Origin of the sequence: Paenibacillus sp. LS1, assembly GCF_026013365.1 — a bacterium.
Taxonomy (GTDB): domain Bacteria; phylum Bacillota; class Bacilli; order Paenibacillales; family Paenibacillaceae; genus Paenibacillus.
The window spans coordinates 115,343-173,013 of record NZ_JAPDOE010000010.1 but is presented as its reverse complement, the minus strand read 5'-3'; the positions used below and the strand labels follow the sequence as shown (position 1 = coordinate 173,013).

At 47.9% G+C, this 57,671-nt stretch carries 48 protein-coding genes and 1 tRNA gene (2 of these 49 running past the window's edge); 9 read left to right on the top strand and 40 right to left on the bottom strand.

Annotated elements, in window-relative coordinates; translation table 11 throughout:
* The 3 genes from OM416_RS31845 to OM416_RS25500 all read right to left on the bottom strand — a co-directional run.
* Positions 1-1,871, bottom strand: partial view of a S8 family serine peptidase gene (locus tag OM416_RS31845; RefSeq protein WP_319951932.1) — the start only. 2,077 nt of this gene lie to the left of the window's left edge; the window shows 1,871 of its 3,948 coding nt (coding positions 1-1,871); the start codon lies at positions 1,869-1,871; its stop codon lies off the left edge, out of view.
* A 379-nt stretch (positions 1,872-2,250) separates the two neighbouring features.
* Complete coding sequence (locus OM416_RS25505; protein WP_264934276.1) at positions 2,251-3,024, bottom strand: class I SAM-dependent methyltransferase; 774 nt, start codon at positions 3,022-3,024, stop codon at positions 2,251-2,253.
* A gap of 258 nt (positions 3,025-3,282) precedes the next feature.
* Positions 3,283-3,356 (bottom strand) — tRNA-Arg (locus tag OM416_RS25500).
* Between the two features lie 292 nt (positions 3,357-3,648).
* Here OM416_RS25500 and OM416_RS25495 point away from each other — a divergent pair.
* Positions 3,649-3,942, top strand: a complete 294-nt coding sequence (locus tag OM416_RS25495) for a DUF4870 domain-containing protein (protein WP_062837822.1) — start codon at positions 3,649-3,651, stop codon at positions 3,940-3,942.
* A 177-nt stretch (positions 3,943-4,119) separates the two neighbouring features.
* Here the strand turns inward: OM416_RS25495 and OM416_RS25490 are convergent, their stop codons facing one another.
* The gene (locus OM416_RS25490; protein ID WP_145325244.1) at positions 4,120-4,476 is read right to left on the bottom strand and encodes a hypothetical protein; all 357 of its coding nucleotides are present in this window, start codon (positions 4,474-4,476) and stop codon (positions 4,120-4,122) included.
* Between the two features lie 31 nt (positions 4,477-4,507).
* On the bottom strand, positions 4,508-4,807 hold the full coding sequence (locus OM416_RS25485) for a hypothetical protein (RefSeq protein ID WP_145325243.1): 300 nt from the start codon (positions 4,805-4,807) through the stop codon (positions 4,508-4,510).
* Positions 4,808-5,001: 194 nt separating this feature from the next.
* On the opposite strand from OM416_RS25485, the gene asnB reads away from it, so the two are divergent.
* The gene (gene asnB / locus OM416_RS25480) at positions 5,002-6,846 is read left to right on the top strand and encodes an asparagine synthase (glutamine-hydrolyzing) (RefSeq protein ID WP_264934275.1); all 1,845 of its coding nucleotides are present in this window, start codon (positions 5,002-5,004) and stop codon (positions 6,844-6,846) included.
* A gap of 95 nt (positions 6,847-6,941) precedes the next feature.
* On the opposite strand, the gene OM416_RS25475 is transcribed toward asnB, so the two are convergent.
* The 9 genes from OM416_RS25475 to OM416_RS25435 form a co-directional block, all read right to left on the bottom strand.
* On the bottom strand, positions 6,942-8,636 hold the full coding sequence (locus OM416_RS25475; protein WP_264934243.1) for a methyl-accepting chemotaxis protein: 1,695 nt from the start codon (positions 8,634-8,636) through the stop codon (positions 6,942-6,944).
* A gap of 394 nt (positions 8,637-9,030) precedes the next feature.
* On the bottom strand, positions 9,031-9,891 hold the full coding sequence (locus tag OM416_RS25470) for an STM4011 family radical SAM protein (protein WP_264934242.1): 861 nt from the start codon (positions 9,889-9,891) through the stop codon (positions 9,031-9,033).
* A complete protein-coding gene (locus OM416_RS25465) occupies positions 9,888-11,276 on the bottom strand; it encodes an STM4012 family radical SAM protein (RefSeq protein WP_264934241.1) in 1,389 nt (462 codons plus the stop codon). Before OM416_RS25465 ends, OM416_RS25470 begins: the two co-directional genes overlap by 4 nt.
* A gap of 47 nt (positions 11,277-11,323) precedes the next feature.
* The gene (locus OM416_RS25460) at positions 11,324-12,109 is read right to left on the bottom strand and encodes an STM4013/SEN3800 family hydrolase (protein WP_074096266.1); all 786 of its coding nucleotides are present in this window, start codon (positions 12,107-12,109) and stop codon (positions 11,324-11,326) included.
* Entirely contained in the window at positions 12,102-13,376 is a 1,275-nt protein-coding gene (locus OM416_RS25455; protein ID WP_264934240.1) for an STM4014 family protein, read from the bottom strand. The genes OM416_RS25460 and OM416_RS25455 overlap by 8 nt, the downstream gene beginning before the upstream one ends.
* Positions 13,377-13,379: 3 nt before the next feature.
* Positions 13,380-14,222, bottom strand: a complete 843-nt coding sequence (locus OM416_RS25450) for an STM4015 family protein (RefSeq protein ID WP_264934239.1) — start codon at positions 14,220-14,222, stop codon at positions 13,380-13,382.
* A gap of 318 nt (positions 14,223-14,540) precedes the next feature.
* Positions 14,541-15,164 (bottom strand): XTP/dITP diphosphatase, encoded by a 624-nt coding sequence (locus OM416_RS25445; protein WP_017692573.1) that lies wholly within the window; start codon positions 15,162-15,164, stop codon positions 14,541-14,543.
* A gap of 1 nt (position 15,165) precedes the next feature.
* On the bottom strand, positions 15,166-15,921 hold the full coding sequence (rph, locus tag OM416_RS25440) for a ribonuclease PH (protein WP_017692572.1): 756 nt from the start codon (positions 15,919-15,921) through the stop codon (positions 15,166-15,168).
* Between the two features lie 338 nt (positions 15,922-16,259).
* Positions 16,260-17,315, bottom strand: a complete 1,056-nt coding sequence (locus OM416_RS25435; protein WP_264934238.1) for a GerMN domain-containing protein — start codon at positions 17,313-17,315, stop codon at positions 16,260-16,262.
* A 192-nt stretch (positions 17,316-17,507) separates the two neighbouring features.
* Here OM416_RS25435 and OM416_RS25430 point away from each other — a divergent pair, with 192 nt between their 5' ends.
* Positions 17,508-18,074, top strand: a complete 567-nt coding sequence (locus OM416_RS25430) for a phosphatidylglycerophosphatase A (protein WP_091037633.1) — start codon at positions 17,508-17,510, stop codon at positions 18,072-18,074.
* A gap of 154 nt (positions 18,075-18,228) precedes the next feature.
* Here the strand turns inward: OM416_RS25430 and OM416_RS25425 are convergent, their stop codons facing one another.
* From OM416_RS25425 to OM416_RS25405, 5 genes are all read right to left on the bottom strand, one after another.
* Complete coding sequence (locus OM416_RS25425; RefSeq protein WP_264934237.1) at positions 18,229-18,882, bottom strand: ferric reductase-like transmembrane domain-containing protein; 654 nt, start codon at positions 18,880-18,882, stop codon at positions 18,229-18,231.
* Positions 18,883-18,913: 31 nt separating this feature from the next.
* Positions 18,914-19,960: an FAD:protein FMN transferase gene (locus OM416_RS25420; protein ID WP_264934236.1), complete on the bottom strand. Its 1,047-nt coding sequence runs from the start codon at positions 19,958-19,960 to the stop codon at positions 18,914-18,916.
* Positions 19,957-20,373 carry a hypothetical protein gene (locus OM416_RS25415; RefSeq protein ID WP_264934235.1) on the bottom strand — a complete coding sequence of 139 codons (417 nt, stop codon included), beginning with the start codon at positions 20,371-20,373 and terminating at the stop codon, positions 19,957-19,959. Before OM416_RS25415 ends, OM416_RS25420 begins: the two co-directional genes overlap by 4 nt.
* A 197-nt stretch (positions 20,374-20,570) precedes the next feature.
* Positions 20,571-21,554: an MBL fold metallo-hydrolase gene (locus OM416_RS25410; RefSeq protein WP_264934234.1), complete on the bottom strand. Its 984-nt coding sequence runs from the start codon at positions 21,552-21,554 to the stop codon at positions 20,571-20,573.
* Positions 21,555-21,581: 27 nt separating this feature from the next.
* Complete coding sequence (locus OM416_RS25405; protein WP_264934233.1) at positions 21,582-22,325, bottom strand: class I SAM-dependent methyltransferase; 744 nt, start codon at positions 22,323-22,325, stop codon at positions 21,582-21,584.
* A gap of 238 nt (positions 22,326-22,563) precedes the next feature.
* Between OM416_RS25405 and OM416_RS25400 the strand changes: the two genes are divergently transcribed.
* Positions 22,564-23,439, top strand: coding sequence for a DUF72 domain-containing protein (locus OM416_RS25400; protein WP_264934232.1), 876 nt, complete (start codon positions 22,564-22,566; stop codon positions 23,437-23,439).
* 186 nt (positions 23,440-23,625) lie between these two features.
* On the opposite strand, the gene OM416_RS25395 is transcribed toward OM416_RS25400, so the two are convergent.
* The 8 genes from OM416_RS25395 to OM416_RS25360 form a co-directional block, all read right to left on the bottom strand.
* The gene (locus OM416_RS25395) at positions 23,626-25,803 is read right to left on the bottom strand and encodes a glycoside hydrolase family 105 protein (RefSeq protein ID WP_264934231.1); all 2,178 of its coding nucleotides are present in this window, start codon (positions 25,801-25,803) and stop codon (positions 23,626-23,628) included.
* A gap of 57 nt (positions 25,804-25,860) precedes the next feature.
* Positions 25,861-26,682, bottom strand: a complete 822-nt coding sequence (locus tag OM416_RS25390) for a polysaccharide deacetylase family protein (RefSeq protein ID WP_076333728.1) — start codon at positions 26,680-26,682, stop codon at positions 25,861-25,863.
* 32 nt (positions 26,683-26,714) lie between these two features.
* A complete protein-coding gene (locus OM416_RS25385; protein WP_264934230.1) occupies positions 26,715-28,331 on the bottom strand; it encodes a glycoside hydrolase 43 family protein in 1,617 nt (538 codons plus the stop codon).
* A gap of 12 nt (positions 28,332-28,343) precedes the next feature.
* Complete coding sequence (locus OM416_RS25380; RefSeq protein WP_264934229.1) at positions 28,344-31,697, bottom strand: glycosyl hydrolase; 3,354 nt, start codon at positions 31,695-31,697, stop codon at positions 28,344-28,346.
* A gap of 237 nt (positions 31,698-31,934) precedes the next feature.
* Positions 31,935-33,440, bottom strand: a complete 1,506-nt coding sequence (locus tag OM416_RS25375) for an extracellular solute-binding protein (protein WP_264934228.1) — start codon at positions 33,438-33,440, stop codon at positions 31,935-31,937.
* 18 nt (positions 33,441-33,458) lie between these two features.
* Entirely contained in the window at positions 33,459-34,346 is an 888-nt protein-coding gene (locus OM416_RS25370; RefSeq protein WP_017692544.1) for a carbohydrate ABC transporter permease, read from the bottom strand.
* 12 nt (positions 34,347-34,358) lie between these two features.
* Positions 34,359-35,273: an ABC transporter permease gene (locus OM416_RS25365; RefSeq protein WP_264934274.1), complete on the bottom strand. Its 915-nt coding sequence runs from the start codon at positions 35,271-35,273 to the stop codon at positions 34,359-34,361.
* 347 nt (positions 35,274-35,620) lie between these two features.
* Entirely contained in the window at positions 35,621-38,026 is a 2,406-nt protein-coding gene (locus OM416_RS25360) for an AraC family transcriptional regulator (protein WP_264934227.1), read from the bottom strand.
* Between the two features lie 240 nt (positions 38,027-38,266).
* Here OM416_RS25360 and OM416_RS25355 point away from each other — a divergent pair, with 240 nt between their 5' ends.
* The 3 genes from OM416_RS25355 to OM416_RS25345 all read left to right on the top strand — a co-directional run bounded on the left by OM416_RS25355 (position 38,267) and on the right by OM416_RS25345 (position 42,956).
* Positions 38,267-39,622: a dipeptidase gene (locus OM416_RS25355; RefSeq protein WP_076333733.1), complete on the top strand. Its 1,356-nt coding sequence runs from the start codon at positions 38,267-38,269 to the stop codon at positions 39,620-39,622.
* 1,016 nt (positions 39,623-40,638) lie between these two features.
* Complete coding sequence (locus OM416_RS25350) at positions 40,639-41,214, top strand: TetR/AcrR family transcriptional regulator (RefSeq protein WP_264934226.1); 576 nt, start codon at positions 40,639-40,641, stop codon at positions 41,212-41,214.
* A 155-nt stretch (positions 41,215-41,369) separates the two neighbouring features.
* Complete coding sequence (locus OM416_RS25345; RefSeq protein ID WP_264934225.1) at positions 41,370-42,956, top strand: oleate hydratase; 1,587 nt, start codon at positions 41,370-41,372, stop codon at positions 42,954-42,956.
* A gap of 539 nt (positions 42,957-43,495) precedes the next feature.
* On the opposite strand, the gene OM416_RS25340 is transcribed toward OM416_RS25345, so the two are convergent.
* The 4 genes from OM416_RS25340 to OM416_RS25325 all read right to left on the bottom strand — a co-directional run bounded on the left by OM416_RS25340 (position 43,496) and on the right by OM416_RS25325 (position 46,844).
* Positions 43,496-43,867: a hypothetical protein gene (locus OM416_RS25340; RefSeq protein WP_076333741.1), complete on the bottom strand. Its 372-nt coding sequence runs from the start codon at positions 43,865-43,867 to the stop codon at positions 43,496-43,498.
* 164 nt (positions 43,868-44,031) lie between these two features.
* Positions 44,032-45,252 carry an N-acetylglucosamine-6-phosphate deacetylase gene (gene nagA, locus OM416_RS25335; RefSeq protein ID WP_264934224.1) on the bottom strand — a complete coding sequence of 407 codons (1,221 nt, stop codon included), beginning with the start codon at positions 45,250-45,252 and terminating at the stop codon, positions 44,032-44,034.
* Positions 45,249-45,977: a glucosamine-6-phosphate deaminase gene (nagB, locus tag OM416_RS25330; RefSeq protein ID WP_264934223.1), complete on the bottom strand. Its 729-nt coding sequence runs from the start codon at positions 45,975-45,977 to the stop codon at positions 45,249-45,251. Before nagB ends, nagA begins: the two co-directional genes overlap by 4 nt.
* 3 nt (positions 45,978-45,980) lie before the next feature.
* Positions 45,981-46,844 carry a MurR/RpiR family transcriptional regulator gene (locus OM416_RS25325; RefSeq protein WP_264934222.1) on the bottom strand — a complete coding sequence of 288 codons (864 nt, stop codon included), beginning with the start codon at positions 46,842-46,844 and terminating at the stop codon, positions 45,981-45,983.
* A 212-nt stretch (positions 46,845-47,056) separates the two neighbouring features.
* Here OM416_RS25325 and OM416_RS25320 point away from each other — a divergent pair, with 212 nt between their 5' ends.
* Positions 47,057-47,404: a hypothetical protein gene (locus OM416_RS25320; protein WP_264934221.1), complete on the top strand. Its 348-nt coding sequence runs from the start codon at positions 47,057-47,059 to the stop codon at positions 47,402-47,404.
* 123 nt (positions 47,405-47,527) lie between these two features.
* Here the strand turns inward: OM416_RS25320 and OM416_RS25315 are convergent, their stop codons facing one another.
* From OM416_RS25315 to OM416_RS25285, 7 genes are all read right to left on the bottom strand, one after another.
* Positions 47,528-48,058 carry a DUF4303 domain-containing protein gene (locus OM416_RS25315; protein WP_264934220.1) on the bottom strand — a complete coding sequence of 177 codons (531 nt, stop codon included), beginning with the start codon at positions 48,056-48,058 and terminating at the stop codon, positions 47,528-47,530.
* Positions 48,059-48,361: 303 nt separating this feature from the next.
* On the bottom strand, positions 48,362-48,586 hold the full coding sequence (locus OM416_RS25310) for a helix-turn-helix domain-containing protein (protein WP_017692532.1): 225 nt from the start codon (positions 48,584-48,586) through the stop codon (positions 48,362-48,364).
* A 246-nt stretch (positions 48,587-48,832) separates the two neighbouring features.
* Positions 48,833-49,822 carry a YhcN/YlaJ family sporulation lipoprotein gene (locus tag OM416_RS25305; RefSeq protein WP_062837854.1) on the bottom strand — a complete coding sequence of 330 codons (990 nt, stop codon included), beginning with the start codon at positions 49,820-49,822 and terminating at the stop codon, positions 48,833-48,835.
* A gap of 265 nt (positions 49,823-50,087) precedes the next feature.
* Positions 50,088-51,104: a DUF4340 domain-containing protein gene (locus OM416_RS25300; RefSeq protein ID WP_264934219.1), complete on the bottom strand. Its 1,017-nt coding sequence runs from the start codon at positions 51,102-51,104 to the stop codon at positions 50,088-50,090.
* Positions 51,101-52,495, bottom strand: a complete 1,395-nt coding sequence (locus OM416_RS25295) for a GldG family protein (protein ID WP_264934218.1) — start codon at positions 52,493-52,495, stop codon at positions 51,101-51,103. Before OM416_RS25295 ends, OM416_RS25300 begins: the two co-directional genes overlap by 4 nt.
* A gap of 4 nt (positions 52,496-52,499) precedes the next feature.
* The gene (locus OM416_RS25290) at positions 52,500-53,216 is read right to left on the bottom strand and encodes an ABC transporter permease subunit (protein ID WP_062837857.1); all 717 of its coding nucleotides are present in this window, start codon (positions 53,214-53,216) and stop codon (positions 52,500-52,502) included.
* Positions 53,213-54,346, bottom strand: a complete 1,134-nt coding sequence (locus tag OM416_RS25285) for an ABC transporter ATP-binding protein (RefSeq protein WP_264934217.1) — start codon at positions 54,344-54,346, stop codon at positions 53,213-53,215. The genes OM416_RS25290 and OM416_RS25285 overlap by 4 nt, the downstream gene beginning before the upstream one ends.
* A 245-nt stretch (positions 54,347-54,591) precedes the next feature.
* Between OM416_RS25285 and OM416_RS25280 the strand changes: the two genes are divergently transcribed.
* Positions 54,592-55,665 (top strand): glycosyltransferase family 4 protein, encoded by a 1,074-nt coding sequence (locus OM416_RS25280; protein WP_264934216.1) that lies wholly within the window; start codon positions 54,592-54,594, stop codon positions 55,663-55,665.
* A gap of 57 nt (positions 55,666-55,722) precedes the next feature.
* On the opposite strand, the gene OM416_RS25275 is transcribed toward OM416_RS25280, so the two are convergent.
* A complete protein-coding gene (locus OM416_RS25275; protein WP_264934215.1) occupies positions 55,723-57,207 on the bottom strand; it encodes a DHA2 family efflux MFS transporter permease subunit in 1,485 nt (494 codons plus the stop codon).
* 263 nt (positions 57,208-57,470) lie between these two features.
* Positions 57,471-57,671, bottom strand: the 3' portion of a protein-coding gene (locus tag OM416_RS25270) for a hypothetical protein (RefSeq protein WP_145151487.1). It continues 159 nt past the right edge of the window; the window shows 201 of its 360 coding nt (coding positions 160-360); its start codon lies beyond the right edge, outside the window; it ends in the stop codon at positions 57,471-57,473.

Below are 57,671 nucleotides of genomic sequence, written 5' to 3'. Positions count from 1 at the left end.
TCAAAATCACTAAAGCTCACTTCAACGGCTTGTCCTGCGTCCAGTTCAGCCTTGATCACATCTCCATCTTCCTTGGACATGCTCAGTGTTGGAATGAGTTCAAAATTATCGCCCAGACTTACACCGATTGGACCCGGAATGTTGTTATATACGATAACAGCCTCGGCTCCAGCTGCTTTGGCATTGGCGACTTTCTCTACAAATGCCAGTTCACCCCGCTGAATCAATGCGACTTTACCTGTAAAATCCTTGCCTTCAAAATCAGCTGGTTTACCCAGTGCTGCAAATTCAAGTCCGAATTTCCCTATCAAAACAGTTTCAGGGTCTGCTGACAGGCTCCAACCCATCAGATCCAGACGGTAAACCGACTCTGTAATAGACAGTGGAGCTTCGGTCGGAGCAATTACAGACTCTTCTCCCACAGGAGCAGCTTCAGGAGATACTTCGACCGGTGCAGAAGGTGATGCAGATGGAGTATTTTCTTCTGTTGTAGCTTCTTCTACAGCTTCTTCAGAAACTACGTCTTCCACAGCTGCAGCACTTTCTTCAGTAGCAGTTGCGGGTACGTCTTGCTCTGAAACTTCAGGTGCTTCTGTTCCAGGTGCTGTCCCCAGTTCAGGAGATTCTTCAACCTCTGGCACAGGTTGTTGTTCAGGCAACACTTCTTCGCCCTCTTCACCAATCCAGAAGTGAGTATCAGCTGTAATAAGCTGACTAGGACCTGTAGAGTTACCTACCGTAATGGCCATGGCAGATGCACCCGGAGAACCGAGTGTATAACGGTTAGGTCCACTGTTACCACTTGCTACAACCGCTGTCACACCGGACAACATCGCATTGTTAAGGGCAACCGAAGTGACATAACTTGGATCGTTGGCGGCGTTACCCAACGAGAGATTGATCACGTCCATGCCATCTTCAACAGAACGATCGATTCCGCCGAGTACCCATGACGTTTGACCACTACCATACGGTCCAAGTACACGGTAAGCATAGATATCTGCTTCAGGTGCAACACCAACAATGCCGTAGTCCCCTGCCTCACGAGCAGCAATGGTACCGGCTACGTGCGTACCATGGGATGTGTAATAGGCACTTCCATTGGCGTTAAACTCAGGTTCACCTGACACTTTCCATTCTTGATATGTTGCTTCATACGGATCATTGTCGTTTCCAACAAAGTCCCATCCGCCTTTGTAGGCTTCTTGCAAATTGGGATGTTCGTAGTCGATCCCTGTATCAATGACACCTACTTTGACGCCATTTCCTTTGTAACCCAGATCCCATACTTCAGGTGCACCAATAAAAGGCGCTGTGTCTTTCATATACGGGTTCACTTCATCTGTCTCGGGAGCTATTGTAACTTCAAGGTCAGGATATACGCTGACCACGCCTGGTATCTGAAGCAATTGTCCTACTTGGTTTCCTTTAAGCTCAATCGCTACACCATTCAGGGCATATGCATACTCTTCCAATACTTCATGTTTGATTTTCTTCTGAGTGAGGCTATGTACAAATGACTCTTGTTGTTGCTCAACTTGAGTCACAGCCTTTGTTTCCATAGAGGAGGTAAATGATTTTCCTGAGAGGGTTGATTCACCTTGCGCTACTGCAACAGGTTTATTCGAAAGCTCAACGATAACTCGGGTGTTTTCTCCACCCAGGCCTTCCAAGCTTTTATCCAAAAATGGATCTGCGGCAAGTTTTGCTTCCCGCCCTGCAAGAATCTCTCTCCATTGTTTGGCTTCGGCTGTACTCGGTAGGTTCTCAAGCTGAATAATTGAATCTGCGGGAGCGGCTCCAGCCGCTGGAAGAATAATGGAAAAGACCATCAGAACACTTAATAACGTGGATATCAATCGTTTGCTCAAGGCTATGCCCCTCCTTTTAAATGTGAGTACCTCACCAAATGATGGGTTCCTGCTATTCGCATGTACTGCAATACCTGCTCAATTTCACCACCTATCTGCAAGAAGATTGACCCTTGGTAAATTATTCTATCAAAATACCACATTTTCCTTCTAAATACTTACAAATATGATATAGAAATTACTTATATGGGTCTTGGGTATGATAAAAATATCCATTTGTAATTATTTGTCGTTTGAATATTTCAATTTTTAAAATAGTGCATCAAAAAAAGACCAAGATCCTCTTTATTAGAAAGAGATTCTCGGTCTACATGTGAAGAATAGTTGTTATAAAAAAGACCATAATATTTCTTTTAACAATGATAAATAGATATCACATTCAACTTTCTGGCTTCACGGCCTCAATACGCAGGCGCTTGTAATCGGCATACATCGCATCTTCTTTCCAAAGGTAAGGCAACACGATCTGACTGGTTTCATGGCAGATTTTTTGTATCTCATCCTGGCTGAAACCTGCAAAATAGTCGCCTCCAAAATGAGCCAACCAGCCTACTATACCCTGCTCACCATCTGCCAGTCTGGTAGGACGGTCGTAGTGATAGGCCTGTCGCACCACAAATCCACTTTGTTCCAGAATATAGCTATATTCTCCGATCGAAGGAAAATACCAAGGATTGCGTTCCGATGCACGAATGCCTGTGTTACGTTCCACGACCTCCTCTAGTGCATCCACAATGATCTGCACGTTCCCTTTACCGCCGAATTCTGCGACAAAACGCCCTCCGGGCTTCAGAGACTTCCAGATACTATCCACCACTAGTCGCGGACTTCGCATCCAGTGCAGCGCCGCATTGGAAAATACGGCATCATACGGTCTATTCGTCTCAAACTGATGACCGTCTCCTTCCACGAATTCAATATCGGGGAATTTCTTCCTCGCACGGCGAATCATGTCCGGGGATGCATCCATGCCAATAACCTCGGCTTCGGCCAGAGAAATTTCATACGTCAAATCCCCCGTCCCGCAACCCAGATCAAGGATGAATTCCCCTTTCCGAGGTTGAAGCCATGAGATCAGGTTTTTGCCGTATCCGGATACAAAAGCCAGTTTGTTGTCATACTCATCTGCCTGCCATTGATTTAATGATTTCATGGATACCACCGTCGCTTTCATCGTTGATATCCTCATTGTGACATAGAATTGTTTATTGTTTAAATATATAGAATCTATTTATTCAATAGGCAAAACCAATAAACAACTTTACTTTAAACGCAAAGAGGAGGGATAATCTCCTTCCAGTCGAGACTGTGAAGTGGTGCTAACGAAGCGGATGCTCAGACGAACCATTGGGGTTCTCATCCCTAGAACGAAAAATAAGAAGCTTCCCGAAGGAAGCTTCTTATTTTTTTACGTCCCAGGAGGGATTCGAACCCCCGACCGACGCCTTAGAAGGGCGTTGCTCTATCCAGCTGAGCTACTGAGACAAATATGTATAATAAATTTTCGGCGCGGTTCTTATTATACTCTGTTTTCTATATTTTTCAATAGTTTTATAAAAAAATTAATAATTATACTTAAATGAGGGTTCAAAAATGTACTTTTCGGTGTTATTCTCATACTCCAGTACCATTCGGAATATGATAGCTTGAACCAGGCTATATTGAGGAGATTGGAACAATTAGAGCAGGATTAACATAAGACATTTTCAATGTCAGAATTGCTGGGTAATCTTTTGCATACATACATTTCAATGTTCCATTGAAGGAGAGAATCGTCATGAGACAACTTTTATCAGCCCTATCCTATTTCAGTATTTTCTTTGCCCCGTTCCTGTTTCCGATCATTATATGGATTGTTGCCAAGGATGCTTACATTGAGGGACACGCAAAACGCGCCTTATTCTCACATGTATTCCCGTTTCTCGCTGCTATTCCGCTATTTTATTTCTTCGTGACTGCGCATAGCCTGGGTTCTGCCGTCGGGTTTGTCATTCTATTCTTTGTGATCTACGGATTAAGCTTTGTATACAACGTGGTCAAAGGCATTCAAGTACTGCGTGAGTATGCTTGATCGCAACACCACCTATTCTGGATTCTCGCGTAACAAACCCCGCCGTTCAACAACGGCGGGGTTTTTCCAGTTACAGATGCATTTACAGTTATAGCAGCAACAAGTCACTCTCTACGTAATGCTCAACATTGAATCCTATTCCCGCTAGCAACATATGTGTTGCTGTAGCATTGCCTCTTAAGCCTGCCCAATCAAGTACCGTTGAAGTGTGGGACCGAGCAAACCAAAGGCAAACAGTTCACTTTGAAACCGAGCCTTATCTTCTTCGGCAGTAATACCTTCGCTGTTCTCAAATGCAGTTTCTGTCGCCTCTTCAAATGCGGTATGCATATTATTGTTGTACCAGTCGATCGCCGAATCGGAGTGATTACGTACAATTCGAACAACTTCGAGCGAATTTCCTGGCTGAGTTGAGGCCACGTATACAAGTAATGACGGATCTCCGGCATTCCCAGGCTGCACTTCCACCTCTGCACAAGACAATCCATCTACCTCGGTTAATCTGCGTATTTTAGCATCTTGAATGGCATACATTCATCATCGCGCTCCTTTTCCTTTGTGCTTATCATGTACTTTGTTCAATCTGATATCGTGTCTCTGGTGTCCCCAATCGGTAAATCTCCCGATACACCTGTTGTAATACCGTTTCATACGCCCGGTTTACGGACTCCTCCGGTGTATCTGGCCATGGGAATACCATACCAGGAAAGGCCTCTTCCTCCTTTTCCTGCATGAGATTGAGCAGTCCCAGCAATTGCTCCGCTTCCTGTGGCGTTGCCTGAATGATCCATTCATACGATGTTACAGATGGATCCGGAATAACGGAGCGGCCCATGACAGACACATAATACTTCATACTGTCCATTGCATGTTCTCTCCTTCACAGGCATGTTGAGGCCGTTGTCCCTAGAACTAGTTTCCGAAGAGGACAGACATTTTATGCCTGCTTTCGGCATATATTTGATACGACTTCTGACGAAAAAGACAACATTTGCTGGCTGTCAGTAATTCAAGCAGCCATACGGATGAATGACTCGACCAAGAAAGGATGAACAAACCATGTGCGGTATTACCGGCTTCATACAGTGGAATCGGGATCTGACCCAGGAATCAGAGCTGCTGGTCCGTATGACGGACAGCTTGTCGAACCGGGGGCCCGACGCTTCAGGTACATGGATCTCCAATCCTTGTGCCTTTGGACATCGGCGTCTTAGTGTAATGGACCCCGAGAACGGGGCACAGCCCATGCATGCGTTACAGGGAGATACCTCCTATACCGTCGTGTATAACGGAGAACTATACAATGCACCCGAGTTGAAAAAGGAATTGCTCCAGCGGGGGCATCAGTTCCGTACGCAATGTGATACGGAAGTGTTGCTCGCCTCTTATATTGAGTGGGGACCGGCATGCGTTGACCGGTTTAACGGGATTTTCGCTTTTGCCATATGGGATGGGGGACGCGAACAGGTTTTTATCGCACGGGATCGCCTTGGTGTGAAACCTCTGTTCTACAGCAATGCCAAAGACACACTGGTATTCGGCTCAGAGCCCAAAGCTCTGCTCATTCACCCGGATGTGGAAGCCGCTGTTGGCCCGGAAGGATTAGCTGAAGTCTTTATTGTAGGGCCTGCACGGACACCAGGACACGGCGTATACTCTTCACTGAACGAACTCAAACCTGCGCACGCGCTCATCTACAACCGAAACGGGATTCGAACCTATGCCTATTGGAAACTGGAAAGCCAGCAACACGAACATAACCTGGAAGAGACGGCAGCCGAGGTACGCACACTCTTGCAAGATACACTGGAGCGCCAGTTGGCATCGGATGTTCCTGTATGTTCTCTTTTATCAGGAGGACTGGACTCCAGTGCCTTGTCTGCGTTAGCCGTGGATTATTACAACCGGACGGGGCAAGGCCAAGTCAGTACGTATTCTGTCGATTATGTGGATAATGCCAAGCATTTTCAGGCGCATTCCTTTCAGCCCGGTGCAGATGGGCCGTGGATTAAGCGAATGGTCGATGAACTCAAGACCGACCATCACTGGATAGAAATCGAGAACGGTGAACTTGTTCATGCATTGACACAGGCCATGCTTGTGCGGGATCTACCAGGCATGGCGGATGTGGACTCCTCGCTCTATTTGTTCTGTAAAGAAATCAAAAAAGGGGCCACAGTTGCCATTTCAGGTGAAGCGGCGGATGAAGTGTTCGGCGGTTACCCTTGGTTCCATCGCGAAGATATGCTGAACTCCGGTACGTTTCCATGGTCTGTAGCGCCTGATATGCGAGCCGCACTTTTATCCCCGGACATTCGGGAATGGATTCGACCACTCGACTATTTGGCAGACCGTTATTCGGATGCAGTGGCTGAAGTGCCTCTTCTGGATGGGGAAACGGGCAAAGCCGCACAAATGCGGGTGATGTCCTACCTCAACATTACACGTTTCATGCCTACACTTCTGGATCGCAAAGACCGGATGAGTATGGGGGCAGGATTGGAAGTACGGGTACCTTACTGTGACCATCGTCTGATTCAATATGTATTTAACGTCCCTTGGGAAATGAAAATAACGGGCGGGCGGGAAAAAGGTATTCTGCGAAAAGCACTCGAAGGTGTCCTGCCTGACGATGTGTTATATCGCAAAAAGAGCCCGTACCCGAAAACACATAATCCACAGTATCTGGCCGCGGTCAAACAACAGGTACTTGATATCCTGGATGATCCCACATCGCCTATCTTGCCTTTGATCGACAAAGCTCAGATCCGCAATCTTGCATCTTCACCGGATGCTGCTTCCAATCTTCCCTGGTTTGGACAGTTGATGTCAGGTCCCCAGCTATTTGCATATCTGACTCAGATCAACTCCTGGTTGAAGACATATAAAGTCGCTATTCGTTAGAATGACCTTCTGATCTCTCATTCATCAAAAAAAGGGTGTCAGGAGAACAGCATAAGCGCTGTTCTCCTGACACCCTCTTGTTATATTCACAACCATTACACCTTAAATCGGCTAACTGACACCTGCAACTCTTCCGCCATGGAGGAAAGGTCATTGGCCGCCGAAGCGATTTCCTGCATCGCAGACAGTTGTTCCTCTGACGTCGCACTAACTTCCTCTGTCCCGGCAGCCGCATTCTCTGTTACTTCCATGATTGTCTTCATGGACACATTGATCTGCTCTACACCCGCTGCCATTTGTTCAATCGATGCAGATACCTCCTGAGTCTGACCAGCGACATTGCTGACAGCTTCACGAATCTCCTCAAAAGTACCTCCTGCTTTACGGACAAGTTCTATGCCTTCCTGAACCTCGGCAGTCACTTCTCCCATGGATTGTGATGCATTATTCATCCCTTTGCGTATAGCAGTTACAAGTACACTGATCTGTTCAGCTGATTTTGCTGATTGATCCGACAGCTTGCGCACCTCTGTAGCAACTACCTCGAATCCACGACCATGCTCACCTGCTCTTGCAGCTTCAATAGCCGCATTAAGAGACAGCAGATTCGTTTGTGCCGATATTTCGGAGATACTTTCAACCATAGATCCAATCTCATCTGAATGATTGCCCAGTTCTTCAATGACTTTAGCTAGTACACGTACAGTCTGATGAATCGAGTTCATCTGACCAACAGCAGATTGCACCGCATCGTTACCAGACAAAGTTTTGGTTGATGCATTAGTCGCTTCCTCCGACATATTCTGTGTATTCTCAGTCATCTGCTGAAAACCTGTGGATAGTTCATTAATCGTATGGAATCCATCTCCAACCATTTTCACTTGCGTATCCATACCCGTAGCGATCTCTTCCATGGTAACAGCGACCTGTTCAGTCGCCGAGGCGGTCTGCTCTGTACTTGCCGTTAACTCCTCGGAAGAAGCCGCAACCCGATCCGCATTGTTCCCCACCTGATGGATTAATTGACGCAAATTCTCCATCATCTTGTTGAAGGATTCGGCCAGATCTCCGATCTCATCCCGATTACGAACAACAATCTTCTCACCCATCAGATCTCCATCAGCAATTCGGCTTGCAGCTTGTGCAACAGCAGCAACTGGCAAGGAGATCAGTCTTCCAATGATCAACGCCACAAGTGTCCCGATTAGGATAGAAGCAATTCCGATAATAGTAACCCACCGAAGAACTTGGGCAATCTGAAGGTTGGCATCCACAACACCGGAGTTCATGGCGTCTTGTTGATGCCGTTCCATTCCTTCTACAATTCCTTCAAATTCAGCAATTATCCCTGGCGCTGTTTCCTGCAGCAACCTTGAGATTTCACTGTTATTCCCCTGTCTTGTCAATGTCATAATATTCTGTGCAAATTCATAATACTTGTTCATTGACTCATCGGATTGCGTAAGATAATCTTTCATCTTTTGACTTGTAACCGTTGGTTTTAACCCATCGCTTAACGCTATGTAATCTTCATAAGCCTTATTAAACTCCTCTTCATGTTCTGCACTGTCTTCCATCACATAATTTCTCAAAGCAATCTGCTGTGATTTAAGATCGATCGACATATTTTTAATGAGCAGTAGTTTACTTGTTCTATCATTAATTAATTCTGTATACGTTTTCTCGACAGATACAAATTGGGTGTAGGCAATAACCACTACCGCTATCAATAGTAATAATACAGTTGAGAATCCCAGGATTAATTTTCGACTAATTGATATTCTTCTCATGTTCATTCCCCCGAAATTTCAAATAAAGTACATGGTGTTCCAAACTTCACACATCTGGTCTCCCTTAGGAATTATTAAGACTTTAGACCTAATTGTAAATATATACAAAGATTATATTCGCCTATATCATTCAAAACGGGTCTTTATCCCTAAGATTACTAACCCAATAACTATGAAATTTGAACCATTATATACTCATGAAATTTCATTGAAAATTTTCAAGGAGAATCAAGACTAATCAAAGGAAAACAATTATCTTTTATTCAGTAAAATTAAAAAATACACCTTACAATATGGCATGGTCAAACCACTATGGTTTGATTCACATCCCACTTTGAAAGATGTACTTTATATCTAAACAGTATTTTATTAAAAAGCGATCAATCTCATTCGATCAACCAATGGATACCGGATTTCGTTCAAGCAGCCCACTGCCAAACGTTTCCCTGAACGGGGAATCCTCCATATGAATATAACCGATGTAACAGCCACATTTTTTCATCCGACAAGGCCGATCCGCAGCCAAAGCCTGCAGACCATCGCGATACAGATGCCCAATAATTCGACGATCCTTATAACACCTTTTTACGTGCCCTGACCCTTGTACATAAAATACTTCGGAACCGGCAGCACAACGTTTGCCCAAGCTCTCATAGTCCTGCAGATTACCTTCAAAAAGCGGATCAAGCCCACGTAAAAACTGAATCTCCTCTGGCGTGTAATAGTTGGGCCGATCTTTGAAGGCATTAACCCACATATACACATCATCCGGCAAAGCCTGTCTCATCGACTCAATTGCGGGGAATGCACTGCGGAGTCCGACAGTACCAACACTAAATGCTAGCCCCATCTGACGCAAAGTTAGGCATTGTTTTACAAAAGAAGCTTCTTTCGTCTCACGAGGATGATACGTCGCCCAAAAGGCTGCTTTATTCGCATCCAGCTCCCTTGCCCAGTCCAGCTTAACCGACAGGTTGGTTTGGATCGCAACTTTATCCACATGTGGCATATGTGACAGCTCAACCATCGCTTCCCGGTACCAACGACGAACCAATGCTTCACCATAGGGATTGAAGAAAATCGAAAATTGGTGTCCTTCAACTTCCTGCTCCCTCACCCAGTTCACAAATTGATGCAATTGTTGTTCATCCATTTCCAACGTCTCTTTGGAATCCACAGTCTTGCTAAACGGGCAGTATGGACAGTCGTAATTACAGGAAGACAACTTCCCCCGATAATACAAAGTCGCTCTCATGAGAAAACAAACCTTTCCATCTGTTCACGAACTTCGGCAGATATAAGCCAATCTCCAATCGCATCGGAGTAGCCAAGTCCCTCTTCTGTCAGACGCAGTATCTGCTTGCCCTCATCGTTCTCCAGCTGCGCCATGCCCTCTGTCAGCAGTTCAGTCAACCAGACATAGTCGGACATCACATCGGTACCGAAGCGCTGATGGTAGTCAGACAACGTTAATCCCTCCCGATGTAGCAAGGCCTTCAGAATAAAGCGACGTCTTTGTTCTTCACGGCTTAATACGATCCCATAATCCGCCACATCGTAGCGCTCGGTCGCCACATAATCGGCAATGATGCTCTGTGTGGCCTTGTAACTCACGCCGTACTTGGAAGCATAATGTACTTCACTCGTATACGAGCGTGCGCCACATCCCAGACCAACCATGCCCTCCTCCTGACAGCTATAAGGCAGAAGCACTTTGGAGGACGACTGTGATTTGGCAAATCTGCGCATCGAATATTGGACATAACCTTTACTTTTTAAGGTCTCCCGTGCAGCTTTATACAGCTCCATCCGAATGTCCGGCCCCTGACGGCGAATATCATCAGGCTTCACGATCGTATTTTCCCGTGTATACAAGGGATAGATAAAGATTTCGCCCGGCTCGTAGGCTAACACTCTTTCCAGTGAATAGAGCCACGATTCAACCGTTTGCCCTGGCAGACCATAGATCAGATCCAGATTCAACAATGGGAAATCATAACGAGTAAGCTTCTCAAGTGCTCGTTCAACCTCCTGCGGTTTTTGCGGACGATAGATGGCGGATGCTTCAGCTTCAATGAAACTCTGAATCCCCATACTGACACGATCTACACTTCGTTCCTTCATAATGGATAGCTTGGCTTCCGTAACGGTATCTGGCGAGGTCTCCACTGATATTGATGCTTGCGAGGGATCCAGCCCCATCACATGTTCAGCAATATCAAACAGACGGTTTAACTGGACCTCATTCAATAATGTAGGTGTTCCCCCACCAATCGCGAACCGCGAATACGGTCTTCGAGATGTAATAGGTGCCCACTGCTTCGCCTGACGTTCCAACGCATCCACATAGCGTTCATGCGTATCATCCCGACGATCCGGCAGTGTGAACAGATTACAGAATCCGCAACGAGCAGCGCAAAAGGGAATGTGCATATATAAAAAATACGTATCGGTATTCTCTTTTTCCCACAGTGACTCCAGTGGCAACGGTGGGTCCAGCTCCCGATATGCCGTCTTGTGCGGGTAAGAGTATAAGTAAGAACGATAGGGGAATGCCAGTACTTCACTGAGACCTGTAGTTATATTGGATCCGGACTGTGTGGAATGGCCTGTTGTCGTATGTTTTGATTGTTTATCCATCGGTTTCCTCCTGTCTCCGGTTGTTGTCATCATAAAAGCAATACATTCTATACTAAAAATTCACGGTAAGGCACCGTCCATACGACATCATGTGCAAGCCGGTGTCCTTGATACCCGTCTTCGCCGTAAGCTGTACCATGATCGGAAAAAGCCAGGCAATACGCTGGGCGGGCGCGTTTTCGCATCGCCTCGAACAATGGCCCAAGGGCCTCGTCTACATATCGAAGTGCAGCCCGTTGGGTCTCCACCGAGTCCTCCTTGGCTCCTTCTACAAAGTACCGATTTGGACCATGAATGGCAGACACGTTCAAAAACATAAATATCTTTTCATCCGGCGCCGTCTGCTCAAGCAGCTTTAATGCATGCTGTACCTGATGTTCTGTCGATTTGGGGTTGGTTACCCCAAAGTTCATTCGCCAGTAGCTCTGTTGGAAATAGCCGGGCAATACTTTCGCAAGTGGGTTTTTTTTCGTAAAAAAAATGACGCCGCCAATGCAGATTGTACGGTAACCTTCAGCTGCGAACCCGGATACGATATCCGGTGTATCAAATAGCCAAGTGTGCGGATGTGTTTTGAGCCCAGTATTTCGGGAATGAAATAGCCTTACATGAGATGCCTTATCTGTATTGGCAGGTGTCGGCATAAAACCACCAAAAAAAGCATGGTGCGCCGCGTATGTAAAACTGCCCGGGGTATGACGCTTCTCCCACGGACCTGAACCACACAGATTAGGACAATTTTCCTCTTCCAGCTTGGCTACGTCATATCGTAACGTATCCAGCGTAATCATTAACAGATCATGGGAGCCCACGATGGTGTTCATATCAGGCATGTTGAATAGGCTCCTTTCGTAAAAGTTCCATTTCCCACTCATAGGTTCCGAGGCCATGATGCTCGACCCTATATAACAGATCTCCAAACGGATTCACATCCAGCACATAGGCACGCGGATTCGAACCACTCGTAAGCATTACATCAATCCCGGCTGACCACGAATTGGGAAATGCAGACATGGCTGCCTGCGCTGCCGTCCGAACTAGCGACATCCGCTGTTCATCCATCCCTGCTTCAGCAGGCAGCATACGCTCATTGCGCAGATGCAGATTGGTAATCGGAGTACGGCTCAGCCGCATAATCGCGTGACCTGCCTGTCCACCTGCAACCAGTTGGCGAATATCATAGGCCCGTTGATCAAGCGTGGCTTTGGGCATCCACCTTTCAATCTGTGCACCTTCTGCACATAACCAGTTCATCAGCGTAGCAATCTCTTCACTGCCGGTATACTTGCGTAGACGTCCTTCATTGAAGAAAATCGTCTTGCCCTGTATCAGTTCCATCCCCATCGTCGTTACAGCGATCTCATCATCTGTTCGGGGATTGACTTGATATGCGACAACGCCTGAGGCTCCTGAGCCACTCGCGAGCTTTACAAATACACGATTCATACCAGCAGATTGCATAGCCGTACGTAGATTGGTGTAACTTCGAATCGGCTGTGAAGAAGTTAGCACCGGGGGGATTTGAACCCCATGGGAAGATAAATGATGTTGGCACTGTCTTTTATCAAACATCAATTGGATATCACTGGGATCATTCATAAATCGGACTTCAGGCCACATTTCCCGAGCTTCATGGCCGATTCGATCCAAACATGCTTTCCAGCCACGAAACCACTGAGCAGGTGCGTAAATTCTTCCCCACTCTTGTTCCAGCGAAAGTGCCTGTTCTGTGGAGAATGCTTCTGCTCCCATTCCATCCGTTAATGTTGTCGTATCGTTCATAGCTCCAAGGAACAGTAACTCACGTTCCACTTCCCAATCCTCACCAGGCGCATCAATGCGAATCAGGGGTACAGGCAGATTGGAATCTACAGTATCAGCAATCGTTCCGCCGTGTCTCCAGTTCTGAAGCAATTGAGCATATGGCAGTACAACCGCAGGTTTCAAACCCAATCTATGCCGGGCCTCTTGCATCCCTTGAGTTCGTCGGTTATCGGGGTTTCCAATCAATAATAAGGGTTGATCTCGTGTTGGATCAGGTACATCTATCGGTTGATGCAGGCTTTCTTTTATTTCTTTTATTTCCTTTACGCCTGACATTGTCTACTCCGTTAACGACGGGTAACGCCAGTCATCCTCATCACTCTGTTGCTGGTCGCTAACATCTACGGATATACCCGAGTGGTTCCAGCGGCTAATCATTTCATTGGTCATGTAATGGTAACTTAGATCAAGATGCTTCAGCTTCTTAATCCGTTCACTGGCTAGTAGTGCTTCTGCTCCTTCATCGGACAACGTCCCTTGCGATAGATCCAATATTTCAAGTTGATCCAGAATAGGTGCATCAGCTGCTGCTTTGGCAATCTCATCCTGAATTTCACTGTCTTTTAGACCCAAGTAAACCAGCTTTGGAAATAATCCTTGTTCCAAAAGGGGAAGCACATCTTCAAGTGAACCATCGAAACCATAATTATCCACACCCAGATACAGTTCCAATTTACGCAATTCAGGCAACTCGGCGTGGGTGATCGAAGATAACACGTCTTTCGGGAGACCTCCACAAATAATAATCAATTCTTCAAGCTTGGCATGCTGGAGTGGTTCCAGACTAAGACCGCTACTGCCCATGACAGAGAATGATTTTAATTCTGGAAAAGCACCCAACAGCGGGGTAAGATTCGTCTGAATAATCCACGACACTTCGCACTCTTCGTATCCCATATCCCCGATGAACAGTTTCTTCAATGACGGAAAGCTTTGAGCTGACTCGACGAACGTGCTCATGAACTCGTCAGGCGAATTTTCATAAGCCTGTCCCCAATCTCCGATGACCAGACTTTCCAATGAGCTGGCCTCCGGTTTAGCTGCCAGTTCCTTAATTAATTTTTCCATACGAATGCCGTCCTCATAATCATCGTAGGATACAACAAGCTTCACTTCTTGCATGAGCAAATCCCTCCGTTTAAGGTTCATATATGATTCGTTAATTTGAATGTTAACCTATACCACACAAGGCTTGCAACTTCTTCCAACTCCAGTCCCAATGAGATTCTCAATCGTGCAATGTGAACCATTTCCGACGTAGGTACAAGAACACACGTTCTGTATTATTGTCGCAGAAATAGCCATCCTCATTTAGGTATATGGATGGACCTCCCCAAACCTCACTCAAACACTTCATTGCATAGAAAAAAAGCGTTAATGGCGAGTGAACCATTCCATCGGAATGCTTCTGTGCTTCCATTAACGCTTTGATGTTCCGTCTTATCCTTCAAGTCTGGATACGAGTGCTCTCAGCGCATGACCACGGTGGCTAATCGCCTGCTTTTGCTCGAGCGTCAGCTCCGCCATCGTCATCTCATATTCAGGTACATAGAAGAGTGGATCATATCCAAAACCGCCAGCACCTGCAGCTTGAGCCGTGATCCAGCCTTCCGCAGTGCCTTCCGATTCATACTTATCACCAGTTGTCGGATCGTACAGTACCAGCGCACAGACGAAACGAGCTGGACTCAATAGCGGTTGCTCGGTGTCCTCACCGGATTTCAACGATTCCAGCGTCTCCAGCAACTTCGCATTATTCTGTGCATCCGTTGCTCCTTCGCCTGCATATCTCGCTGAATATACGCCTGGCTCACCGTCCAACAGATCTACGCAAAGTCCCGAATCGTCTGCCAGAACGGGCAAACCAAGCGCATCACCAACCGCTTTAGCTTTCTTCCAGGCATTCTCCGCGAACGTTACGCCGTCTTCCACCACATCCGGCAGCTCCGGATAGTCAAACATGCTCTTAACCTCTTTGCCAAGCGGTGCGAAAGCATGAGCGAATTCACGGACTTTACCCGCATTGCGGGTTGCGACAATGAGAATTGGGCTGTCCAAACTCATCTTACGCTTCCCCTAATCCACGTGCGCCGATCTTGAGCGCAATCGGTCCAAGTACTTCTTTTTGACGCTCGATCATCTCCAGAATTCCCTGCTCGCCCAGTTCCAACATGGCGTTCAGCTCACGGCGATCAAATGGTGCTTCCTCGCCTGTTCCCTGTAACTCAACGTATTTACCTCCACCTGTCATCACCAGGTTCATGTCTACCTTGGCTTTGGAATCTTCATCATAGTTCAGATCCAGCACAGGTTGTTCACCCACAACACCCACGCTTACCGCTGCAATGAAATCCGTGATCGGGAATACTTGCAGTTTGTGCTGTTGGGAAATCTTGTTCACGGCAAGCGCAAGCGCTACAAATGCACCGGTAATGGACGTTGTGCGTGTGCCTCCGTCGGCTTGAATGACATCACAGTCCAGCGTAATGGTACGCTCACCAAGAGCCTGCAAATTCACTACCGAGCGCAATGCCCGACCAATCAGACGCTGGATTTCCATCGTGCGTCCAGTTAATTTGCCACGATTGGCTTCACGTTGGTTCCGGGTATGTGTTGCACGTGGCAGCATGGAATATTCAGCCGTTACCCAGCCTTTACCTTGCCCTTTCATAAAGGGAGGAACACGTTCCTCTACTGTCGCTGTACAGATTACTTTTGTATCTCCAACTTCAATCAGTACAGAGCCCTCGGCGTATTTATTCGTGTTCACTGTTAAATTCAGCGGGCGCAGCTGTTCGCTGGTTCGTCCGTTTGATCTCATTTTTTCTGCCTCCTACGACTTAAGCATCCTGTAATGTTGAACTTATTCACACTTTTAGAGATTGTTCAAAAAGCTCGCTTTTGATTACGAAAAATGCCTTAAGGCATCATCAGCATCGAATATGGAATTCAGCCTAATAAGCATAAGCTTACGAAGTATGTTTCCTTCGGAAACATTGTAGTTGCTCACGTAGTTTGCCTACGCTCCGCTACTCCATTTCTAGCTTCATCCCATCTTCTCGGTACTGAAAACCGATCTTTTTGAACACGTATTTTTAATAATCCCTTATATTTTACCAAAGAGTTCGGTTAAAAGCATCCTTAAGCATTTCTTGCTCATTAAATCGGAATTTCGTTGATATATTCAGGCTTGGAAACTGGCGCACTGTAATCTCGGTTGTCGTCACCCATGACCGTTTTTTGGCCGTTCCACTCGATCTGTACTTTGGCATCCTTGCCGGCTGTATTCTCCGCAGTCGTTAATACCACAGACTGTAACAGCTCACTTGGTACGATATCCCCTTCGGCAAACATATCATCTTTCAGCGCAACCGTTACTGTGCCATCCTCTGCTGTTTTGACCGATTGCAGCTCCGTTCCGCCTGTCATGACCTCTTCCAGTTCGCCGCCTTTGTCAGGTCCCTTGATCAACTCATTCAATGCTGCCTGCACCCGATCTTCACCAGGGGTAACGAGACGTGTAACTGGAACATAATATTGGATGCCTGCTGGTGAAGCTGCTGAGAAATAGACCGTGACCGGGCTGCTGTTCGCCACAAACGCATCACCCAGATCCAGATTGATTCCTACAGCCCGATTCAGCGGTTCAGGCAACGGCGTGCTGTTTACCGGCATTTGCGTTAACTTTTTGCCATCGACCCAGATCTGCACATTCTCCACATCAGGCGTTCCCGTCAAAGTCCACGTGACAGCTTCTAGCATTTTCCGTTCTTCCTTCGCATCATACTTGGCAAAATTACCCGAGAACTCCACGACCGCCAGCTTGTCATCCGCATGGATCGTTACATTTTGTACAACCGTTCCCTGCGGAAGAACACCCTGGAATCCTTCAGGCAACATCCCGGCATAGGCCCCGCCTGTGACAAGTGTATCCAGAGCTGTCTTCGGACTGCTGGCATCTGTTCCAGAAGGAAGGGTCAGGGATACCGGAGCGAGCAGCCCCTGCTGGTCTTGCAGATATACCGTCGTTAATGGGAGCGTTGCGAGTGCTCCATTCCCTTCGGCCGCTTGAATCATCGCTGCTTCCTGGATGGGCGGTGGTGGATCAACAGCTTCAGAAGACTGTGCTCCAAACATGCCACAGCCTGACAACACCATAGGAATGCTCAGCAGCGCAGCTGCCGATACCGTACGCAAAGATTGGATCTTTCTCATGATCACGTTCCCCCTCATCATTTTTACAGTTTGTACTACCATGTATACGAGCCTTTGTCCAAAAAATAACTAAAAGATAATCACTTCGCTGAAAACTTATAAGTTCTATTATCTTAAAGAAACGTAAAACAGGTTAATACGTATTAGGAAGCAAGAGTAGGGACATTGCTAACTTCAGAGGAGGAATCGCCCATGGAACATCCTGAGCAAGAGAAAATCCCTTATAGCCTCAATAGCCGCAAAGTCGCGGAGGCAACAAGGGAATGGCTGCATAAGCGGGGCGTCACGATCCCTGAGATCGCAGAACTGGTCATGTTATTGCAGAAAAAATATTATCCAGGTCTTACGATGGAAGAATGTATCGAAAATGTGGAGATGGTTCTCCGTAAACGCGAGGTACAGAACGCTGTCCTGACCGGTATTCAGCTCGATATTCTGGCAGAACAGGGTCAGCTCATATCTCCTTTGCAGGAGATGATTGAGAACGATGAAGGGCTATATGGCGTGGATGAGATTTTGGCATTCTCCATCGTCAATGTATATGGCAGCATTGGATTTACGAATTATGGTTATGTGGACAAGCTGAAGCCAGGGGTGCTCGAACGACTGAATGACAAGAGCCTGGGCCCTGTCCACACGTTCTTCGATGATATTGTCGGTGCAATTGCATCGGCAGCGAGCAGTCGGATCGCCCATCGCAAACAATCCGAGCTTGAAGAAGCGCTGGGAGAAAAACCTGTCAGCGATGACGCTGTATAACGTGTAACTCGTTTTATATCTGAAGTCATACCGAACATTGTGCATGTTTGGTGAAATAACTGTTCAATAAGAAGATATCTGCTCATGGAAAGAAGCGGCCCGATGGCCGCTTCTTTTGCATGTGTACGATAGGTATTGCATGATCCACACGTTATTATTTCAGATGCTTAGGTCGTACCGCACTGACCAAACCAAAACCTTCAATCCGCTTCTGCTCCGCAGCTGGCTCAGTTGCTGTCCATTTCGGTCCAATCGTGATTTCCGGGCCTTTGCGCTCTCGCAACATGCCGCGTAGCACAGTGATCCCTAGGATGCTGAGTCCGGTAAATACATACATCATCCGCATGATGATATTGCCGGAATCCGTTCCGGTAACCATGCCGTGAATCAGCAAACTAATGAACACCGGATAGGACAGCATGTGGAACGTGAACCACCATTTACGGCCCAACTTGTTACGCAGGTCACTGGATAACAGGACGATCACTAATCCGTAGAAAGCTAACGTTCCCAGACCACTGCCGATCGGATGCACAGAGGCGGTAAAAGGAATGAGAAGTTCTCCCCAGGTAAACGGGCTGTAGTGATCAATATATAACGTTAACGCATGCACGAGTCCAAGTCCGAAGGCGAGCCAGGTCGTTCGTGTATGCCATTTGAACATGGCTGCTTTCGGTTTACCTTTGGCCATAGGCATCCCTTGAGCAATACCCAGGAACACACCGGCAAAGAGCAGCACATAAGCAGCAATTCCACTAATTCGAATGATATTCCACGTCGGCAGGTAATCTACAATCCATTGTGCCATAACCGGCTCCCCCATATCTGTTAGACTTGTCCTATATCAGACTGAAGCGATGATCCGGATCAAAACCGGGCCAGTGCTCAGCGAGCGTATCCGTATTCCCTCTAAAGTAAGTACTCCCATCCCGTGTCATCCACAGGACGTCATGCCGATCATAATGTCGGTTTAACCAGCCCACCGCTTCGGCGCTCCCCAAAATGCAGACCGTCTTGGCAATAATCTCGCATTGTGACGCATGCTGTCCCAGAACGGTACACTGTAGCACATCCGTATCCGCCGGTTCCATCGTCCGGGGATCAATGAGGTGGTGCGCAAGGCTTCCATCCGTATTCTGCCATTGTCTGCGGGAAATACCCGAAGTGGCAACAGCTCCTCGCTGTAAGCGAACTGCACCTGACACATTCTCTTGATCCTGCAAAGGATCTGCTACTTGCAAGGTCCACTGGGGATGGTCTGGTGTACCCCATACTTGAATATCTCCACCTGCGTTAATCAACCCCGCCGGAATATGCAATGTTCGCTGTAACCAGTCTGCGATGCGCTCCACTGCCCAGCCCTTAACGATGCCTCCCAGGTCCAGCTCAGCTCCGGGGTCCAGATGAACCATCCGGCTGCCTTCCCGCTGAATCCAGCTCGGACGGCTGTGGTCATATCGATCTTCCATTAATCCTGAACAATCAGGTGTTTTCGTTCGCAATATGCGTTCAAGCAATAATGGACGTTGCGATTGTCGTTGTTGCACCTTCTCGAAGCTTAGATCGTATCCCGAAGCCTGAAGAGCCTGTGAGATGCCCGGTTGAAAAATCCCTTCGGTCAGGCCAATATATCCATATGCCAGACTCAAAACCTCATCCATCGCAGCAGAGATCGGCATCCATCCGGTCGAACCATTCAGACGATTCAGTTCACTGTCTGCCACAAATCGGCTGAAGCGCTGTTCCTGCGTCTCAAACCAATTCTTCACCAAGGTTGCTGCATGTTCAGCTTCTTCCCGTCCAGCGGACAGTTGCACTTCAACATCCGTGTTCATCGCACGGAATTGAAACCGGAGCGGACGAGTGACTTGCTCCGTGCGGCTCATGATGCACCTGTACGTGACTGATAGTTGCCACTGCTGTACCCGGAGTCTGTACTCTGGTTATTTTGTCCATAACGCTGAGAATCTGAATAACTTCCTTTGTCACTCATGCTTTGGTCCGCCCCAGCGGATTGTGTGCTATCAGATGTTCCATTATCTTGACTATCATTATTGTCATTGTCCTGCGTATTCCAGTTGTGGCTGTCCGTTGTGCTACTGATCCATTCATCCATCACATCATCACGCGTATCCACCTGGCTTGAAGCAGTAACGCTTGTGTCTGCGCCATTCGCTGCTGCATAAGCCACATCGAAGGCATCCGAAGTTCTTACATATTGAAAGAGTGCAGCCACGGTCAACGTTGCTGCCACTGAAGCTTGCCATTTTCTCCATTGATTCCGTTTTCTTCTGGTCATCGCTCTTCCCTGCTTTCTTTAGGGTGTGTCTCAAAACGCTCCCTAGCGAAGTTCATAGTTGTATCATAGGCGCGCTGGCTTAAAAATAGATGAATGAACCGTTAAGAGAGGCTAAAAAGGCCCAGAACAGGTGAATTTCCTGTCCCGAGCCTCTATATAGGATCGCATTATCATTTCATATCCATATCATCATTCCGTTAGATTCGAAAATAGAACGTGCCATCCGGTCGCTGCTCTTGCTTCACTACTTCGCGTCGAATTAACTCCTGCAGGTGGGCCAACGTCTCACTCATCGCAAACCGCAGTTGATGGGTACCTAGCCGATTGCCAAACATGTGCACACAGATGTCATACGCATTCGCCGGTGACTCCTGAATTCGCTCCGTCATCTTCTGAAGACGTTCCTCGTGATGAGCGAGCAGATGAACCGTCCGTTCGTTGAACTGTGCAAAAGGATTCCGATGCCCCGGATACGCCTGCTTGACATTCAGAGCCCCGAGACGATGCAATCCTTCCATATAAGACAATAAAGGATCCGGATCACTGCCCGGTTGCAGACTGATATTCGGTGAAATCTGGGGCAATACGGCATCTCCGCACAGAATCTCCATCGACTCCGGGGAATAAAAGGATAAATGGCCGGGGGCATGTCCACCCGTCTCCACAGCAACCCAACGTTTCCCGCCCATATCGAGACACTCACCGTCTTCAACGGGTGTCACCTTCGGAAGTGGTGTGATTTGTGAAGTAAATGCCTTCATATGTTCATGCATCTGCTCTGTCTTGTCTTCTGGCATTCCGTGGCGTCCATAATAATCAGGTAATAATGTATTAATACGTGAATCAGGTCCCCACATATAATCGGCCTCTTGGCGCGATCGTGTGGACATTCGAACGGCTGCCCCCGTCATCTGTTGCATCCAACCTGACAACCCAAGATGATCCGGGTGATGATGAGTCAGCACAATTTGATGGATATTGTCAAAGGACAGACCGAGATCTGCCAGCGCTTCATGCCACTCCAGTTCCGTTTCCGAATTACGCGGTCCCGGGTCTATAATGGTGATTGTTCCATCGGATTCAGACAACACATAACTGTTGACCCATCGCAGGGGAAAAGACATGGTAATCTTGACCCGGTGTATGCCCTCTGTCATGGACATCTCTTCTGTTCGCTTCATCGTATTCCCCTTCCAGACGCTCTCTGTTCACTCCACAGGACGATGACCCACAAAAATCATGCGCGGAGAAGCCTGCTCGTCATATTTCTCTTCATCATAGCCGCCATGGATCTGGTCTACCCGCAGTCCGGCTTCACTTAACATCTGACTCAGTTGATCTCGTGTGTACAACTTCACGCGCTCCTGATATACCCTCGGTTCATCTCCGGATGTAGTATCCGTAATGCGAATTTCCTTTTGCACAAATCCATCTTCAATCTTGCGTAACTCCTCAATGTGCTGCCCTTCATCCTCTCGAACCGAGTGCGGCACCAGATGACGCGTCACATATGCCGTGTTCATAAAATCAATAATATAGCTGCCACCCGGGCGAAGCATGCGATGAATGGCACGTAATACTTTCAGTTGTTCTCCGTCCTCCAGGAAATAACCAAACGATGTGAACAGATTGACTACGGCGTCGAAGCCACCTTTTAGCGGCAGTTCACGCATGTCCGCATGACACCAAGATACTCGGTGTTCGTCATCCATTAGGCGGGCTTCACGCAAAAGCACATCGGACAGATCGACTCCGGTCACTCGTAAGCCTGCATCAGCAAGTGCGAGTGAGTGCCGTCCCATACCACAGCAGAGATCCAATACTTCAGCATTGGGCTTAAGCTTTAACCAATTAATCATTTTATGTACTTCCTGATAGGCACCTTGTACATCCCGGTGCTTGTATACGAGAAGATAATCTTCTCCAAAACTCTTTTCATACCATTCCGTCATCCATTCTCGCCCTCCACATGGTCACTTGCCCTCTGTCTGTAGTACGCTGTTGTACAGGCCTGATCATTTCCCTAAGCTTTAATTTATTGTAACGTCTTTATCCTGCAAACTCAAAAAATTCCAGTTAGTCACCCGCATTGAAGAGCCAAAATGCACACGATATAATGTTAAACATACGCATACCCTGCAAATCGGTTAATTATAAGAGGTTGTTCAAAAAGCAACAGGAGGTGTTCTTATGATTCACATCGGACTTACCGGATGGGGGGATCAGGAAGATCTCTATCCCATCCGCACCAAAGCCAAAGACAAGCTCGGTCTATACGGGCAATACTTCTCCACCGTGGAGGTGGATAGTTCCTTCTACGCCGTTCAGCCGCGGGATCGAATGGCACGATGGGCTGCCGAGACGCCTCAATCCTTTGCTTTTATCATCAAAGCCTATCAGGGAATGACCGGACATCTGCGAGGCAAACCATACTTCACCAGCACGTCGGAGATGTATAAGGCTTTTCGGGAATCACTGGAACCGGTCATCGAAGCCGGCAAGATGCAGGCAGCCTTGTTTCAATATCCACCTTGGTTTGAGTGCAATAAGGACAACGTCAAAGAGCTTCGTGAAGTGAAACTGAGAATGGAAGGTATTCCATGTGCCCTCGAATTCCGTCATCGTAGCTGGTATGAAGGTGACATGCGCGAGCGGACGCTTGCGTTCCTGAAAGAGCAAGGCTGGATTCACAGCGTCTGTGACGAACCTCAGGCGGGTCCAGGTTCCATTCCCATCGTGCCTCAGGCCACGGATTCGGAGATGACACTGGTACGCATGCACGGACGCAATGTGTCCGGGTGGCATCAGAATGGTGCGCCCAATTGGCGCGAGACCCGTTATTTATACCGTTACAACAAGGAAGAATTGTTGGAGTGGAAAGGATATCTGGAACAATTGCAGGAGCAGAGCAAGGATGTCTATGTTATTTTTAACAACAACTCCGGTGGCGATGCAGCGGCGAATGCCCAGATGATGATGGACCTGCTGGACCTGCCGGTAAAGCCTTTTCCTGACCGTACTGAACCAGAGCAGGAAGAAGGACCGGAGCAGCTGGAATTATTTTGATCCGTGTTCATGATGCAGTTATTCATATTATTGGGTGAAGGTAAGTGTGTTATTGCTATTATGCTGTTCAGATTTGGGATTGAAATCACACTAAAAGCGGCAAGCCTGAGGGCATTGCCGCTTTCTTTAGCTGGTTACCTACCTATAGAAGGCTATCCACATACATCCGTTCCGTTGTGTCAAACATCAGCGCTGCGCGGCTGTAACCGAAGAATCGATAGACACCTCGCGTAGCTGCTGGTTCATTTTATGCGCCTCAATGCCAGCCAAGAGCACAATCCCGATCCCATGGGTATCGTTCAGATTCCAACCCAGATCATCGCGATAATACAAGGCGGTAAACGAGTACCCGGAGCCCCGGCATACCCCATATATATTGCCTTTGTAATCAATCGACAAACGCGTCATGCCTTCCCATCCTTTGCTGACTGCTTCCAGATAGGGCTCAGGTTGCTCCAGCCACCCTTCCCGAATGCCGCGGGCATAGGCGTAGATGAACATGGATGTGCAGGAAGTCTCTTCATACGAATCCGGGCGGTTCAACACCTGATGCCACAGTCCATTTTCCCCTTGCAGCGCCAGATAACCCTGACTTAAATCACGATAGAAAGTAAGTAGTTCCGGTCGTTTCACATGATCATGCGGCAGGATGGATAACAGTTCGGTTAATGAGAAAAGCACCCAGCCGTTTCCCCGTCCCCATGGAATGCCTGTCGCCCGACCACGCACAAAATCATACACATGGGACATGATCTGTTGTTCGGGAAGATAGAGGTACTTACGGAACATCAGGAACTGATTGACCGCATCTTCCCAATAAGTCGCATCTCCTGTCAACTGACCATAACGCATCAGAAATGGTGTGCTCATGTATAAGTCATCACACCACATCGTCTCCTGACGCATCTCTCCACTGCCGCGAACCCGGTAAAAGGCACCATCCTCCAGACGCTCCTGCTCATCCGTAATGTAGCCCGCAATCCGATCCGCGGTATCTCTTCCCCCACGAATAACGCCCAACTCCATCGCAGCAAGCAGCGTAGACCCAAACGAACCGCAATCATCCAGACTGTCGATGGCAGACAGTTGATTATTAATCCCTGCCGCACCGTACCCTTCCCGATCCCATAGACCATAGCGATCAAATGAAGTGCTCAGTTCAATATGTTGCCGCACATACTGAATGTAATCATCCCGTCCCAATTCCTGTCCCGTCTGGAGAAGTCCAAGCAGGGTAACACCGAGCGGATAATTCCACTTTCCGTAATGTGTATTTTCCAGGTAAGGACGAACATGCGTATCAGGAAGATCTACCCGCCAATACACACCTTGTGCGCCATCATCAAATACGGTATCGGTTCGCACGATGTCGGCGTGGGATGGTTCAGCACCGGGAGCAAACACACCTGTGTACAGCCAAGGGTCAGAACATCCCGCAACCGGATGAGGAGGTTTCAGTCTCCAGCCTGTGGAATCCAAATGCTCGGCATCTTCCAACGTGAATCCCCAGGAGTCATCAACTGCCTGGATTACACCTTTCGCGACCAGATCCGATGAACCGTAGCGGCGCGGGAGTTCAACGCGGAAGTTACCGCTACTTCCAGCAGAGTATACTTCTGTGCCACCCACATACAGGGTCAATGCTCCATCATGACGACCTTTTAAAATAACTGGTGATGTTCCTGGCAAGGTTACATCCAATCTGGACCATGCGTAGGCCACAGCTGATTGTTCCGTGCCGAAGATGCGGGCAAAAGAACCCACGCTCTGCTCCTCATCTGTCCACGCCTTGCGCGGATACCAGGTAAGACCTGTTTCTTCTTCCGTCATGCCGTCACGAGGAAGAGATAATACAGGTTCATCGACGGGTTCCGAATATAACCAGCCCTCCTGTCCCTGACGATCTGCCCCAGGCGTGAGGAAGTGCAGCGGGAAATTTTTGAACGAGGCTGTTCCGTAGATACCGCCGAATCCCACTTCTGTTTTGACAAAACATAGCAACACATCATTCCAGCCATAGTTAACGGAAATCGGAATCTGGGTTCTTCGCTCGGGAAATAATTCCTGCAACAGCTCAGACTTGAATACCTCTTCACCATTCACATAGATTGTCACTGGACTATAACAGTTCAGGCCTGTATTTAACGTTGCATTCTGGTCGCTCCATAACTTGCCCCATACATACACGTACTGCCCTGCACGCGCCTCTACGCATTTCTCATTCAGATTCAGGTCGTAGCGATAATCCCCCAGCCTGCGAAAACCTCCCTGATGATAGGCTCTGAACAAAAAGGAATGTTTCGGATGATCGCCAATATAACGCTGAGCCACCGTAGTCAATATATCCGGAATTGATTCGTACACCTTGCCTGCAATCGCCTCGTTCTCATGAAAATAACGAATGATCGTCAGCTCCCTTCCTTATACCTTGATTCGTTCGCTTAGCCGCAATGTCTCTCCGCCTTGCACTTCAACAACCTGCTGATCTGCCGTGAACCAAACCGGGATGGCAGACGGATTATGGATGATGGATCGATCAGCGGAACACTCCAGTCGTTGCACCGCTTTCCAGTAGGCAATCACTTCAATGTTCGTCGCGTACCAGATGTCGTTCCTGCCGCCAATCTGCTCACCGAACTGTTCGATGATCTCCCAGTTGTCGTTGTCATTGAACTCATAGCTGTGACCCCAGACATAGAGTAATAGTGGCGTACCTGTTTTGGAATGTTGGATAAAACGCTCGGCATGTGCCGCCAGATCATGGTTATGATGGCAGGTCGGATGCCATTCAAGGGGACGGTCTGGCAACGTGTATCTGCCATGTGATTCAACGGTACGAGCATAATCGATACCAAGCCACTCCAGCTTTGTACTTAGCGCACGGTCATACCCTCCATTGGGATAAGCCATGCCTCGTACCGGATAACCGACAAGCTGCTCCAATGCTTTTCGGTCCTCCATAATCTCTTCGGTCAGGAGTTCATTCGGAACATAAGGCAGCGTAGGGTGAGTAACCGTATGAACAGCCACTTCATGCCCCGCATACAGTTCAGCGACTTCCCCCACCTCAATGCGACCTGGATTACCCAGGGTACCGGAGTTCAGATTAAATGTTCCCCGCAGGCCATACCGATTACAGATTTCCACCAGTCTGCGATCATGTACCACTCCATCGTCATAACTGAGCGTCAGCGCTTTCATCACACCACCTGGATAACGGTCAAACTGAATACGATGTCCCATCTTGCTCCTCCTCCTGCTTCTTCCCTTGCTCCCTAATCCCGAATTTCCTTCACGTTAAAATAACGAAAAACCCCCTGACCTCCACGATTCGCGAGCCGTGTGTTTACAGCAAAGATACCCATTTTCGCACCAACCCAGAGGGCTGTTGTGGCGTTAAACGGTGTACCGATCGGCTGAAACTCCGCTCCGTCTTCGCTCCAACTAAACTGGCACAAGGCAGGTTCTGTCAGGGTGAGCCGAAGATGAATGGTCCAGCCGGTTACCTGCGAACCCTGGCCCTCCCAGTCCAGTCCCGTTTCCTCCCATTCATCTGCATGCAGATGGCTGTCTGCACGTTTGGTTCCGCGAATCAGCGATAACCGAATGGTTCCATCTTCTGTCTGTAACAGACACAGGCTTGCATACGAATCACCAAACATGATGAGACCTGACTGATCCCCTTCCTGTGCAGGCAGGAACGTGAGCTTGGTCGTCGCCACAAATTCAGATGCGGGCAGCTTCTGCAAGAGAAGATGAGGTGTACCAAACAAAGACTGAATGCCCTCCGGGTATGGATGAGCAGGTAATACCAGTCCTCTTTCCGCACCTGCATCAGCCCACTCAGGACGGGAATTCGCCTGCCATTGCCATTGCAACCCCAGATGATCAGTCTGAAAATCATCGGATACATCAGGCACAATGATCGGATAGGCTGCTCCTACATCCGGTTTGACGTGCACGTCCACAGGTTCCCCCGTTCCATGACCTTCACGGTCTATTCCAATGACAGGCCAGCCGTCTTCCGTCCACGTCATCGGCTGAAGATGAACAATGCGCCCATAGGCATCCCGATCCTGAAAATGAATAAACCAGGACTGCCCCGATTCCAGCTCCACGTATCCTCCCTGATGAGGTCCATTGACCGGTGAAGCTCCCTGATGCATGACAATTCGATCCTCATAGGGCCCAAATACCTGTTGGGAGCGCAAAACCGTCTGCCACCCCGGCTTCACGCCTCCAGCCGGAGCAAAAATATAATAATACCCCTCGCGCTTGTAGAACTTAGGCCCTTCAATGGTCGGATGATATTCGGTCCCATCAAAGACGATCGTACCTTCGTCCAGAAGTCTCCTTCCATCCGCAGCCATCCGGCACACCTGAATTTTGCTCTTGATCCCACTGCGACTATGGGCAAAAGCATGAACCAGATAGGCTTGCCCATCCTCATCCCATAAAGGACAAGGGTCAATCCAGCCCTTCACTTCATGAACGAGATGCAGCGGCGACCACTCGCCCTCAGGGTGATCGGCCGTGGTCATAAAGATGCCCTCATCCGGTGTGCTGAAGAAGATCCAGTACTTTCCGTCGTGATACCGAATGCTGGGTGCCCATACGCCTTTTCCATGGAGAGGTACATCATATCCTGGCAGATCCAGCCGATCTATGGCATATCGGACAAGCCGCCAGTTCACCAGGTCCTTCGAATGTAAAATCGGTAGCCCCGGGGTATGCGAGAAACTCGATGCCGTCATATAGAAGTCATCTCCTACACGAATCACATCCGGATCCGAATAATCCGCATGCAGAATCGGATTGCGGTATGTACCGTCTCCCTGATCCGCGACCCAGACCGGGTCCAATCTTTGTTGTTCTGATTGGGTTGTACTCATACGTTCACTCCTTCATCTCAATTCTTCCGCAGGTACATGACCTGCATCCTGTAATCGATGATGTTCCGAATCAAAATACGTACCTTCCAGCAGGCCAATCAACGTGTTGGTAACGCGAACTTCAATGTCGTTATCCCCTGGACGAAGCCAGGAGGCTTCTCCCTTCCAGCGATACGGAGACCAGCATCGCACACCAAGACTATGTCCGTTCACCCGCACTTCCGTCACATCCTGCACCCGCCAATCGCTAAATTCCAGTTCAAATGAGGCAACATCTTCCCCCGACTCATCCAGCCAGAACGTGCGTTTATAACTTATTTCCCCGGCAAAATGGGGATACAGCGGCTGCGGTTCAGGTCCGATGCGAAGGGCCGTGTCCGGTTCCCGCACGAGCGAAGCCAGGCCTTCATGATGGAACTCCACGCCGAATCTACCTTGTAGATACAAGGGATCAACGATGCCATCCTCATCTTTCGTTATCTGCACAATCACGGTCATTTCGTTGAGACCGCTGTGCAGCAGCTCCGTAATGTCACAAGCGATGTTATTGTGGTCGGTTATTTCGATTGGATCGAATTGTTCTTTTCCAAGTGGTTGCCCATTAATCTCCATCGACCAACTGCCCGAGATTGCCGCTCTGTCCATGAATAACAGACATGCAGGCAAAGCGGTTCTCAGCTCAAATGTGGTCGTATATCGACACTCGATCGGGTAAGCAACGGATGCTTTTTTCGGTGTGCCAAATACCTGATTAAACTGGACTGGCAGAGGATACTGTTCCGATAATTCTGCCGCCTGATCAATAAACGGTTTCACAGCCACATGCTGGCTTTCCAGAATTATTCCGTTAGCATTGGAAGCCTGAAGATGGAATTGTCCCATTCGCAGGATGTTAGACTGCACCGTTTCCATCCGCCATGGCCCTTCTGAAGGAACTCTGATCTTACTGGCTTGATTCGCCCCTGCCGAAACATCCGCTCCAAACGTCGAACCCGTTTTGTCTGCTACATCCACTTTCGTTGGTTCTGCCTCTTCCTTCGCAGCTTGTAAAGTAAGGCGTACAGCATGCGCTTCGTATGGCGCCAGCGTTAGTGAAATACAATATTCCCCACCACTGCTCGTATACGGCAATGTCTGAAGCTGCCCTGTCTCCAGATCGAGTCGTTCTGCCACCAGACAAGTGTTCTCTGCCAGCTCCGTTCCATCCCACAGCTGTCTGGCGACCAGCTTCAATTGACCCTTCAGGTCCTGACCCTCCTGATTGGTCAAGAAAACCATATGCTCTCCAGCCGACAATTCACGAGTTTGCATCAGCAGAGATGCACTTTCCTCCTCCATGATCCAGCAGATGGGTTCGGGCAATACCTGATCGAGCAGGAGGGAGATAAGCTCCAGCGAAAAGTCATCTCCTTGCCCTGTTCCTGCGGGTAGAAAATAAGCATTCCCCTCACCCTGATGCCACATGGTTTCACGGTTATCGTAATCTGTTGTCACGCTACGGCCCCAGTACACCTCTTGCGGCTGCTCGCCCGCGCCAAAGAACTGGGCAGCATCATCCCCCTCCGGACTTCCCGGCTGGATGGCAATATGCGGAGGCATCCCAACAGAAACGACAGTTCCTCCCCGCTGAACGAATCTTTTCACCTGTTCCCAGGCCGCGGCCTCCAGATTCAGCATCGGTGGCAGGATCAACACCTCATAACGGGCTATACCCATCTGAATAATGCCATCCGTTAAGTCAGCTTCCGCCAACAATTCGGGATCAAGGTGGTCATAGTCACGTCTGTTTTCGAGCAGATGGGTAGTAATCCTCATCCAGTCCTTGGTCAGGCGTTCCAGTTGCGCGCGTTCTAATTCGTCCTGGCCGCTATACTCGAATCCATGCAGCGGATTACCCATCAGACTCCAGAATGTCGTCGTTGGATCAAGCACAGCAATTCGAATGTCTGCTGCTCCCGTGCTCATGAGATAGCTCAACCGTCCGGTGTAATCCCCCAACTGCCGGAAATGCTTCCAGTAGGGATTCTGCAAAAATTGAGACGGCGGTGCATCATGCTTCGCCAGCCCACCAATCGTATAGAAAAAGGCGTGAAAGTTATAGAAATTGGTGCCCATAGCGGCCATGCGATCAATCATCCACTTGGCATCCTGTAGCGTCATGGACCAGCCTACACTGTGAAAACACTCAATCAGATTGCGGCCTCGGCCCAATTGCCGGGCAAGCGAGCTGACCATCTTGGGGTTGTCACGCATCTTTTGGCCGTATCGTTCCAGTATCCACGATAAGGACCGTCCGATTTTCTCATGTGCCGAATCACCACCTGGCATATGGCTGAACAACTGGGTGGTCATCCGTACGCCAGGCACCTCAGCCGCATACTGAATCCCTGCTTCCTCACACCAGTCATGCACCTGTTTGTGATAGGACTCCCTGAGAAGCAAATGCAGTGACTGATAGTAGTCATACCGAATCCGATGCGCGTCTGGAACATCACCATATAGCAGGGCCGGTAGCGAATCGATCAGACTATAACCACAACGCTCACTGAAATAACGGGGAAGTTGTGGAGACCAGGGGAGACGGCCCAGCGGTGCGATTTCATCCGAGAACATACCTTTGATCACGCTTTCAAATTGATCTCCAACCGCTGACTTATAACGCTCATGCGTCAGTTCAATAAATCGGCTCATCGCTTCCTTGTGGCAAGGGTCAACAAAGTTGCCGTAATATTTGAAATCGTCGATCTCTTTTTCCTGAAATATAATCAACTCCCAATCACCCGCGGGAACATCCCAGAGCAAGCGGAACACTGTTCGGTAGGTGAAGAACCGCTTGCGGTTATACGATGTGAGTCCGGTCTCCTGATAGACCTGATCGGTCTGGATATTGCCGATTTTGCTGCGCAGATCGATGGACTCATGCCACAGACGCTTCCCATGTTCATCCTTGGGAATCGCCTTGGCAACCAAGACTCGTCCCCATGGCAACTCCAGATCCACAGCTTCTCCGCCCTGAACCACCAACTGATGATGCACGAGCTGACGCTGCTTCGCTTCAGGAAAATCAAGGGTCACTTCCCCGCCAGCCATTCCACTCGGATAGGGATACTCGTCATATAACCATACCTGCATGCCATGATCGGCAGCTGCCTGCACTGCAATCCGCACCTTATCAAACCACGCTTCCGACAGATAGGGAATCTGTAGTCCCTGACGTGGACAGATGAAGAATCCACCTACACCTTGCGCCGCCATCTCAGCCACTTGCCGCTTAATCTGTTCTTCTTCCATATCCCCATTCCAGAACCAAAAGGGATGAACCCGGTACTGCGCCTCAGGATTGTCAAATGCATCCCCGTTCCACATGTTGCCTTCCTCCCTGCCTGTTCAAGAGTGGTCGTCCAGCTTTACCAATAACGTTCATTTCAGTTCAAATAGGTTTGTTTTGTTTTGATTATACATCAAAAACCATATTCAGGAAGTCATATTTTCCAGAAAGTTGGATGAAATTTGGTTCGCGCATCTAGTCATTACAGCGATAAGAAAAAGCCCGGCTGTTTCCGCTACACTGAAAGCACGGCTGCCGGGCTCTGGCTTATACGACTACTTCAATGCAGCGTACAGTTCATTAACTTCTTTGACATAATCGTCTCCGCCATTGTTCTTCCACAGAGCAACAGCATCTTCGAACCCTTTCTCATCAATCTGGCCTACGATATATTTGATCCGTGCATCGTTAATGATATTGTCCAGCTGTGGTCCTTTCTGGGCGTAAACATCAGAGATCAGCGGTTCACCAGGATTGGCGATGACAATCTCTTCGTTGGCTTTCTGCACCTGTGCAACCTTTTCACGGACAGGTGTCTGTTGGACGCGAAGCGTCCTGTCTTCTGGCACAAACATCAAAATCTGATTTAAACCCTGCAGGTCGCGGAGCGCAAGCTTGTCAGTGCTCGGTATGATGTAGTCTTCTTTTTTCTCATACTGCTTGCCTTCCAGTCCGTTGTACAACAATGCCTGCAATTGCGGTTCATTCAGCTGATCGAGGAAGCTCAGCACCTTCTTCAGGTCTTCTTCCGTTTTGACACTGCTTTTGGAAATGGCAATCAAGCCGGAGTAGCCAGACGTTGGCATATCACGCAGTCCCTTCGGACCTTCCATCGCTTGCAGCACATCTACGCGCCCAGTCGCATTCGGGTCTTTATCCAGTATTTTCTGATCCATGCGCTGCGCATTATCTGCCACATCCACCATGATACCCGCTTGCCCATTCACAAATGGATCAGGCAGTTTCGTCGCATCCATCACAGCAAAGTCCTTATTCACCAGACCCTCGCTATAGATTTGACGGAAAAATTTCAGTGCTTCCATGTATTCAGATGTCTCATGCGCCGGAATCAGACCACCGCTGCCATCATCTCCCCATTTGTTCGGCGCACCGAACCATACCTGCATGTTATCCCACGGACCCGTAAATTTGCTGGCAACCAGACCGTACGTATCATCCTTGCCATTACCATCCGGATCATCCTTCGTGAACGCTTTCAATACATTGTAAAATTCATCAATCGTCTTCGGCTCTGCCAGCCCCAGATTCTCCAGCCAATCTTTGCGGATTGTGACCCCATTCCGTCCTAGGGCGCGTGCCCGGTAGATCCCATAGGTTTTGCCATCGATGGACGCATTGTTGGTGATGATTTCATTCATTTGACTCAGATTCGGATAGTCTTTCAGATAAGGACCAAGCTCCCAGAATGCCCCGGTTCGGGCCGCATTAATGAAACTTGGGGACTTCCCTAACACCACCATAATCTGGGGTAGCTTTCCCGAGGCCAGTGTAATGTTGAATTTGTCTTCGTACGAGCTGCTCGGCACCCACTGCAGGTTCACATCTACCTTGGTCAATTCCTCAAGCTTCTGGATGACTGGACTGTTCTCCGGCGGATTCTCCGCTTCGAAGTTCGGAAGCATAATGGTAATTTCGTCGGTGCCACCCGTAGCGGTTCCTGAACCTGCTTTGTCCGTGGAGCATGCGCCCAGAATCGTACTCAGTACCAGTGACGCAGAGAGTAGCAGTGCACCTTTTTTGAATCCCGTTTTTTGTCCCATACGTTCTCCCCCTTGGCTTTAGCCTTTGATTGAACCTAACATGACACCTTTGGCAAAATGCTTCTGCAAAAACGGATACACCAGCAAAATCGGAATGGTACCTACAACGATCACCGCCATTTTAATCGACTGCTCTGGTGGCTGAACAAAATTGGGGTCCATGTTCGCCATATCTCCGACACTGGCTTGTGAGAGCAACACGATCTGTCTCAGCATGACTTGTAGCGGCCATTTGTCACTGTCGGAAATGTACAGCAGTGCCGAGAAAAAATTGTTCCAGTGGCCTACGGCGTAGAACAAGGCAAACGTGGCAATGACTGGTTTGGATAAAGGCAGAACAATTCGCCACAGCACCCCGAGATCTGAACAGCCGTCGATGCGGGCCGCTTCCTCCAGCCCGGGCGGCATTTGCTGAAAAAAGTTTTTGACAACGATTAAGTTAAAAGCGCTGATCGCGCCAGGAAGCATAAGGGCCCAGTAAGAATCGAGCAGTCCCAGTCCACGAATGACGAGATACGTTGGAATCATGCCACCGCCAAATAACATCGAGAAAATCACCATGTTCATCATGACGTTACGGCCCCAGAAGTCACTTCTGGATAGTGGATAGGCCATCGTTAGTGTGAAGAACAGATTGACCAGTGTACCTGCCACCGTGATGAAAATGGAAACACCAATGCTGCGAAAGATCGTGGACGAGGAAAAGATATACTCATACGCACTGAAGGAAAACACCTTCGGAATGAGAAAAAAACTGCGTTCGGTGATCTCGGCTTCCGTTGCGAAAGAATTCCCTATAATATACAGGAACGGAAGGACGGTTAATATGCCCAGAATCCCCAGCATGACGTAATTGAAGATATCAAATACCTTGCCGGCAGGGCTGTTGTATAGACGGCTGTTCATGGGCGCTCCTCCTTAATAAATTCCGGGATGGCCGAATTTTTTCGCAAGTTTATTACTGCCAAGTACCAGAATGATCCCCACCACAGACTTGAATAGTCCCACAGCGGTACTATAACTGAATGCACCTTGCGTTATCCCTACCGTGTACACATACGTATCAAATACGTCCGCCACATCCCGGTTGAGGGAGTTGGTCATCAGATAGATCTGCTCAAATCCGGTATCGAGGAAGTTCCCCAGTCTGAGAATAAGCAAAATGACTATGGTCGTACGAATGGCTGGAAGCGTGATATGCCACATCCGCCGTAATCGTCCTGCGCCATCCACAATGGAGGCTTCATATTGTTCCGTATCTACACCTGCGAGGGCTGCAAGGAAAATGATCGTGCCCCATCCCATCTCCTTCCACATCATTTGCACAATAATGAGCGGACGGAACGAACCCGGACTGGAGAGTACATCAATGGGCTTGCCTGTAATCCAGGCGATCAGGTCGTATAACACCCCGCCTTGCGGGGTCAGGAACACGTACGTGATACTGGCGATAATTACCATGGATACAAAATGGGGTACATAGACCAGCGTTTGAATCGTTCTTTTGAAGAAAGCCACCCGAATTTCATTTAATAATAAGGCGATAATGATCGGTGCCGGGAAAAAGAAGATAAGATCATACAGGGCAAGAACCAGCGTATTGCGTAATAGTCGGAAGAAGTCCGGGTTGGAGAAAAAGTTCGTAAAGTTCTCTAGCCCCACCCAGTTGCTCTCCCGGATGCCCAGGAAAGGCTGGTAGTCCTGAAAGGCAATGATGATCCCCCACATGGGCAAGTATTTAAAGATGACAAAGTACAAAAAGCCGGGAAGCACAAGCACATATAACCACTTGTTTCGTTTGATGTGCCTTTTCCAATTGGACTCTTGTCTCATGGGCCTTGTGGCCCTATCCGCTTGGGTGGTTGCAGTGCCGTTGGTATTCCAGTCCGTCTTCCCGTTCATCATGTCTCCCCTCCCTCAATGATGTAAGCGTTATCAATTAATCTGATACTCAGACTATACAGCCGATCTTTTTCCGGCAACCTTCATTTTTTGCATTGCTGCGACATGATGGCCGAAAAGCCCGCTATAACGCCATTTTCACAAGAAATTCCACATAACGTAGCAGGTAGAATTGCACATTTTTGCGGGTTTATCTTTCTTTGTATCAGGGTAGAAAAAGAAACAACCGACATCCGCTAAAGCCGGATGCCGGTCAGAAATGACAGACGTATGAACGGTTATTGTGCAAACCATTGATCGCGATATTGACTCGGCGTAACTCCCTCCTGTTTCTTGAAGATCCGATTAAAATAACTGTGCTGATATCCCACAGCCGCCGCAACATCATTAATTTTCATCGTTGTCTCCCGTAACAATTGCTTCGCCGCATCCATTCTCACACGTGTCAAATAATCAATAAAATTGATGCCCGATACCTGTTTGAATGCCTTGCTCAGTGCATAGGGTGTCATTTGCTCCTCGTCAGCACAGTTTTCCAGCGAAATGTCGTTGCGGTAATGCGTATCGATATACAACATCGTTCGTTCCACCACCAGTTTCAGCGGTTCCTGCGATCGTACCTCAACCTCTTGTATATAAGGTAAGAACACCTCATTCATCATCCATTGCTTCATCTGTACAGGTTCACGAATTCCGGATAATCGCTCATACATGTTGCTACCACCAAACAGCTTATAAGGTGTGACCCCTGTTTGCAGCATCATGTGCTGAATACTGCCGAGCAATTGCAGCATCATCTGCTGAACTTGGAATTCGGTACTTCCTGCCCGCGTAATCTCACTCATGAATTGCTCCAGCACACGTTCCGCTTCGGCTTGTTTGCCCAGTCTGACCGCCTGTAGCAACTCACGTTCCAACCCGAGCGGATAGGAAGCTGCTTCATTACTGCGGAAACACGCCTCATCCTCCAGATCGAGAATCTGACTTCCTTCCTCCACACTTCGATAAGCCACGGCCTGTTCCATTTCGACGAATCGTCCGGGCAGTTCCTGAAGTGAAGCCGCTGGGCGGCTGATCATCAAGGTCACCTTCATTTTGAGCGTTCGTCCAATGACCTCCACCAGTTCCTGTCCCCATAACAACGCTTGTGACTTCACAGGTTCATCTTGGGGAGCGATCACAAGCATGGCTGAAGACAGGTCGTGAAAGTTCATAACACTGATCTGCCTGAAAACATTTTTGGCGACTTCCTGAGTGATATTCACTGCTGCAAAAGTAACCAGTCCCGTGTCCTGGCTTCCGAATCTGCCTTGCAGCTGCTCATATCCTGTAAAATACATCTGCACCAGCAAAAACTGCTGGCCCTCCAGTTCAAAGCCGAGATGACGCATCCGTTGCCGAAGATCCTGCTCGTTATAGGCGTATAGATGCCCCTGCACAAGTTGTAAAACAAAGCTGTCACGCAGATGAGGAAGCTGCTCCTGCAACTGGCGATGTGCCGTGACACTGCGGGAGGTCAGTTCGTTCCACTGTTGCTCCAGCAACTCAAACTCGTCCAGCTTGGCATCGGTTGGTGTTGTTTCGTTTCGGCCAGGCGTAAGGAGATGCAGCATCCGGGCTACAGGCGAATAGATACGGCGTGAAGCAAACCAGGATAACACTAATCCCAGGATGAGACTGCCTATACTCGCAATGACGATGATTTTGGATACCAGCTTGACTGGCGAAGTGACTGATGTCAAAGGCGCAGCGGAAACATAGGTCCAGTCCGAATCAATTCGACTCAATGAGCCGTACGAGACGGAATAGGTCTGATCCTCATATCGGAACAGGAATGAACGGCTGTCCGCATGCAGGGCCACTTCTTCTTTTAGCTGCTGCTCAAAAGCAGCGTTCTCTCCCACGGTTCCCGGATTACCGGTAACCAGTGTGTTTCCTTCCTGATCCATGAGGAACGTTAAGCCTTCATCGTATGGAGTAAGCGTTTTCAATAAACTGGCGACTTTCTCGTTATCCAACGTAATAATCAGTGCCCCAAATGGATTAATGCTCTCCCCCGGAATCTTATGTACAAGAACCAGTGCATTGCCTGCATCCGTATGCAGTAGACTGTCGTTGGTCGAAGGGGCGGTATCTCTGTTGATGCTGGGAACCCAGTCTGTCCAGTACACGTGATTGCCCATGGAGAGGTATTGATCATATGCCTGTATCTTGGCTTCATCGTTCAATTCGGTATAATCCCGATTAAACAAGATCGGCTTCGGCTCCTGCAAATACAGCTGTGCTGACTTGATCAGCGGGTGGGAACCTTGCAATACATATAATGTAGTGACAATCTCCTGCGTTTCATTGAAATAATACACAAAATCCAGTGTACGTAATGCATTGCCAAACCTCGGCTCAAAAGCCCAATGGGATAAGTTCATCTCCAGATAAGCCAGCTGATCATCCACATTACGTGCCCGGTTCTCGATCTGGTTCTGATGCATCCGATTGAATTCGGTCTCCATCCGTCCAACCACCTGTTGATACATGATGATACCTGTGATTAGCCCGGGAATGCTGGCAATGAGTAAAATAAGCATGAGGCTGTTTCGATAAAATCGTCCTTTATGTCTTCCTGCCTTCAAATCGGATAAACGCTTGAATCTGCCAAATATTCGATCGCTCCTAGTCGGTTCCATCGCTGCTCACCTGCCTGCTTGCATCGGGTCTGACTGTCATGGAAACTTCCTCAACTCCCCTTGTTGGATGAATGAAAAATACATATGAGAATATATGGATGAAATCCTTTTCTTGTATTATACGCACAATTCTCAGGTGAATGAAACGATCTGTAACCGATCATTTTTTTAACCAATGTTTTATTAACATGACAAAATGGATTACAATGAGATAAAGCAAACATGAAGGAGGCCTTTTTAATGAAAGAACAGACTTATTTTGAACAAAATAGAGAAAAACACCTGGCAGAACTGAATGAATGGTTGTCCATTCCGAGTATTTCCGCCATTTCCGAGCATAAAGAGGATGTTAATCGTGCAGCACAATGGGCAGCAGATGCACTCACACGTGCAGGTATGGAAAACGTAGAGGTCATTCAAACAGCGGGACACCCGATTGTCTATGCAGATCACCTGCATGCACCGGGCAAACCGACAGCCCTGATCTATGGACACTATGATGTTCAACCTGTTGATCCGCTTAATCTGTGGGAGACACCTCCTTTCGAACCTACTGTTCGTGATGGCAAGCTGTTTGCCCGTGGTGCAACAGATGATAAAGGACAGATTTTCCTACATATCAAGGCAGTAGAAGCTATTCTCGCCGAAAACAAAGAACTGCCTGTTAACATCAAGTTCTGCATTGAAGGCGAAGAGGAAATCTCCAGCCCGAACTTGCCCATCTATCTGAATGACAATACGGACAAGCTGCGTGCAGACATGGTACTGATCTCGGATACGTCCCTGCTTGAAAAAGGTAAACCGGCGATCTCCACTGGCCTGCGCGGCCTCTGCTCGCTTCACGTAGATCTGAACACAGCCAATACCGACTTGCACTCCGGTTCATTCGGTGGCGGTGTACCTAACGCACTGCATGCACTCGTGTCCCTGCTCGCTTCGCTGCATGATGAGCAAGGTCGTGTGAGTGTAGACGGTTTCTACGATGGCGTTCTGCCACTGTCTCCTGAGATGAGAGAAGAATTTGTGAAACAAGGCTTCAATGAAGAACAGCTTCGTCAGGACCTCGGACTGGAGCAATTGTACGGCGAAGAAGGCTACTCGTTCGTAGAACGTGTTGGCGCTCGTCCAACATTGGAACTAAACGGCGTATGGGGTGGTTTCCAAGGCGAAGGCAGCAAAACCGTTATTCCGAAGGAAGCTCATGCCAAAATTACCTGCCGCCTCGTTGCGGATCAAGATCCACAACATGTATTGGATCGTATCGAAGCACATCTGCGTGCTCACGTTCAACCAGGTGCAACGCTGCATGTGAAACAGATCGAGAAAGCTTTTGCTTTCAACACCGATCCTTCCAATCCAATTCTGCAAAAAGCGGCAGATGCATATGAGCACGTGTATGGCGTTCGTGCCCTCTTTACCAAAGATGGCGGCTCCATTCCGATTGTTGAGAAGCTCTCACGTGTACTCGAAATCCCTGCTGTCATGATGGGATTCGGCTTGCCGGATGAGAACCTGCATGCACCGAACGAGCACTTCAACCTGGAGAACTTTGATAAAGGGTTGTTGACGATTGTTCAATTTCTGAAGAGTTTGTAATCATCGTGTTTAAAACCAGTTCATGAGAGCGTGCTGAGTGGACGTTCCGGGGCCGAATCGTTCTTTTGATCGCTGTTATCCCCGGATTTCCTTGATTCCCTTTTTCAAAGGTGAAATCCGGTGATAAAGGCGAACGCTCCGCTTCTTCAGAATCGATTTCGTCCCCTTCACTACGTTGCAGCTTGTCGCAGACTGATTTTAAGATTGAGCCTAACTATTGATTGGTTAGTGTAATGGGAGAACAAAGGACGGCCTTCGGGTCGTCTTTTTTGTTATTTATTTTATTTCTTTAGTTCTTTGTTTCTTTGGTGAAATTGTAGTTTTTTTCATGGTTGCTTTTTATGAATGGAGACGATGGAGACTTACTTTTAAATGGGTTAGCGTATTAGAGATAACAACATGGTGACCTTACAGGCCGTTTCTTTGAATTTTGTATCGATCATTGTGTTGGAGCTCTATCATGGTGCTTTAAAGGATTGGGTCTGACTTTGATGGGTTAGTGTGATAGATCACAAAAGGATGGGCTTCTGAACACTTTTTTTGGTTTTTCTCGATCATTGCGTTATAGCGCTTTCTATGACTGATTTTATAGACGGGGTCTCGGTTTTAATGGTTTAGTATTATAGAGATAATATACGCAACCTTATCGATTTTTAGATTGATTTCGTCTCCTTACTAGGTTTGAGGCTTTTACCATGGTTGCTCTTTATTGTGACTGGTTCTGGAAGACGGCTAACTTTTAAGGGTTTTGACAGTGATAACACAAGCGGTGGCCTTTATAGATTTGTTTGAAGCGATTGATATTTAATATTTAGGATGCACCCTTATGGAGTATGATGTGGATCGGGTAAAGAAGATGATTGATAGCTACAGGGGTATTTCTGGATGGAAGGGTCTTTCGAGATTCCTGCGTTTTGACTTACTTATACTCGGGACTTCGCTGGCGGGACTTTTGCCATGAGTGTTAACCTGCTGTGCGCCCCAGCAAGCTAATCCAAAATGATGAGGTGAATGTTGTGTCTGCTTCTCACCTGACCAAAAATGCGCTGGCTCACTCGCTTAAATCACTCATGGAGCATACTCCACTGAACAAGATTACGGTCAAACATCTGGTTGATCATTGCGGAGTGAACCGGCAAACCTTTTATTATCATTTTCAGGATATTTACGCGCTGCTTGGGTGGATCTATCAGACTGAAGCGGTGGAAAGTCTTACGGATTACCGAAGCTACAGCACATGGACGGACGGATTTTATAAAATCTTTTGCTACATCGAGAACAACAAAACGTTCTGCTGCAACACACTCAACTCACTTGGGCGTACCCATCTGGATGTATACCTCTATGAAGTAACCCATGATCTGATCATGGGTGTTATTGATGAGCTGGCCTGTGGGATAAAGGTCCGCAGTGAAGACAAAGAGTTTGTCGCCAACTTCTATACCCTGGCCTTCACTGGGCTGATCATTCAGTGGATGAGGGGCGACATGCAAGAACCACCAAAACAGATTATTGAGAAGCTCAATGAACTGATCGAAGGCAATGTCCTGAGGGCACTGCACAGGTATGAGAATAAGCTGCCATCCACTTAAGGATGCGCGGCTTTTTTCGCATGTGATCTAAGCCTGATTTTTAGACACTTTTCCAAAAGTGACCAAAAATTGGACACTCCCGTTCTTTTAATCATACCTTACGGAACCTGCAAGGTTTACATTAAGGATGTGATTACAGTACCTTTTGGAGGCGAATGATCGTGAAGAAAGAACATGGTAATAAACAGGTCTATTTTGTAGGCGGCGGCATTGCATCTTTGGCGGGTGCAGCTTATCTGGTTAGAGATTGTGGCTTTCCTGGAGAACACATTCACATTATCGAAGAAATGCCGATTCTCGGCGGCAGCAATGACGGAGCTGGCAATCCCGATCAAGGATATATCATCCGTGGCGGGCGGATGCTCAATGACGAAGCCTATGAGAATCTCTGGGAGTTGCTGGCTTCCATCCCTTCCATCGACCGTCCGGGCATATCTGTCCGACAGGAAATCACCGAATTTGACGATGCCAATCCCACACATTCCAATGCGCGGCTCATCAACCGTGACGGCAAGGTCGAAGATGTACTCTCCATGGGTTTTGATATGGCGGACCGATTGGCGATGGGAAAACTGATTATTACGCCTGAAGACACGCTGGGTAAATTGCGAATCAACGACTGGTTTGGCCCTCACTTTTTCAAAACAAACTTCTGGTATATGTGGGCGACCACCTTCGCCTTCCAACCTTGGCATAGCGCCGTGGAATTCAAAAGATACATGCTCCGCTTTTTTCACGAATTCCCAAGAATTCAGACGCTGGAAGGTGTCACCCGCACACCGTTCAACCAATATGACTCGATTATCCTGCCACTGCATCACTACCTGGAACCGTTTGGCGTAGATTTCACGCTGAAATGTACCGTCACGGATCTGGATTTCAAAGACGGCGAGGGCATTACGGTAAGTCGGATGCATGTGCTCAGGGGAGGTGAAGAGGAAGTCATTGACATCCTCGAAGGTGATCTCGTCATTGTCACAAACGGTTCGATGACCGAAGGGGCCGATATCGGCTCCATGACTTCCGCACCGAAACTGAATGGCAAGGGCAGCTCATGGAAGCTGTGGGAGAACATTGCCGCCAAGAAACCGATGCTAGGCAACCCTTCTTCTTTTAATGATCATGTGCATGAGTCCAAATGGGAATCGTTTACGGTCACCTTCCATGATTCGGTCTTCTTCGATCTGATGGAGAAATTCACACGCAACCGGGCAGGTACCGGGGCTCTGGTTACTTTCAAGGATTCCAGCTGGTTCATGTCTGTTGTTCTGGCCTTTCAACCGCACTTCCGCGGTCAGCCGGAGCATGTAAAAGTATTCTGGGGATACGGATTATACCCGGATAACGTGGGCGATTACGTGAAGAAAAGAATGTGCGACTGTTCCGGGGAAGAGATTATGCAGGAGTTGATCGGGCATCTTCATTTTCAGGAACATCAAGAGGAGATCATGGCTACCGCCAACTGCATTCCATGCATGATGCCATACATTACAGCGCAATTCATGCCTAGACTGAACAGCGACAGACCAAAGGTTGTGCCTGAAGGCTCTACCAACCTGGCCTTCATCAGCCAATTCTGCGAGATTCCCGATGACGTGGTATTCACCGAAGAATATTCAGTCCGGGCAGCACGGATCGCCGTCTACACCTTGCTTGGAGAGAACCGTCCGATTGAACCCATCAACAAATATCAGTATGATGTTCGGACGCTGTTCAGCAGTTTTGTGACTTCGTTTAGATGACTGCTTATATAGAGAATGTGTGTTGTTGAATGAAGAGTCGTTGTATAAAGCAAATAAAGAGAGTTCCGTCAGTGATGACAGGACTCTCTCTTTCGTTTACTCATTTACTATCTAAGCCCAACACATAGCTTTCATAGAGATTGCACAACTGTCGTCTAAAGAACCTCACACACCTTATTACTCGAAATTTCGCAGGTTTGAAAATCTAACGAATCGTAGACATCTTATTTGCGCTGTAAGCATGTTTGGGCAGCAGAATAAAGCTAAATTGTACTCAATAGCGTGTCTGAGATTCGTTACATTTTCTATGACTGCAAAATCAATGAAATAAGGCTTCACAGATTCGTTAGCGCTCCGTGGCTTACGGAGAAGACTACTTATGAGAATGGAATCGCAGTGATATGTTATTGTCGATATCCTAGTCCATTCTTTCTTGAAACTTCACTTATAACTCTTCCTAGTTACTCATGTATACTCTTGTGGTGGTTGTTCTTATTATTCTTGGTGTTACTTTTCATTTTTGCGTTGTTACTCATCGCTTATGTGCGGAAAGTCGTAAATTTCAGCATGTGCACAAGCTTGGATAAATGTGCGATCTCCTGCTGGACTCCAGAGGTGTCCGTACCTGCCATTGCCTGGTTCGCCCGCAGCGTTCTGCGTGTGTTCAGCATACCTTCGATCAATTTCATGACCGTGTTGCGTCCACGATGATCGACAATCATATACTTTTTGCGTGCATCCAGCTCTACCCATACGATGTTGCTGAATGATGTGAACAGATGCTTGCGGTACTGCTCCATATCGGTCTCATTGTAATGCTCGCCATAAAAGGCATAATATCCGTGTATGTGCAACTTCTCCGCCAACACTGTGATGAACGGATCATGTTCGAGCATAGCGTTACGTTCCATGTTTCACGCCTCCGTTATGCGTGATCCGCAGATCCCGTCTTTTTGAGATCTATTTTAACATATTGCGCAAGGTGTTGCCTCTACACAGATAAAAGCCAAGTTTTAACTCCGAAAACCGATGCATTACAAATGAGAGTTATTAGCACGATACTAATTTTCTAAATCTAATATGACTCGCCGATATGTCTGCCCTTCACCCACACACCCTCAATATCCAGCTCCGCATTTAGCAAAATGATATCTGCCTGTTTTCCTTGAGCCAAGGAACCTGTCCGGTGATCAATACCCAACAGACGTGCCGGAGTAAGACTTGCTGCACGTGATGCAGCGTTCAGACTCAAGCCCACTTCCTGTACCAGGTAACGGAAACCGCGAATCATCGTCAGTGTGCTTCCGGCCAGTGCGCCGCCGTCCTTCAGCCTGGCCTCGCCATGCTTCACAATTACGGGCAGGTCGCCGATTTTATACTCCCCGTCATCCAGTCCCGCAGCAGACATCGCATCTGTGATCAACACGAGTTGATCATCATGTTGCTTCAGCTGAGCCAGGATCGAGATCGCCGCAGGATGCACGTGAATGCCGTCGGCAATCACCTCGGCACTGATACGCGGATCACTCAGTACAGCTCCGGCAGCTCCAGGTAACCGGTGATGCAATGGTGTCATGGCATTGAATGTATGTACCGCATGATGCAGTCCGGCTTCTACTGCCCGCTCCACCTCTTCATAGGTCGCATCCGTGTGACCGAGTGCCGCTGTAATCCGTTGTTCACGTAGCCATGAGATGACCTCCAGAGCACCTTCACGTTCCGGTGCCAACGTAACTTGACGGATCAGACCGGGATATTGCTTCTCCCATGCTTGGAGCCAAGAAACATCAGGCAGAATGATGTGTTCTGGATTTTGCGCTCCAGGCCATTTCGGACTAAAAAACGGACCTTCCAAGTGTACACCCTCAAGTTGTGCATATGGCATTTCACTAGAACGATAGCGGTCGACTTCAGCAAGTACGCTGTCCAGACGCTCTTTTGGAGCCGTCATGGAAGTCGCAAGCATCGCTGTTGTGCCTTGCGTACTATGGAAAGAAGTGATCTTGTCCAACACCTCAGGGCTTGCATCCATAAAGTCTTCTCCGTTCCCACCATGCACATGGATATCAATGAATCCAGGCACAATGAGACCACGTTCCGGTACTTGCAGCGGCAAAGCCTCGCTCCGAATCCGTTCAGGAAGACCTTCCGGTATCCCGGCATAAAGGATTTTCCCATCCCTCCAGGCTATTACACCGTCTTCCAATATTTCATCTGCAAGGAGCAGCTTGCCCCGAAGAAGAGAAATATTTTCATCACGCTGGCCCCCGCTAACACGGCTATTCACCTCGGTCATCTCACCAGCCTCCCAGCCGCACGGTCCAGCAAGACCACCACATTCGGATGACATTGCAAAAGCGATGCAGGACAGGCCGTTGTGATTGGTCCCATGAAAGCTTCGCGAATAATCTCAGCTTTTTCCTCTCCACGGGCAATGAGCAGAATCTGTTTGGCTTTCAAAATGGTACCAACACCCATCGTAATCGCCTGAGCCGGAACTTCATCGATGCTGTCGAAGAAGCGTGCGTTTGCCTTTCTCGTCTCTTCTTTCAAATCCACGACATGCGTTCGTCCTGTCAGCTCGGTTCCCGGTTCATTGAAACCAATATGACCATTATGTCCGATGCCCAGCAGTTGAAGATCTACCGGTCCACGATCGTCCAGCCGCTGTTCATAGGAATTACATTCCTGTTCCAGATCTGCAGCCTGACCATCAGGCACATGCGTTCTGGCAATATCCATATCAATATGATGGAATAATTGTTCATTCATAAAACTGCGGTAGCTTTCACGATGCTCTGTTGGCAGTCCGACGTACTCATCCAGATTGAAAGAAGAAGCCTGTGAGAAGCTAACCAGCCCCTTCTGGTACAACGTAATAAGCTGTTTATATATACCTACAGGAGAACTTCCTGTCGCGAGCCCCAGTACAGCCCGTGGTTTGGTTTGCAACAAGCTGGCAATGAGGCCAGCACCCGTGGCGTTCAAGTCCTCTTCATTTTCAAAAATTCGTATATTCATCTGTCAGGCACCTCCGTTGTGTTGGACTCGATAAGATTGCACATTATGATAGGATTGTTCCAGTCTGGGGATAAAACGGTCGAAGTCGGCACTTACCATGCCTGTGAACAAAATATCGACCACATGCAGCAGTGCAATACGTGAAGCCATATCTCCACGCCTCATGCCTTCTTCCAGAGAAGAGGTGAACAATGGGATATCCGATACCGTTGCGAGTGTGTTACTTCCATAGGAAGTCAGTGAAATCGTAGAAGCTCCGGCCTCTTTGGCACAATGCAGGGCATCGATGGTCTCTGGTGTTTCGCCTGAATAGGATACGGCCATCGCCACATCTCCCTCAGCAAGCGAAGAGGCGGATGTAATCTGCATGTGTGAGTCGGAGAAGGCAGTACAACTTTTGCCAATCCGCACCAGTTTCTGATAGAAATCCTGTGTTACAATCGACGAGGTAGCCACACCGTACAGATCAATGCGGCGAGCCTGGCACAATAACTGCACGGCATGCTCCAATCTGCCCAAATCTAGTAAACGGGTCGTATCTGCAATCGACGCGAGGTGATTGGCTTCGATTGCTTCAACAATTTTGGAGAGCGGGTTGCCCGCGACAATATCCTGATACGCCGTTTCCTCAGAAGCGTGGGACAATTCTGCGGCGAGCTTCATTTTGAAATCGGGAAACCCTTTGAAATGAAACGACTTGCAAAAGCGGGTCACCGTCGCCGCACTTGTGCCACTCTGCTCTGCCAGATGACTAATCGTCCAGCCGGGAATGTCCGATGGAGATTGCATAATGACTTCCGCAATACGGCGCTCCTGAGACGGAAGGTTATTCAGTTCTTGCTGCAACGCACGTAATATGGCTGCCATAAGGCCCTCACTTTTATGAAAATTATTTTTATATATTTTTAATTAAATAAGAAAATCATTTTTATAATTTCATTTTAATCAAGACGATCCTGCAAATCAAGAGGAATTTCACACGACTTTCTCATTCATGCTGAACTTGTGGGTAGACCCTCATCTCCTTGCTCCACATAGTGGTATCCTTTATATTGAAAATCGAGAGGGGCGCAATTCTAATGAATCGAAGACAACGGAAAAAGCTCATTCCTTCCATCTGGATTATTGCTACCAAGCAATCGGGAGGACATGCCTATTATGCCCTCTATGCTATCGACTGGAAACGCGGAGGTCGGTTGAGTTGGGAAGGCTGGAATCACTTTGAAGATCTGCTGCAATTTCATATTCCGATCAAACGAAAAGCCGGAGGAAGGAAATCCGCTTCCCAACCTGCCGCCAAGATTTTGAAAAGAGCGCTCCATCTTCATCTGAACGAAGCACAATTCGAGGAATTGGAGCAGCTCTTTTATCAGTCATTTTCGAAGAAAAGATGGAGGACGTTCCTTCAAATGAATAGGAATCAATAAGTGATAAAGTGATATGAATTCAGTTATTTTATTTTTTCACTCTAAAACAAAAAAAGCCTCTTCCCTTCTTTGGATAAAGAATAGGAAAGACTTTCGCGGTACAACGATTCAATTCATTTTAATTCATTTATATCGTTTTAAGAATTTGCTGGCTAAGCTGGGTACAGTCATTTGATGAACCGATTGATTTTCAATCTCCTCCGCCAGATCATCATCTGTGAGAGAAACGAAGAACGTAATGTCTGCTTTGGTTTGTCCATATCGGGCGAAAACGTCATCTGCTGTCTCATTCACAACTTTGGCGATGATTCGAATGATCTCATCCTTATACTTCTGGACATCTTCTGTTGCATACAACAATCGGCTGATATGGTTAAAGTGTGTCTCGTCGCCATACTGATATTCGGAGCAGCCCCATCTGTAATAGATCTCGTCCTCCTCACTATCACACAGCCCTTGCTCTTTCATACTCGAAATATGCTTAGCCAGAGATTCCTCTGTATTCACCGCCAAAAACAGGGTAACCCAATCACTGTCCGTTCCAAATGCAAAAGCATATACTTCTTCATGCTGCACCTGAGCCAGCGTTTGTTCCAGATCGGGTAGAAAGCCCGCTCGAAATTGATCTTCGAATTCACTTAAAAAGCGGTCCACTTAGCTCATCCTTTCATTATTAAAATAAGTTGATATACCGAATAGTTACACTTGCCACTTCGTTTACAGAATAACCTTTCGATCACTGTTATCGCTCAAACCAACGTTTCACTTTCAAGCCTCACCTACTGCCTTATCTGCTTCATATATGTAATCATTATGGTCTACTAAAATAACGAAAACAAGCGATGCTACGTTTCCGATCTTCCCTCAATAACAGCAAAAAAGCCTTGCCCCATTCTTCATGACAAAGAATAGAGAAAGGCTTTCATGCTGCTACTTAATCCTAACTGCAATTCGCAATTATATCTTCAGTTCTCCAAGCTTAATCAGCTCGACAACTGCCTGCGAACGACCCTTAACATTGAGTTTCTGCATCACATTCGAAATATGGTTACGCACCGTTTTCTCGCTGATGAATAACTGCCCTGCGATGTCACGCGTTGTTTTGTCTTGAACCAGTAATTCGAATACTTCGCGTTCACGGTGGGTCAACAAAAATTTGCTTTTATGATCGATACCCTTCAATGTTCACCCCTCCTTGCTCGGGTTGTGTTGGTGTAACAAGGTTAAGGGGATACAGTCAACTCATCTTATGTCAGGTCAAGGGCGTTGGTTCAGTTTTATAAGAAAAATGGGCAGTAAACCTGTGATTCATTGTCCCAAAGAGAACGTGTGCAGTTGTCTATATATTTGAGATTATGTAAAACAAACATGCCCCTGCAGCTGATGTTGCCATCCGCGCAAAGGCACACTTGTTCATGTCTTGAAAAACTACCGATTCATTCGGTTCATGACACCACCGTTATGATTACGGTTCATCAGGCCATCGTCAAGGATGCCATCACGGTGATTGGTATCTGTGCCGTTCGTCGGGAAAATGCGCTCTACCATCGATTGGAACGTATCGATCATGCCGCTGACCGGCTTACCGTTACGAATATCTGTGGCATAATTCTCGACATGCTCCACAAAATCCGGATTAGCTGATACATATACATTCTCGATGTTCGGTGCAAACTGCTTGATTTTGGCTGAAATCTTACCCTTAATCTCAGCTGATGTGTTATCGTCCGAGCTATCTACACGTTGTCCTTCACTTTTCATACCATAATGCCCATCTGCCGTCCCACGTGCTTTGCCACTGTTCGTCAGACCACGCATCATGCCAACCGCGCCTGTGCCCATCGTGCCATAGATGCCACGATCATTGCCCATGTGACTGCGATCCGTTGCTGAATTCGTGTTCAGTCCTGGCGCAATTCCGCTGGTGCTGTACGGAGACATGGTGCCCGTTCCACCATTTACACGCATGCCACCCATATCGTGATTCATGTTGCCCCCACGCATGGTATCACTGGCATGATTACGCATCGTCCCACCCAGCATGCTCGTACGACCATTAGACTTACTATCCAACTTCCCTGAATGACCATCTGCCAAACGAACTGCCACATAAGCATTACGATCCGTTAACATGACACGGGCGGATTTGACTTCCTTCATCTCCGTGATGCGTTTTGCCAGCTCTTCACTGGATTTCAGGTCAGTGACATTATGCATGCGATAGCTTTTCGCACGAATGCCGTCCATGCCGTTCGTTTCCACACCATAACGGTTAATGCCGTTGGCTTGCTGACGAACACTTTGCGTATGCATATTGTTGGTATCCCGATTCGTGCCACAACCTGTCAAACCGGCCATTACAAAGATTGCAGTAGATAATGATAACGTAATAGCTGTTGCCTTTTTGACTGCTGGCATGTACTCATCCTCCAATGTTTGTTGGTTTTGGTCACAAAGATAGGATGTGCTTCTGTACGTACCGATATGCTGAAAGGATATGGTACCTTACCCTGTAATATTTGGTCTTCGGGTTGTGGTATTTTGCTTTCAGTTTTGATCCGTGGGCAGTGAGATTTTTGCCTTTAAAAAACAAAAAAACAGTGCTGCTTTGTTCGCAGCACTGCCTTAAAGGTAACTTGAATTTCATTTCAAGTTAGTTATAATTACTTATCCTTCAACTCGCTCATTTCCCGTCAGTTGATGAGGAAGTCGTTTCGTCATTTGCAGAACTCGATGATTCTTCCGAAGAAGCTGTTGATGCTTTAATCGTATCCGGGAATTTCTCGGCTTCCGTCAGACTCGTCGCATCCATGGCATAGGCCCACTGACCATCCGGCGTAATGACCCAAATTTGATCCGGTTTGGATGGCACCGTAAGTCCCCGATACACATCTCGAACTTGTTGCCCGTTGACCGTCTGTTCAACAGACAGGGTGAATCGGGGAACTGTATCCTTCAACTCAGATGCTTTGCGCACATCATCTGCTGTCGACAGGTTTTTGATTTTGCCAATAAGCGAAACTGCATCTGTGGCTTCAATTGTTTTTCCATTTAATGTCCAGGCCTGCTCTGCCGCACTGTTCTCCGATGTCGATTTCAACATCCAGGTAGATGCTTCACCTTCCCACTCCAGAGATCCAACATTCGTCTCATCCATGTTGAAAGGGGTGGTGTCCAACAAATCACGATGAGTCAAAGCCATGTTGGTAATCGCCTCTGTCTGCACGGCAACTACGGGGCCCGAATCAACACGCACATAACGCGCATCATCTGCTGGAAGCTGTCCACCAATAGCCAGTTTAACCTCCCGATTATCTTTGAGTTTGATCTCCAATCGAGTAGCATCTGTTCCTAACCCGTACTTATTCAGATCCGTCGGTGCTTCTTCCACCACCAGTTCCTGATTCGCACCACTCAGAGCATCCAGCCAGCTGCTTACACTGTAACCGTTGAGAGGATAGGCTTTCGGTTCAATCATCTGCCAGACGCCATTCTCAAGTGTCAAAGTCGAAGATGCTGCTGCACCAGATGTTTCCTCCGTTGTGTCATGTATCGTGATGGATTGAATATCCACAGATTGAATACCAAGTAACTTGGCTTGTACCGCTTCTTCTTCCCGAAAATAATTTTGACTGGCCGCGTACACCCAGCCCACAATCAGTACGATAACCACCAGAATCGTTGGGATCCATTTTCTCATACCCGTCTGCGCCTCCACCATAAGAGTACACCGAGTATAACAAAGATGAGCGGGAACGCCACAATCGCCACAAAGAAGATCGTTCTAGCCTGTTCACCGTTCAGGTATGCCATCTCATAACCGGCTTGAACCCGTGGACGAATCGTTAATCCATCTTCTTTTTCACTCAGATAATTCACTGTATTCAAAATAAAGTCCCGATTACCGCCATTCGCAATTTCCGAATCCTGCATGAAAATGGACGAGCCCAGAATAACTGCCTTCGGTTTACCATCCGTTGTATCGGCTGCATACCCCAATTCCACTGGACCCTGAATGTCCTCTTCAGCATCATTGGTTGTTTCATTTTGCAATAAACCGCCGATATTCGTCTCCCCATAACTGTCATTCGAAGAATGAATTAACGGGGAAAGGGTATATTTATCCTGTTCTTTGCTAGTCAACGCAATCGACAGCGACAACATCGGATACAATTGGCTCTCAGCAAGTTTGTCCGTAATAGCATGTGTACCATACTCCGGCACAACCCAGAGCGGACCCATCGTACTTGCCTGTTGGTTATCCACCATGACCGCATGCTCATCCACGACGCCATAGTCAGCCATCAGGGCATCGATGTTTTTCCAACTGGATTTCATATCTTCCACAAATCCAAGGGATAATAACAGCTTGCCTCCATTACTCAGATAGGTGCGAATGGCTTTCATTTCCGTATCACTGAGATCACGTTGTGGACCAATAATAGCGAGCACATCTGCATCCTCCGGAACCTTCCCAGCCTGATTCAGCTGCAACTCTTCCGTTTGCACATTATTTTGTTCCAAGGAGGATTGAAGTGTGGTCATCTGATCAAGACTCAACTCTTCATGTCCGGTCAAAAAGACCATTTTGTGCATCTCCGTGGATGACATATTCATGAGCGCCTGCGTCAGCTTTTCCTCACCTGTGAACTGATATGATCCGTCACTGCCGTCACCTGTCGCGGTGAACAGACTCGCGATATCAATCACTTTGTGTTGATCTCCCTGCTCCAGTACAATGGAGCTGCCTGTTATGCCGTATTTGGATGCAAGCGCAGGTTCCTGCGTCAGATTATACTGTTTTAGCTTTAGCTTGCTGTTGCGTTTGGTATACTCCTCCACCATGTCCGTGACCTCACGGTTCAGGACCGTGTTGTTGGCATTTTCGACGGTTAACACCAGAATGTTGACGTCGTCCTTCACGTTTTTGATCGCAGTAAGGGACTGGTCAGATAACGTGTATTGTTTATTCGAGGTCAGATCCAGCTGGAAGCCGCCAAGTGAATTCAGGAACAGTGTTAGCAAAATAAAGATGCCAATCACCGCTACAGACAGCACGGTACTGTTGGTATGACTTAACCATTTTTTCATCTTCTCACCTCCACCGCTTCCGTTCCACAATTTGAATGCTTAACAGCAGAAATACACCTGAAAGTGTGACATAGTACAAGATATCCGGCCCACTAAGCACACCTTTCATGAAGCTGTCGAACCGGTTAGTCAGGGCAAACGGGTCCAGCCACTGTTGCAAAGCAGATCCCGTATTGCCTGCGAATGAATCAAGCATCCACAAAACGAGCAAAATAATAAAACCAGCCACCGCAGACACCATCTGATGCTGGGATAACGTTGAAGCGAACAGTCCAATCGCCATCATGCTTCCACCCAGGAAGAATAACCCCAGCGCAGACATCCATACCGTAGTCATATCCAGTGTCCCATAGAACGACATAATGAAGGGATACACCAGACTGCACAGGATGAGCACGACCAGAATGGCGAGAGAAGCGAGATATTTGCCGAAAATAATTTCCGACACACGTGCCGGAGAGGTCAGCAGCAATTCATCCGTTCCCTGTCTGAATTCTTCAGCGATCAAACGCATCGTCAGCAATGGTACAACAAACAACAGCATGGACAACGTGTCCCCCAACACGAGACGATAATCGACAATGCTCGGCTGGTAATATACAAAGCTTGAATAGAACAACAGACTGGTCATCAGTACATATACAGCAAAAGCAAAATAGGACGTTGGTGACAGAAAATAAGCTTGCAGCTCTTTATTGCATACCGCCATCATTCGTCTCATTTGGAGTCCTCCCCTTTACGAGAATGGGGCGAGGAATCCGCTGATGCACTCGCTGATGTTCCCAATACACTCGACGAGTCAATGTCCGAAGTTACGTCCTGGTCCGTCTCTGCCCCAACAACCTTATCCACATCTGCCGAGTTCGCGTCTGTGTCCGGTGTTTCGGTTGTGGTCAGCTTCAGGAAGATTTGCTCCAGACTCAGATTCTCCTTCTTCATCTCCAGTATCGGTAAACCTGCACCGGACAAAAGGTAGAATAGCTCTTCCCGAAAATCTTCCGCACTTTCTCCGGTGAGCAGCATTTTAACCGTATCCGTTGAAGCTGAAGTCAGTGAAGTGTCTTTGACGGCATTCGCATCCGAGGTTTGAATGACTTCACTCCGCACCTTCTCCCATGGTGACAGCACATTATGTAGTTGCTCCGCATTGGCTTTTACTTCAATCGACACCTTGAACTGATCCCCCATCGCTGAGCCGAAATGCTGAGGTGAACCATCCAGCACAAGTTGCCCCTGATTAATGATCAACATTCGATTACAGAGCGTGCTCACTTCAGGCAAAATATGTGTACTGAGCAGCACCGTATGGTTCTCGCCCAACTCTCGGATCAGATCCCGGATCTCGATAATCTGATTCGGATCAAGCCCCGATGTTGGCTCATCCAGGACCAGCAGATCCGGCTTGTGAATAATGGCTCCCGCCAATCCGAGACGTTGCTTGTAGCCTTTGGATAAACCACGTACCAATTGTTTTTCCCGACCCTGAAGTCCCAATCTGCTAACCATCTCACTGACCCGCAGCTTGACCTCACGTGCCGGGACATCCCGCAGATTCGCTACGAATCTGAGATAGGACTGCACTGTCATATCCGGATAGAGCGGCGGTGTTTCAGGCAGATACCCGATCTTGGAACGAACACGCTGACCCTGCTCATGCACCGACACTCCATCCACCATAATGGAACCCGCGGTTGGATGCAGATAGCCCGTAATCATACGCATCGTTGTTGTTTTCCCGGCACCATTGGGCCCGAGAAACCCGACAATCTCACCACGTTCCATGGTGAAATCCAGTTGATGCACGCCACGCTGCCCTTCGTACACTTTGCTGACCTGTTTCACTTCGAGCACATCATTCATCCTTTCCCGTTAAAATACCCGTGCACCATCGTTTGCAATAGATGATGGGCACGGGAAGTTCCTTGTATCTTACGTGAGCTATCCTAGCCTCAGCTTAATGTCACTTAAAAGAAAGCTTAAAAATAATTGTCCAAAATGTGAACATTCACAGTAACACCCACACCCTGCGCTTAAAGCCAACGTAACATAGAGTACAGGAGAATGTGCTCCTGACCAAAAGTCAGAGGGTGAATCGTGTGAAAGTATTATTCACGTTTTATGTTCCAAGCGGTGGCGTGGATACGTTAAATCGACTGCGCACCGCGGTTCTGAAACGTCATGGCATTGAAGCGCACCTGCTGTATCTCAACACAGGCTCGGGATTACAGAACAACAGTGATACACCGATTTTCACCGCGTCCAGTGACGAGGATATCCATCATTTAATTCATACCCATCATTATGATGCCATCATTGCCACTTCAGACATCGCGATGCCCGGCCGCTTGAGAGGACTTGGTTATACAGGACGAATTATTTTTGAAGCGCAGGGACTTGGCACACGTGATCAGGCTCTGGAAACGATACAGATGGCTGTACCTTATCTTCAAGCCCATTGTGATGCCGCCGTATTGCCTCCCACAGACCATCTGCTGGATATGTTCATTCATATCTGTCCTTGGCTTCATCGGTTTGTTATTCCCAATATGCTGGATACGGACACCTTTGCCCCCATCTTGGTGGATACCCCACCCTATCCGGTGCTGGCTTGGGTAGGACGACTCGAACACAACAAAAACTGGCGTGAATATTTGACCATATCCAGTGAGATCATCAAAAAAAATCCGAAAGCCAGACTATGGCTGTTCCACGATCCCACCTTGGCTAACCCTGAAGATGAAGTCATGTTCCGGCACATGCTGGCAGAATACGGGCTCGAAGATAAGATTGGTATCTTCATCAATGTTCCCCATTCTCAGATGCCTACCTTCTATTCCATGATTGCCGCTTCAGGAGGAATCATGTTATCCACTTCCCTGTTGGAAGGATTCGGCTATGCCGTTGCTGAAGCCATCAGTTGTGGCTGCCCGGTACTCAGTACCGATTCGGACGGTGTGCGTTCATTTATCACACATAATAAGACTGGAAAGTTCTATCCGATTGGCAATATAAAGGCAGCTGTCTCCGAAGCAAAGGACCTCATGAAAAACAAGAAACTGCGGGAGTATATTCGCATTCAGGGCAGACAGCATATGAGCTTGTCTTTTTCACCAGATCGGTATGCCCATTCTTTCCGTGAAATGATGACCGCCTTGCGTGTTTTCCATTGAGGATCGCAAAAAGGCAGCTCAGAGAGATTCTCTGAACTGCCTTAATAGGGTTACATTTTAGTGTCCCATCATCATCGCGGGATCAGGCTTGTCGCCATTTTGAAGATCTTCTTGCGGCATTGGTTTTGGCTTGCGCAGAATCAGACTGAGCAAACATCCGAACAATGCAATACAAGCCGCCAGGAAGAACGTATCATTGAAACCTCCCACCAAACCATGAACTATAGCGGTCGGCTCCGTGCTCGTTGTATTGTCTGCAATTCTTGAGGTAAGGAAGCCCGTAAGTCCGGCAACCGCAAAGGATACAACCACTTGCTGTGCAGCAGCCGTCAGCGGTGTAACCCGTCCAACCAACTTGCGCGGTGCAGCATTCAATACATGCGTATTGAGCGGCATCATGGACAAGCCCATACCCAGACCCATCATGACCAGCGCCGTTATAATCAGACCAAGACCTGTCTCTGCCGTGATGGAGGACAGAATAAACAATGCTCCCGAGATAATTCCCAGACCCACGAAGGCCAGAGGTCTCGCACCGATTTTATCAAACAATCGACCGCCGAGCGGCATACCCACTCCGGAAGCCAAAGCCTGTGGAAGCAGAATCAATCCTGTTTCCAGTGCAGTGTACCCTTTGATCTGCTGCAAATATAACGGGATCAGGATCATCGCACCGAACAGCGCCACTTGGGACACCCATGCGAGAACAATCCCCCGTGAGAAGTCAGATGATTTGAATACCCGAAGTTCGAGCAATGGATTTTGATGACGTAGTTCTACAATAATGAACAAAATGAGCGCTACGCCGCCCACAATGACACCCGTAAGTGTTGTTGCAGATGTCCAGCTCGTTCCACCCTCACTCACACCGTAAGCAAGCATCGAGAACGCAATTGGCGCCAGAATCATGCCGAGCAGATCCAGTGCAGGCGTGCGTCCACGATCCGTATCAGGCAAGAACTTGATACATAGAATGAAAGCCGCAATACCGATTGGCAAGTTAATCAGGAAGATCCAGTGCCAGCTCAGTGATTCAATAAACCACCCGGACAACACCGGACCCAATGCAGGGGCAAGCAGCATCGGAATTCCGAGCATCCCCATGATGGAGCCTCTTCGCTCAGGAGGAGCCAGACGAAAGACCATCGCCATACCAATTGGAGCAACCATGCCTCCACCGAGACCCTGAATGACACGGTAAATAATTAATTGCTCAGGCGATTGGGCAATCGAGCATAATACAGAACCCAAAGTGAACATGGCAATCGTGAACAGAAATACTCTTTTGGCACCAAAACGGTCAGTTAACCAACCTGCCAGCGGAATAACCGCAGACAATGCCAGGGTGTAACCCGTAACCGTCCATTGGATGGTCTTAAGGTCCGTTTCGAAATATTGAACAAGATTCGGAATGGCCACGTTCACGACCGTGCTGTCCAGAATAACCATAATCATTCCGACGATAATAGCCAGGAGTGGCAGTATAATTGTTTTGATTGAAAACTCTGCCGGCTCCTGGGGAACTGCTGTTTGTTCTTTCACGTTCTCCACACTCTTTTCCGGCTAGCGGATCACAGGTTTATCCCTGCGTCTCACTCAGCCTATATTTACGACTAATTTCAAACTATCGTTTTAAACCGTCGTTTTAAACTTTTGTTTAATACTGATCTAATTTTAATGAAAATACCTTTGCTGTCAAGCTATTTTTTCGAGATAATTCCACTATGGATGCACCACAAAAAAATGGAACAGGCTCTTCCCTGCTCCACATGTTGGCTGATCATGCTTATTTAATTATGTCCATATCAATCTGCGAGCTTCATCATCTGATATTCTGACAGTATGCCCAATGTTTGACCGTGAATACTTCTGCAATACATCCGAATAACCAGATGATTCGGTGCTGAACTATTGCTGATGATCCTCATTTCATAAGGCTCGGATGACACATCCAAATTATGAATGACCTGATTACCGCCCGCTCCCCCTGAACTGGGCCCGAGATG

Excerpts from the sequence above, each read along its gene's own strand:
- OM416_RS25505 (WP_264934276.1), bottom strand. The coding sequence starts at position 3,024 with ATGAAATCATTAAATCAATGGCAGGCAGATGAGTATGACAACAAACTG.
- OM416_RS25495 (WP_062837822.1), top strand. The coding sequence starts at position 3,649 with ATGAGACAACTTTTATCAGCCCTATCCTATTTCAGTATTTTCTTTGCC.
- OM416_RS25490 (WP_145325244.1), bottom strand. The coding sequence starts at position 4,476 with ATGTATGCCATTCAAGATGCTAAAATACGCAGATTAACCGAGGTAGAT.
- OM416_RS25485 (WP_145325243.1), bottom strand. The coding sequence starts at position 4,807 with ATGGACAGTATGAAGTATTATGTGTCTGTCATGGGCCGCTCCGTTATT.
- asnB (WP_264934275.1), top strand. The coding sequence starts at position 5,002 with ATGTGCGGTATTACCGGCTTCATACAGTGGAATCGGGATCTGACCCAG.
- OM416_RS25475 (WP_264934243.1), bottom strand. The coding sequence starts at position 8,636 with ATGAGAAGAATATCAATTAGTCGAAAATTAATCCTGGGATTCTCAACT.
- OM416_RS25470 (WP_264934242.1), bottom strand. The coding sequence starts at position 9,891 with ATGAGAGCGACTTTGTATTATCGGGGGAAGTTGTCTTCCTGTAATTAC.
- OM416_RS25465 (WP_264934241.1), bottom strand. The coding sequence starts at position 11,276 with ATGGATAAACAATCAAAACATACGACAACAGGCCATTCCACACAGTCC.
- OM416_RS25460 (WP_074096266.1), bottom strand. The coding sequence starts at position 12,109 with ATGCCTGATATGAACACCATCGTGGGCTCCCATGATCTGTTAATGATT.
- OM416_RS25455 (WP_264934240.1), bottom strand. The coding sequence starts at position 13,376 with ATGTCAGGCGTAAAGGAAATAAAAGAAATAAAAGAAAGCCTGCATCAA.
- OM416_RS25450 (WP_264934239.1), bottom strand. The coding sequence starts at position 14,222 with ATGCAAGAAGTGAAGCTTGTTGTATCCTACGATGATTATGAGGACGGC.
- OM416_RS25445 (WP_017692573.1), bottom strand. The coding sequence starts at position 15,164 with ATGAGTTTGGACAGCCCAATTCTCATTGTCGCAACCCGCAATGCGGGT.
- rph (WP_017692572.1), bottom strand. The coding sequence starts at position 15,921 with ATGAGATCAAACGGACGAACCAGCGAACAGCTGCGCCCGCTGAATTTA.
- OM416_RS25435 (WP_264934238.1), bottom strand. The coding sequence starts at position 17,315 with ATGAGAAAGATCCAATCTTTGCGTACGGTATCGGCAGCTGCGCTGCTG.
- OM416_RS25430 (WP_091037633.1), top strand. The coding sequence starts at position 17,508 with ATGGAACATCCTGAGCAAGAGAAAATCCCTTATAGCCTCAATAGCCGC.
- OM416_RS25425 (WP_264934237.1), bottom strand. The coding sequence starts at position 18,882 with ATGGCACAATGGATTGTAGATTACCTGCCGACGTGGAATATCATTCGA.
- OM416_RS25420 (WP_264934236.1), bottom strand. The coding sequence starts at position 19,960 with ATGAGCCGCACGGAGCAAGTCACTCGTCCGCTCCGGTTTCAATTCCGT.
- OM416_RS25415 (WP_264934235.1), bottom strand. The coding sequence starts at position 20,373 with ATGACCAGAAGAAAACGGAATCAATGGAGAAAATGGCAAGCTTCAGTG.
- OM416_RS25410 (WP_264934234.1), bottom strand. The coding sequence starts at position 21,554 with ATGAAGCGAACAGAAGAGATGTCCATGACAGAGGGCATACACCGGGTC.
- OM416_RS25405 (WP_264934233.1), bottom strand. The coding sequence starts at position 22,325 with ATGACGGAATGGTATGAAAAGAGTTTTGGAGAAGATTATCTTCTCGTA.
- OM416_RS25400 (WP_264934232.1), top strand. The coding sequence starts at position 22,564 with ATGATTCACATCGGACTTACCGGATGGGGGGATCAGGAAGATCTCTAT.
- OM416_RS25390 (WP_076333728.1), bottom strand. The coding sequence starts at position 26,682 with ATGGGACATCGTATTCAGTTTGACCGTTATCCAGGTGGTGTGATGAAA.
- OM416_RS25385 (WP_264934230.1), bottom strand. The coding sequence starts at position 28,331 with ATGAGTACAACCCAATCAGAACAACAAAGATTGGACCCGGTCTGGGTC.
- OM416_RS25380 (WP_264934229.1), bottom strand. The coding sequence starts at position 31,697 with ATGTGGAACGGGGATGCATTTGACAATCCTGAGGCGCAGTACCGGGTT.
- OM416_RS25375 (WP_264934228.1), bottom strand. The coding sequence starts at position 33,440 with ATGGGACAAAAAACGGGATTCAAAAAAGGTGCACTGCTACTCTCTGCG.
- OM416_RS25370 (WP_017692544.1), bottom strand. The coding sequence starts at position 34,346 with ATGAACAGCCGTCTATACAACAGCCCTGCCGGCAAGGTATTTGATATC.
- OM416_RS25365 (WP_264934274.1), bottom strand. The coding sequence starts at position 35,273 with ATGAGACAAGAGTCCAATTGGAAAAGGCACATCAAACGAAACAAGTGG.
- OM416_RS25360 (WP_264934227.1), bottom strand. The coding sequence starts at position 38,026 with ATGGAACCGACTAGGAGCGATCGAATATTTGGCAGATTCAAGCGTTTA.
- OM416_RS25355 (WP_076333733.1), top strand. The coding sequence starts at position 38,267 with ATGAAAGAACAGACTTATTTTGAACAAAATAGAGAAAAACACCTGGCA.
- OM416_RS25345 (WP_264934225.1), top strand. The coding sequence starts at position 41,370 with ATGATCGTGAAGAAAGAACATGGTAATAAACAGGTCTATTTTGTAGGC.
- OM416_RS25340 (WP_076333741.1), bottom strand. The coding sequence starts at position 43,867 with ATGGAACGTAACGCTATGCTCGAACATGATCCGTTCATCACAGTGTTG.
- nagA (WP_264934224.1), bottom strand. The coding sequence starts at position 45,252 with ATGACCGAGGTGAATAGCCGTGTTAGCGGGGGCCAGCGTGATGAAAAT.
- nagB (WP_264934223.1), bottom strand. The coding sequence starts at position 45,977 with ATGAATATACGAATTTTTGAAAATGAAGAGGACTTGAACGCCACGGGT.
- OM416_RS25325 (WP_264934222.1), bottom strand. The coding sequence starts at position 46,844 with ATGGCAGCCATATTACGTGCGTTGCAGCAAGAACTGAATAACCTTCCG.
- OM416_RS25320 (WP_264934221.1), top strand. The coding sequence starts at position 47,057 with ATGAATCGAAGACAACGGAAAAAGCTCATTCCTTCCATCTGGATTATT.
- OM416_RS25305 (WP_062837854.1), bottom strand. The coding sequence starts at position 49,822 with ATGCCAGCAGTCAAAAAGGCAACAGCTATTACGTTATCATTATCTACT.
- OM416_RS25300 (WP_264934219.1), bottom strand. The coding sequence starts at position 51,104 with ATGAGAAAATGGATCCCAACGATTCTGGTGGTTATCGTACTGATTGTG.
- OM416_RS25295 (WP_264934218.1), bottom strand. The coding sequence starts at position 52,495 with ATGAAAAAATGGTTAAGTCATACCAACAGTACCGTGCTGTCTGTAGCG.
- OM416_RS25290 (WP_062837857.1), bottom strand. The coding sequence starts at position 53,216 with ATGAGACGAATGATGGCGGTATGCAATAAAGAGCTGCAAGCTTATTTT.